We start from the raw sequence: 57,671 nt of genomic DNA on the forward strand, positions 1-57,671 counted from the left end.
TTTGCGCCACGAACGTCGACTGGCCTGCGTCCGGGTCGCTGATGGTCAGCGCGCCTTGCACCGACAGCTTGATGTCTTCCGTGACTTCGCCCGTGGCGGCACCGCCAATGGTCGGCGTATTGTTGCCGCTGCCATTGATGGTGATGACCACGTCCTTCGTGCCCGTCGCGCCGTGGCTGTCCGTCACCGTCACGGTGATGGTGTCGGTGACCTTCTGGCCGTCGGGCAGATCCTTGACCTTGGCGCTGTCCAGCACATAGGTCCACTTGCCGTCGGCATCGACCGTCAGGCTGCCGTATTGGCCCTGGGGCGTGCCCACGCTCCAGGTATGCGTGTCGCCCGCATCCACATCGGAAGGGTTCAGATCGCCGGAGATGCTGGCCGTGCTGTCGCTGATGGCCGCTGCAGCCATGCCGGTGATCGTCGGCGCGTCGTTGCTGCCCGTGATGGTGATGACCACGCTGCTTGCGGCGCCGTCAGCGGTAGTGACCGTGAAAGTCTCGCTGCGCGTTTCGTTGGCCGCCAGGGCTTGCACCTTGGCATCACTGTTGTTCAGCGCAAACGTCCAGTTGCCGCTCGCGTCCACGCTGAAGCTGCCGTACTGGCCTGCCACATTGGTCTGCGGCACAAACACCACGGCAGGCGCATCCGGATCCGTTGCTTCGAGCTTGCCGCCGGCTTGCAGCGTGACGTCCTCCTGTACGGCACCCGCGTCGTTGCCCGGAATGCCGGGAACCACCACGACGCCTTCGTCGGTGCCGTTGATGGTGATCGTGATGTCCTTGATATCCACGCCGCCCTTGCCATCGCTGACCTCGACCTGATAGGTCTCGGTGCGCGTTTCGCCCGCGTTCAGCGGCTGGGCTGCGGCGTTGTTGAGCTGGTAGGCCCATTGGCCGCTGGCATTGACGCTGAAGCTGCCGTAGGTTCCTGTGGCACTGCCCACCACGGTATAGCTATGCGTATCCAGGGTATCCACATCGGTGGTGGCCAGCTGACCTATCGCGGTCTGAGTGCCGTCTTCGGTCACGGTGCCCGTCAAGGCACCCGACAGCACTGGCTGGTCATTCGTTCCATTGATGGTGATGACCACGCTGCCCGTGGTCCCGTCGGCGGTCGTGACCGTGAAGGACTCGGTGCGCGTCTCGCCCGTGCCAAGTGACTGCACCAGGGGGCTGTTGTTGTTCAGCGCATAGTTCCAGTTGCCATCGGCATCGATGCTGAAACTGCCGTACTGGCCGGCACGTGCCGTCACCGCAACGAACACGGCCTGCCCCTCGTCGGGATCGACCACATTGAGTTTTCCAACCGCGCTCAACTGACCATCTTCGGTCACTGCGCCCCTGTCCGCGCCAGGAACCGCCGGCGTAATGATCGCGCTCACGTCCGCGCCATTGATGGTGATGGTCACCGTCTGGGTATCCACGCCTCCCTTGCCATCGCTGACCTGGACCTGATAGGTCTCAGTGCGGGTTTCACCCGCGCGCAGCGGCTGGGCCGCGTCGTTGTCGAGTTGATACGTCCACTGGCCATTGGCGTCCACGCTGAAACTGCCATAGGTGCCTGTGGCGTTGCCGATGACGCTGTAGCTGTGCGTATCTTTGGCATCCACATCGGTGGTGATCATCTGGCCTATGGCCGTCTGGATACCGTTCTCGGTCACTGTGCCCGTGAGCGCACCCGACAATTCGGGTTGGTCGTTTGTGCCAACAATGGTGATGACCACGCTGCCCTTGGTTCCGTCGGCGGTAGTGACCGTGAAAGTCTCGGTCACCGTTTCGCCTGCGCCCAGGGCCTGTACCGTTTCGCCGCCATTGTCCAGCGCAAAGCTCCAGTTGCCGCCGGCATCGACGCTGAAGCTGCCGTATTGGCCGGCCGCAGCGACTTGGGCAACGAACACCGCCTGACCCGCATCCGGGTCGGTCACATCGAGCTTGCCGCTGGTGGTCAGCGTCACATCTTCCTGCACCCGTCCCAGGTCGGAACCGGGCGCCGCCGGCGTGATGATCGCGGCGTCGTCCGCACCTTCGATGACCACGGTGACGGTCTGGGTCGCGCTGCCGCCCTTGCCGTCGCTGACGGTGACGGTGACGGTGTCGGTGAGCTGCTCGCCTGTCTTGAGCCCCTGCACCTGTGCATTGCCCGCGCCGGGAACATAGGTCCACTTGCCGGTCTGGTCCACGGTGAAGCTGCCGTACTGGCCCTGGCCGCCGTTGTTCACGCTCCAGGTCTGCGTGTCGCCGACATCGACATCCGCGGCAACCAGCTGTCCGCTCACCGCCGTGGTCTGGTCTTCCTGGACAGCCACGGTCGCTTCGCCCGAAAGCGTGGGCGCGTCATTGGTGCCGATGATGGTGATCGTCAGCGTGTTGATGGAGCTCGCACCATTGCGATCGACCAGTTCATAGGTGAAGGTCTCCGTGCGCGTCTCGCCCGCGGCCAGCGCCTGCACCGCTGGCAGGGCGTTGTCGAGCTGGTAGCTGTAGCTGCCGTCCGAATTCAAGGTGATCTGACCGAACTGGCCCTGGCTGCCGCCTCTGAGCAGCACGCTGTGCTGGGCCAGAGAGCCATCGCCGAGCGTGTCATTGGTCAGCAGATTGCCGGTCAGCGGCAAGGCATCTTCAAGCACCGAGCCGATATCCGGATTGGTATCGGGAGTGGCCGGCGCAGCCGCGCCATCCGCTGCGAACAGCGTGTCGGCCGGACCCGCACCGGTACGGTCAAAAGCGAGATTCAGCGGTGCCGTGGCTTCCACGACGCTGGCCAGGCGCACGAAAGTGCTGCCGCCTTCACTGCCGCCGCTGAGCGTCGCGGCCGTGGGGTCCAGCGTGTCGAACGGATCCTGACCGGCGTTGATGGCGGCGATGATCTGGTCGATTTCGGTCGCCGGCGGCGCGGCGATCGCGGCCTCCTGGGGCTGGGGCGGCGCCACCAGATCGGCCGTGAGCAGCACTTCCTGGTTCTCGCCCACGATCAACGGCGGCTGGCCGTCGGCCTGCAACTGCACCGAACCGCCCGACGAAGTCACGATCACGGCATCCGCGGCGATGCGCATGCCTTCATGGATGGCGGTCAGAGTGCCATCGGTGTTACGAATCCAAGCCTGGCCGGTGAGTTGGGTAACGAGAACGGTTTGCGCTGCCATGATGATCTGAGACTCCAGTCGGTGGAGAGGAAGCGCCCGACGGTCTTCCTCCAATATTTCTACAGAGATGGTAGGAGCCGGCGGGCAAAACATCTATTGGCGTCGCGGCCAATCGGGCGATGTTCCGCGCTGCGCCGGACATAAAAAAACCCAGGTCCCGCCGCAGCGGAATCTGGGTTTGACAGGCGACAGATCAGCGCTCAGGCCAACTGCTTGCGCCCTATTCCGTGGACTTTGAGGGCCAGCATCAGCCGGTCTTCGACCTGCAGCTTTTCAAAGATGGCCGACAGATGCGCGCGCACGGTGCGCTCGCCAATCGACATTCGTTCGGCGATCGCCGCATTGCTCTCACCCAGCGATGCATAGCGCGCCACTTCCTGCTCGCGCGGCGACAGCGCGTCGGCCCAATGGTTTTCGGGCTCGGGCAGGCGCGCGTCCACGTCACGCAGCAGACGCTGCAGCAGCGAGCGGCCCAGCCAGATGTTGCCGGCCGACAGGCTTTGCAATATCTGCGACAGCGATTGGGCACTGGACTGCGCGTGCGCATAGCCGCAGGCGCCCTTGGCCAGCAGCTGGCGCCCCTCCTCGTCGCCGGGCCGGTTGCTGAGCACCAGCACCTGCACGCCGCGCAGCAGGCGGCCCCAGTCGGCGTCGTTGCTTGCAGGCAGCTGGGGCAACGCGGCGTCGAGCACGACCAGGCTGCGGCCCTGCTGTTTCCAGCGCTGCAGATCGGCCAGGCTCTGGCCGCGCGCAGGCATCCATTCGGGCCCCGCGATCTGCCGCCAGCCCTGCCACAGCGTGGCATCCTGGGTCAGCATCAGCACGGGCTGTGCATTCATTGGCATGGTTTCAGGTGAGGAACTGGACATGAACTACCGCTCGGTCAACGCATTGGATTTGGTACGCAAGATCGGCTTGAGCAGATACTGCATCAGCGTGCGCTTGCCGGTGAGAATGTGCACTTCGGCCTGCATTCCGGGAATGATGGGGCGCGAGTTGTCGCCCACATCCGCGCGGTCGGTGCGCACCTTCACCACATAGAAGGAGTTGCCCTTCTCGTCGGTGATGGTGTTGGCGCCGATCTGCTCGACCTTGCCCTGCAGGCCGCCATAGATCGCGAAGTCATAGGCCGAGAACTTCACCTCGGCCTGCTGGCCCGGGTGCAGGAAACCGATGTCGCGCGGATTGACCTGCACTTCCATGAGCAACGTATCGTCCAGCGGCACGATATCCAGGATGTCCTTGCCGGGCTGCACCACGCCGCCGACGGTGTTGGCCATCAGCGTGTTGACGGTGCCGCGCACAGGCGAGCGCACTTCCGCGAGGCGCACGCGGTTTTCCAGCGCCACCTGGCCCTGCTCGAGCGTGCCGAGCTTGGAGCGCGTCTCCGACAATTCGGCGCGCGCCAGATTGCGCGCCGTCAGTTCGGTCTCCTGGATCTTGCGCTCGGCTTCCTGGATCGCGGCCTGGATGCGGCCCATCTGCGCCGTGGCGGCACGCGCCTCGCCGCAAAAGCGCGCGACATCGCGCTGCAGGCGCAGCAGATCGACTTCGGAGACCGCGCCGCTCTTGAGCAGCGGCCGCGTCACATTCAGCTCTTCGGATGTCAGGCTGCAGCTCGACGCCGACTGGTCGCGGTTGGCCTGGTTCTCGCGCAGTTCCTGCTGGCGTTGGCGCAGCTGGTCGCGCGCGATGTTCACGGTGGCGTTGAGCTCCTGCGTGCGAGTCTCCCACAGCCGGCGCTCCTGCTCCACGACCTGCGGCACCGCGGTCTGCAGCTCGGCCGCGACCTTGAAAGTCTCACCCGAGGCCAGCGCCTGCAGGCGCGCGGCCTTGGCCTGCAGCGACAGCAGTTCGGAGCGGTTTTCGCCCAGCGACGAGCTGTAGCGCGTCGGATCGATGCGCAGCAGCACCTGGTCCTTTTCGACGCGCTCGCCCGGGCGCACCAGCAGCTCCTGCACGATGCCGCCGTCGAGGCTTTGCACCACCTGCACCTGGCGCGAAGGCACCACCTTGCCCTGGCCGCGCACCACTTCGTCTATGCGCCCGAAAGTCGCCCAGACCAGCAGCGCCAGCACCGACAGCAGCGCGGCCCAGATCAGCAGCCGCGAACCGCGCGCCTGCTGCTGGCCCGCAGCCCACTGCGCATCGGCCTTGAGATCATCGCTCTGGTGCGTTCCCACGGCTTCGCTGCCGTCGAGCATCCAGCGCTCGAGCTTGCTCCAGCGCGCCTGCAGCGCGGACTTGACCGGTCCCGGCTTCCTTGGCGGTTTTTCCTCTGGCATTGGCTTGTTCTCGCTCATGACCGGCCTCCCGTGCCGCCGATGCGGCCCTGTTTCAAGGCTTCGATCACCTGGTCCTTGGGGCCGTCGGCAACGATGCGCCCGCCGTCAATCACGATCAGCCGGTCCACCAGCGTCAGCAGCGCCGTGCGGTGCGTCACCAGCAGCATGGTCTTGCCTGCGGAGGCTTCCTGCAGGCGGCGCTTGAGCTGGGCTTCGCTCTGGTTGTCCAGATTGCTGCTGGGCTCGTCGAGCAGCAGCATGGGCGGATCGTTGATCAGCGCCCGCGCCACCGCAATCGACTGGCGCTGGCCGCCCGAAAGCGACTCGCCGCGCTCGCCGATGTTCATCGCGTAGCCGTTGGGATGCTGGGCGGCAAACTCGTCGACGCCTGCAATGCGCGCGGCATGCAGCATCTCGCGCTCGCCCGCATGCGGCGCACCCACCAGCAGGTTGTATTTCAAGCTGCCATAGAACAGCATCGGGTCCTGCGGCACATGGCCGATCGCGCGGCGCAGATCCACGGGGTCGATCTGGCGCGCGTCGACGCCGTCGATCAGCACCGCACCGTCGGTGGGCTGGTACAGGCCCAGCACCAGTTTTTCCAACGTGGTCTTGCCCGAGCCTATGCGGCCTATGATGCCCACGCGCTCGCCGGCCTTGACGGAAAAGCTCACGCCCGAGAGGCTGGCCTGCGCGCTGCCCGGATAGTTGAAGCTGACATTGCGGAACTCGATGGCGCCGCGCAGGTCGGGCCGCGCGACGAACTCGGCGTCGGGAGCATGCTCGACAGGCATCTTCATGTAGTTGTCTATCGAATGCAGCGAGGTGCGCGCATTGTGGAACTGCATCATCAGCCCGGCCACCTGGCCGAACGGTGCCAGGCAGCGCCCCGCAATCATCGACGCCGCGATGATGCCGCCCATCGACAGCGCGGAGTCCTGCACCTGGTACACGCCGATGATCACCACGGCGACGCTCACCAGCTGCTGCATGGTCTGCACGAAGTTCACCGTTCCCGACGAAATGAACTTGATCTTGCCGCCCATGTAGGCAAGGTATTGGGTAGAGCCTTCCCACAGGCGCTGCACGCCGCTTTGGGCGTTGAGTGTCTTGAGGGCTTCGAGATTGGTCAGCGATTCGACCAGCAAGGCATTGCGCTGCGACGCCGCCTGGAAGGTCTTGAGCGTGAGGCTTTCCATGCGCGCCTGCGCCCAGAACGACACCAGCAGGATCGCGGCGATCGCCACCAGCGGTGGCAGCAGCATCCAGGGCGAAATCCAGACCAGCGCCAGCAGGAACAGCAGCACGAACGGCAGGTCCACCAGAGTGGTCAGGCTGGCCGAGGCAATGAAGTCGCGCACCGACTCGAACGAGCGCAGGTTGGCCGCGAACGAGCCCACCGACGCTGGCCGGCTTTCCATGCGCAGGTCCAGCACGCGCTCCATGATCTGCGCCGACAGCTGCACATCGACGCGCTTGCTCGCCGAATCGACGACATAGGCACGCGCCGTGGTCAGCACGAAGTTGAAGATCAGCACCAGCGAGATGCCTATGGCCAGCACCCACAGCGTCTCCACCGCGTTGTTGGGCACCACGCGGTCATAGACGTTCATGCTGAACAAGGGCATGGCCAGCGCGAAGATGTTGATCAGCACCGCGGCCAGCAGCGCGTCGCGGTACAGGCGCCGGTTGTCGAGCACCACGGCCCAGAACCAGTGGCCGCTGCGCGGCTTCAGGCCCTCCTGCACCGAACGCTGCTCGAACTGGAACTGCGGGCGCACGAAGCACATCAGTCCCGCGTAGTCGCGATGCAAGGTCTGGCGGTCGACTTCGACCGGACTGTTGCTCTCGGGGTACTGCAGCAGAAAGCGGCCTTCGGGCAGCGTGCGCAGCAGCAGGCAGGCACGGTTGCCGTTGAGGATCAGTATCGCGGGCAGCAGGCCATCGGGAAGGTCTTCAAGCCCGCGCTGCACGATGCGCGTCGTGAAATGCGCGCGCGCCGCGGCGCGCGCCAGCAGCGACGGCGTGAGGCGCTGGTCGACCAGCGGCAGGCCGTTGCTCAGCGCCTGCGCGGTATAGGGCTTGCCATGCAGATGGGTCAGCTGCACCAGGCAGTCGAGCAGCGGATCGGAATGCGTCTCGTGCGCTGGCGGAACACCCGCCGTCCGGGGCGCGGCCGGGCCGCGATCTCCGGCCCCGGAGGCCGCAGCCTCCGCGTCCGCCTCATTCAACAGCGCCTGCGCCCTGGCGGCTGCGCCCAATGGATACTGCGGTGTTTCGTATTCCGATTTAGACATCGTCGCCCATCCAGCTACAAAAGCTCTTCATCATCATCGATCAAATCCAGCGAGTTGCGCACGCGTTGGCGCACCCGCTTGCGCTGGCTCAACTTCTCCAGCGCGTGCGGGGGCAGATCGGTCAGCCGCAACGTGCCGTTGGCCAGCAAGGCCTCGATCAGATCCTCGAGAACGCGGATGAAGTCCGCGTCGAGCGCGGACAACTCCTTCTTGGAGGAATCATCTACGGGGGGCAGATTGCTTTTGTCCATACGGCGCTCTTTCAGGCTAAGGAACTGCGACGCGGCGCGTCATGCGCAGGGAAACCGGTGTCTGCGCCTGGGCCTGCGCCGTCTGCACCGGTGCCTCATTCAACGAGACCTGCTGGGACACCGGCCTCAGGTTGGAAGTATCGGGCACGGCCGCATTGCAGCTGCGCAGCATGTCGTCAGGCAGCACCAGCACCTGCTGCTCTTCGGGACGGCTGGTCGAATGCGGCTGGGCCAGGCCCAGCACGGGCAGGATCTCGCTGGACAGCATAAGCCACTGGTATTCGGCCTTCTTCAGATCGTACTGTGCATTCACCAGCGCGCGCTCGGCATCGAACAGCTCGTTTTCGGTGTTGAGCAGATCGAGCAGCGAACGCTGGCCGATCTTGAACTGCTGCTGGTAGGCCACGCGCACCTTAGAGGTGGACAGCACATGCTCCTGCAGGAACGGCGTCTGCTGGCGCAGTCGCGCGATGTTGTTCCAGGTGATGGACATCTCCTGCAGCAGATTGCGGCAGGTGTAGTCGCGCAGATCGTGGGCGGCGTAGCCTTGGGCAATGGTCTGGCGCAGACGGGCTTCATCGGCGCCGCCGCGCGACAGGTTGTAGGTCATCATGACCTGAACGCGCGAAGTCTGCTGATTCCAGAATGCGGGCGTCGACTGCTCGCGATCGCGGCCCGTGGAAGCCACGAACTCGACCTTGGGCAGATGCGCGCCCTTGGCGGCCTTCTGTCCGGCTTCGGCGGCCTGCAGCAAGGCCTGCTTGGACAGCAACTGGGGATTGGCGCGCAGCGCGTCGCCAAAATCGCGCGACACCGCAGGCACGATCAGACGGTCGGTGACGTCGGGCACGGGTGCCATTTCCGCCGGCGGGTACTCGCCCACCACGCGGCGATAGCGTTGCATCACGTCATTGAGATTGTTGGTCTCGGTCATCAGGTTGGATTGGGCCAGCGACACGCGGCCGCTCGACTGCTCCAGATCCACGCCGCGGCCCACACCCGATTGCTGGCGCTCGCGCAGCTGGCCCAGGGTCACTTGGTGCGTGGCGAAATTGTCGCGTGCCAGGCGTTCCATTTCGCGGTAGCGCTGCACATCGAGATAGGCGCCCACGGCCTCGTTGGCCAGGGTTTCCGTGGTCGCACGCAGGTCGTAGAACTTGGAGAGCTTCTCGAAGCCCAGCTGGCGCACGCCGCTGCTGGTGGTGAAGCCGTCGAAAATCATCTGGCGCAACTGCACGTTCCAGCCCGGGCGATTCCAGTCGGTGTCAGAGCCGCCTTCGGAGTTGCTGCGCCATTCGCGGCCTACCCAGCCCTGGGCCGTGACCTGCGGACGCAGCGCGCCACGCGCCACATTCTGGCCTTCCAGGGTGGAGGTCAGATCCTGGAATCGAACCTGGATCTCGGGATGCGTCATCAGCACCTTTTCCACGACCGACTGCAGCGCTGCGCCCTGCCCATTCACCTGCTGCGCCGTCAGCGCCGTCTGCGCCATGCCGGACACAGCCCACGATGCCATACCCAAAGATGCGACGGCCTGTGCAATCTGCTTGAACTTCATTTTCATACCCTTGATGGTTGGTTCCGACCGGGCAATGCCAGAGCTTGCGTGACTACGCAAAGATCCGATGAGCATGCGGGAACGCGCGGCTGCGCTTCCGGCTGGAAACCGTTTTTACACACGACAGACGCAGCCTGTGCATCCAGTCGAAACAGAAGATCCACGGGAAGATCCTGCGATTCCGACAGCAGCGGCGCTGCGCGCGCCCCTGCCATCGGCGATGCTGGTCGGGTGACGCAGCGAGCGAGCCAACCGTACAGGCAGCCGCCAGAAATTGATCTGCAGTGACACAGGCCAGCTGTGACACAGACTTTGACTAGACAAAACAGCGCATATGGAGATGTCCTTTCCACGTGAGCAAGGCGGAGCCGCCGGCTTCCGACCGGTGTTCTTTACGCATAACCTTGCACATGAAGTCGCCGTGCTGATGGTGTTGCCACTTCGCACACCACCCCATCCGGATGGTTTCATCTGCAAGCGTAGCACACACATTGTTAATATTTGCTTCCAAAAACTAGCCCATGTCATAGAGACAACAGCCCATAACATTCATTAACATTCGCTAACGAACATCGCAGCTTCCCGGGATTGCAGGGCGCAGTTCTTACGGTGCTATACGGTGGTTGTGGCGCCGCAATTGCAGGCTTTTCGGGAGTGATGGGCGTGATGATTCGCATCAACCACCAGCCATCACAACAAAAGCAATTAAAACTATTTTGTTGATTGAAAATATCAATTCACATTTACTGCAGCCACTCTGGAGTTCGCGCGCCCGGGCGAGCGGCTCCCCAAAACAGGGTATCTTTCGAGAGCAGCCAGGCAGCAGCATCGGCGCAACCGCTGGCAGCGCCAGGCAATCCTGCCTCCACCGGCAAGCCGCCAAATCCCGACAGAATGCAGGCGATTGCGCCGCGGCCGCAGCGCCAGATCGCTAGCCCGCGTCCAGCATCGCGGCATTGACCGCGCCATATTCGAAGTCGCCGTCCTCGAAGATGACGACAAACCAGAACGATTGCTCGGCACTGCCCAGGACTTCCTCCAGAGCCGAGGCCGGCTGGGAAAGCTGCAGGCGCACATCGAGCGGCAGTTCCTCGGCTTCGATCAGGCGCTTGCGGTCCACGGCCTCCAGCGCAGGCGTGGTCTCGCGGAAGTCCAGCAGCACCACCAGATCATTGGTCTTGAAATGCCGCTGCGCGCCCTGGGCGAAGGTGAAGACGCGCGCGTCGATGATCTCCGCGATGCGGGGCGGTAACGGTGTGCTCATGAAAACGGGTTCCTGTTGATGGGTTGGCAATGATTTTTCGCCGATCGTATGCCAATGGCAACCCCGTCATCACCGCAGGCAAAAAAAGCCTTCCAGTCCATTGGACGGGAAGGCTCAGGCGATCAGAACCTGTAGGTCATGTTCACGCTCACGCTTCGCGGTTCACCATAGGAAGTGGTGCGGTAGAAACCGATGTTCGTGCGGTAGGCCTTGTCGAAGAGATTGTTGACCTTCACGCCGGCCGTCAGCTGCTTGGAGATCTCGTAGCGCGCCATCAGATCGAACACCGCGTAGGCCGACTGGCTGTATTCCTCCTCACGCTCCAGTCCATAGTTCATGATGGTCTGGTAGGTGCGGCTTTGCCAGCGCATGCCGCCGCCGAGCTTCAGTCCCGGCAGCAGCGCATCGGCCCGGTAGCTCGTGTAGAGCTTGACTTGATTGGCAGGCGCGGTCGTCGAGACCAGGCTGCCCGCGCGTTTGGCCTTCACATGGGTGAAGCTGCCTTGCACTTGAACCGTGCGCGTGAGCTCGCCGGAAACTTCGAACTCCACGCCCTTGGCGGTCACGCCCTGAATGCCGCGATAGGCCGGCGTGCCATCGGGCGCGAAAGCGTCGGCGATCTGTTCGGGATAGTTGTCCTGCTTGATCTGGAAATAGGCGGCGCTGGCGTTCAGCCGGCCGTCGAAGAACTCGCCCTTCACGCCGGTTTCGTAGCTCTTGCCCACCAGCGGATCAAGCAGCTTGCCGCCGGTGTCACGGTAATTCTGCGGCTTGAAGATGGTGGTGTAGCTGGCGTAATAGGACAGGTTGTTGCCGAGGTCGTATACCAGGCCCGCATACGGCACGAAGTTGCCCGATTTCTTCAGATCGATTGACGAGTGGGGCGCGGCGTATCGATAGTTGGACACCCGGCTGCCCAACAGGATCTTCAGGTTGTCCGAGGCGGCCAGGCGCACGGCCGCATAGAGCGCTTCCTGGCGCGTGGTCTCGTCTTGCGCCGATGACCGCGCGCCCCACAAAGGCTCGGGAATATCGCCGTTCCAGCCGTAGAAATCACGCACCGTGCGCTGCGGATAGGTGACGTTGGCATAGGTTTCGCCAGTCCATTGCGCGCGCGAAAACTGCCCGCCCAGCACCAGTTCGTGCTCGCGCCCCAGCCAGCTGAACGAGCCATCGGCGACGAAATCAAAAGTGTCGGTCTTGGTGCGTCCCACATACTTGTTGGCAAAGATGGTGGAGCTGCCGTCCACATAGGGGCCGCTCTGGATGGAACCGAGCTTGGCGTCATAGCCGTTGTACTGGCGGTTGAACGCCGTTTTCAGCTTCCACTTGTCGGACAGCCGCTGGGTGAGCGATGCAAACGCCGACCCCGAGGTCTGCTGCCAGCCGCTCCAGTCGGCGCCGCTGTTGAACGAGCGCGGCAGCGAAATGCGCCCGCCGTAGCGGTCGTAGATGGGGCGCGTTCCGCTCCAGCTCGAGCGCCGCGGGTCGGTGTCCTGGTAGTCGAGTCCGACGCTGAGCAGCGTATCGGGCGTCAGGTCGGCTTCCAGGATGCCGTAGAGCACGGCGGTACTGCGCTGGTGGCCATCGAGAAACGAATGCTGGTCCTGGTAGGCCGCGACCGCACGGCCGCGGATGCGGCCGTCCTCGCTCAGCGGTCCGCTGAGATCGACTTCGCTGCGGTAGTTGCTCCAGGAGCCCGCACCGACCGTGATCTGCTTTTGCGGCACGGCCGTGGGCTTCTTGCGCACGAGATTGATGACCGCGCCCGGGTCGCCCGCGCCGGTCAGCAGACCGGCCGCGCCCTTGAGCACTTCTACGCGATCGTAGATGGCGGTGTTGCCCAGAGAATTGCCAGCAGAAAAGGCCGTATTGATGGTGGTCGAGACACCGTCGTACTGGAAGCTGTCGATGCCGAATCCGCGCGCCGAATAGGTGGTGCGCTCCGAATCCAGCGAAGACACGTGCACGCCGGGCATCTGCTCGAGCACCTCGCTGAGGCTGGTCAGCGCGTAATCGTCCATCTTCTCGCGCGTCACGACGCTGATCGACTGCGGCGTCTCGCGCAGCGTCAAGCCCAGGCCCGTGGCCATGGTGCTGGCGCCGGTCTGCGCATAGCTTCCCGAGCCTTCGGTGCGGCCATTGCGATCGGCCTGGGCCTTCACGGTCACTTCATGCAACGTACCTGCCTGCGCGGGGGCCGCCATAACTGGCGCGGCCTGCAGCACATAGCTGCCGCTGTCGGTGCGCACCAGCGCCAGCCCGCTGCCGGCCAGCAGCGCCGAAAGCGCCTGGCCCACCGTATGGCTGCCGCGCAGGCCGGCTGTGGTCTTGCCTTCGGTCTGGGCGGGCGTGAAGCCCAGCACCACGCCCGCCTGGCTTGCGGCGCGGCGCAGCGCGGGCGCGAGCGGGCCTGCTGGAATGTCGTAGTCGTGGCGTGCCGACGAGGCTTCGGCGGCCTGGGCCGTGGAAGTCTGCGCCCGGGCCGCGGGCATGGCGGCGCTCAGCGCGCAGGCCAGCAAGGCCGCGTGGGCAAGAGGATGGCGCCGCGACTGCGGGCGAAAAGTGCAAAGCGATGGCATGCGGTGTTCCTGGCGTGCAAGGGTGGATGCTGTGGAGACAAATGGCTCTACAGGGAGGTCACGCGAGAAACGCAAACGGGCACGCTTTTTGTGAAATTATTTTTCTGCCCGGTGCCAGGCCCGGGTTACAGCGACGTGCCGGCCGGCTCCACGCGCAGCCACCAGCGCGTGCGCGTGCGCACCTGCACGGGCAGCGACAGCGGCAAGGTGGCAAGCACGGTATCGGTGTCGGCCACGGGAAAAACGCCCGAGATGCGCAGCGCGGCGACCGCCGGGTCGCATTGCAGCAGGCCCGGACGGTAGCGCCCGAGTTCGGCAAGAAAGGCGTCCAGCCGCATGCCGTCGGCCAGTATCTGGCCGCGCGTCCAGGCCTGCGCGGTATCCTCGTCGAGCGCGCGCGGCGGGGCATCGAAGCCCGCAGATCCCAGCCTGGCCCACTCGCCCGCGGTCAGTACCCGCGATGCGCCGCCCCGGCCCGCGAACTCCACAGCGCCTTCGGTCACGGCGACCGTGGTCGCGCCCTCTTCCTGGCGCACGCTGAAACGCGTGCCCAGCGCGCGCGCCCGCCCTTGCGCGGTCTGCACGATCAGCGGCCGCGATTCGCCATGCGGGTGGCCGGAAGTGACCAGGATCCGGCCGGCACGCAGCACCAGCAGGCGTTCGGTGCCACCGTAGCGCACATCGACGGCGCTGGCGGTGTCGAGCAGCAGCCGCGTGCCGTCGGCCAGCATGACTTCGCGCCGCTCGCCGGTTGCCGTGCGTTCGTCGGCCAGCAGTTCGCGGCCCACGGGCGAGCGCAGGCTGGTCCAGCCCACGGTGCCCGCGGCGCCGGCCCACAGCAGCGTGCCCAGCGCGCGCCGCCGCCCCGCGTGCACCGGCGCAGGCCCCAGGGCCTGGCGCGCGGCGCCCGAATGGAGCTGGCGCAGCCCTGCCGACAGATTTTCTATCCGCCGCCAGGCCTGCTCGTTGATCGGATCGGCCTCGCGCCACAGGCGCCAGTGCAGCCTATCGTCTTCGCCAGCCGTGCCGGACATCAGCGTGGCCAGCCATTCGGCGGCTTCGCGCGCCGTGCGCTCGGGAATCGCAATGGTGTTCATGGTTGCGCGCCAAAGAAGCACGCCTGGTTGGCGCGCACGATGTACTTCTTGACCGCGTGCACCGTCACGCCCAGCCGCAGCGCAATGCTGGCGTAATCCAGCCCGTCGAGATGCGCGAGCAAAAATGCCTCACGCGCGCGCGCCGAAAGCCCGTTGAGTCCGCGGTCCAGCGCCTGCAATGCCTGCACGGCCTGCAACTGCTCTTCGGGCGAAGGCTGCAAGGGCTCGGGCAGGTGCGCCAGGGCTGCAAGATAGTCCTGCTCCAGCGCCTGGCGCCGGTAATGGTTGGCCACGAGCCGACGGGCAATGGTCGCCAGAAAAGGCCGCGGTGCGCGCACCGGCGGCGCGTCTGCGGCGCTCAGGATGCTGACGAAGGTGTCCTGCGCAAGATCGGCCGCCAGCCAGCCGCGATCGAGCCGACGGCGCAGCCAAGCGACCAGCCAGGCATGGTGGTCCGTATATAGACGAAGGATGTCGCTCGAGGCGCTGCTGTCGGCCGAAGGCATGGCGGCTGCGTATTCTTCAAATGAAAATAACTCTCATTATGAATGGTGCCGCGAAACCCCGGGCGCCGCGGCGGCCTGCAGCGGCAACAACCAGCGCCGGATCGCGCCCGCACTGCCCCTACAAAACCACCAGATCGGCCACTTCGGGACCGTCGTGCTCTACGCCCGCAATCCCAAGCCTGCGCCCCTGCCGGATGATCTCCTCGAACGCCTGCGCGGACACCGGCTTGCTGAAGTAATAGCCCTGGATCTCGTCGCAGTTGTGCGCGCGCAGCATGCGGCAATGCGCCTCGGTTTCCACGCCTTCCGCGATCACCTTGAGCCGCAGGTTGTGCGCCAGCGTGATGACGGCGCGCACTATGGTTTCATCGTCCGCCCTGTCGAGCATGTTCTGCACGAAGGACTGATCGATCTTCAAGGTGTCGACGCGAAAGTTCTTCAGATAGCTGAGGTTGGAGTAGCCGGTGCCGAAATCATCGATGGAGAGCTTCACGCCCGCGGCCTTGAGCCGGTCGAAGTTCGTGGTCATGCGCTCCACATCCTGCGCAATCAGGCTTTCCGTCAGCTCCAGTTCGAGCAGGTCGGCAGCCAGCCCGGTTTCCTCGAGCATGTCGAGCGCCCAGACCGACAGGTCCTGCTGCAGCAGCTGGCCCGCGGAAATGTTCACCGCGACGGGAATGCGCGGAAAGCCGGCATCGGACCAGGATTTGGCCTGCGTGCAGGCAGTGCGCAGCACCCAGTCGCTGATCGGCGCAATCAAGCCCGACTCCTCCGCCACCGGAATGAACTTGGCCGGAGAAATGATCCCCAGCTGGGGGTGGTGCCAGCGCACCAGCGCCTCGCAGCCGATGATCTCGCCGCTGAGCAGGTTCACCTTGGGCTGGTAGACCAGACGCAGCTGTCCCGCCGCCGGCGCCAGGCGCAACAGCGTCTCGAGGTTCACCCGCTCCTGCATCTTCTCGTCCATTTCAGGATCGAAGTGGGCATAGGTGTTGCGGCCGCTGTGCTTGGCCCGGTACATGGCCTGGTCGGCATGCTTGATCAGCGTCTCCGAGTCCCGGCCGTCCTCGGGGAACGAACTCACGCCGACACTGACCGACAGATGGATCTCGCGCCCCTGCAGCAGCAGCGGCGGACGGATGCAGGCAATGATGTCCTCCGCGATGGCATGCGCTTGCCCGACATCATCCAGATCGTCGAGCAGCACCATGAACTCATCGCCGCCGTGGCGCGCAACGGTATGGCCGCCGGACAGGGTTGCCAACAGGCGCGCGCTGACCGCCTTGATGACTTCGTCTCCAAACGGATGGCCGTAGGCATCGTTGACCACTTTGAACCGGTCCAGATCGAGCAAAAGCACTGCAATCGTCCGGCCGGAAATCTTCGACTGGGCGATCAGGCGCTTGAGCCTTTCCTGCAGCAGGTGGCGGTTGGGCAGGTCCGTGAGCGCATCGTGCGTTGCCAGATGGCGCAGCAGCCGCTCGGCCCGCTTGCGCTCGGAGATGTCGCTGCCCAGTCCCACGAAGCCGCGCACGCCCTCGTGCACAAACCGCACACCGGTGAACAGACAGGGCACGCGCCGGCCATTGGGCATGGCGTAGCTGGCTTCGAAATGGGCCATGCCGCTGGTCAAGACCTCGGCAATTTTTGCCGCCGCGCGCGCTTGTTCGTCCGCCGGCATCAGCCGCGTCAGTTCGATGCCCGCCAATTGCCGGGCGTTCAAGCCCGTCATACGCTCGAAATTGCGGTTCCAGCGCTGCAGGCGCGCATTCTCGTCGCAATGATAGAAAACACCCGGCAGGCTGTTGAGCACCGCATCGCCGTAGTCGCGCTCCTGCAGCAGGCGGCGCTTGGCCTGCTGGCGCGCCGAGACATCGTTGACGATCAGGGTATGGATCAATCGTCCCTGCTGATGGGTCATGACGCTGCGCATCTCGGCCTCGAACGTGCCACCGGCGCCTTCCAGCGGGTGCAGGCACATGTCCTCCTTGAAGCCGAGAATGTCGTGCCAGGCAGGCTGTCCTGCGGGGGTGGCTATCACCTCCTCGATGGGCCGCTGCAACGCCTGCGGGCGCAGGCAACCGAACAGGCGCTCGGCGCCGCCATTCCATTCGATGACGCGGCGGGCGGCGTCGAGGCTGAAGATCGCGGTGTCGGTGGCTTCGAAAAATGCGCCCTTGAGCGCCAGCGCCGCGACCTGCTGTTCCTTGGTCTCGAGCAGCTCCACCGTCTGCGTCGCCAGTTGCGCCTCGCGCAGCCGTATCGCGTTCGCCATTCGTACCAGCGCCTCGCCCAGGCGCAAGGTTTCGCGGTACCGGCCCGCGGAAGGCGCGAGCACCAGCGCATCCGCCGTCCCCGAGGCACCCGCGTGTTCCACGCTTTGTTCGAGCTCGGCCAGGGGGCTGCCGATCTGGCGCGCCATGCGCGCCGCGACCAGCATCAGGCCCAATGCCATGGCCACGGCCATGCCGGCCATCTGATAGAGCTGGTGACGCAGCGGCGCGTTGATCAGATGGGCCGGCCGGCTCGCCACCACGGTCCATTGCCGTCCGCCCTTGAGTTCCATCGTCCTGCTTGCCATCCAATGGTCCGACTCGGACCAATTGAGCTTGCGGACTTCGGCGCTCCCCTGCTGGTTCAACGCCGCGGCAAATGCCCCGGGAACGTCCAGCGGCTGTGCGCCCACGTCGCCGCCGCCGATCAGCTTGGGGCTTTCGCCGCGCTCGACAATCTGCAGCTGCACGCCATATTCGGCGGCAAGAGAGGCCAGGAAACGGTTGAGCGCCGGCAGGTCGAAGTCCACATCCAGCACGCCCAGCAGCCGTCCCTGCGGGTCATGCAAGGCCTTGACATAGCTGAGCCCCCAAAGAGGCGCGCTGTCGGAGTTGTGCACTATCCAACGATAGGACGGCAGCCAGGTGCCGTCTGCGCCCCCTTCGAGCGCCGCCTGGTAGAACGGCCTGCGTCTGGCGTCATATCCGCCCGTGGGCTGCTTCGCGTTCGGCACGAAGCCCTTGTCTGTCAGCAGAAAGTTCTGCGTGAGTGCATGGCCGGGGCGCGAGCCGGGGTGCAGCCACAGCAGGATGCGGCCGTCCGCCGTGCGTTCAAGGTTGCCGTACTCGCCATACTGGGCCAGCACCAGTCCCAGGTAGCTCAACTCGGGGCGCTGCTCGAACGCCGCCAGCGATTTTTCCAGCGCCGGCCGCAGCGCCGCGGCTTCGGTGGAAGCCTCGGAGGTGCGCGCAATGCGCTCGACCGAAGCCGCCGTCATCTCCGTCGCGTTGATCAGCATGCGCAGCCGCTCCACCGAGCGGTCCAGCGATTGCAGCAGATCGTGCTGCGCATCTTCCTGGGTGTTGGAGATCGCCAGCCAAGCAGTGCACGCCAGCGAGGCAAGGCTCACTACCAGCACGAGTTTGGCAACGTTTCGTACCAATGCTTGAAAGAATGATCCAACGGGCTTTTGCATTTTTCTTGGAAGAAAGACCCAACATGCAATGGATTCTCATTCATTTCGCACAACTGTTACAAGCATTTACTTCAAGCTGGTAAATACACCGAGACATTTGTTTCGCCAACGGCGCTGCCGGTCTGATAAGGAACAAGCGGCCAGCTGTAGGACCAGGGCGCATGCTGCCTATAACGTGCGCGGCATCGCAGATGATGGATGAATGAGGTTAATTGCTGCTCTGTTGTTACTTTTGGGGATCGGCTTCTGGTCGCATGGACGCTATTGGACGCTTGCCGACCACTTGAATCCCTGGGCGCCGCTGACCTACGAGGCCGCGCCCGACTGGCTCACGCGCTTCAAGGCCGCTCGCTTCCAGTCCGAGCCTGCCGCCTGCCAGGCCTTCATGGCCACCACGCCCTGGCGTTTCGAGGCCTTGCCCGACCGTGAAACCGGTCCGGGCTGCGGATTGCGCAATGCCATTGCGGTGCGGCAGACTTCGGTGGCCGTGGGGTCTTCCTTCACCTTGAGCTGCCCGGCCGCCGCATCGCTGGCGCTGTGGGAGCGGCATGTGCTGCAGCCCGCGGCCCAGGCGACGCTGGGCGCAGACGTGCGCCGGCTCGAACACCTGGGCAGCTATGCCTGCCGCAACGTCTATGGCCGCGAGTCCGGCAGCCGCAGCCAGCACGCAAGCGCCGACGCGCTAGACATCGCGGGCTTTGTACTGACCGACGGCCGGCGCATCAGCGTGCTGCGCCAATGGGGCGGCGACGCGCCCGCCAGCATGTTTCTGCGCGAAGTGCACCAGGGCGCCTGCCGCTTCTTCGACGGCGTGCTGGGCCCCGAATACAACCAGGCACATGCCGACCACTTCCACTTCGACAGCGGGCGCCATCGGATATGCAGATAGCGGTACCGCCGTCACTCGCGGATCTATGGTGTCCGACGCCCGCCAGGCACGCGAGCTGGGCTGCGATGCCTGAGCGCCGCAGGTGCTCGTGCAGCCGCAGACCCGCAGCAGCGCCCTCTGCGCGGCCCGGCAGGCTGGACTGCATTCCTGGCAGCGCGGCATGGGCTGGCGCCACCAGCTGCAGCGTACGGCGCTCGAAAGACCGGTTGTGCATCAAGGAGGCCAGCACCGGCAGCCGCACGATCTGCTGGGCAATCGCGAGCGCGCGCCATGCGACAAGTCCACCTCGCCTTCGAGCAGCATTCCAGGAGCATGCCGACATGGGCCGGCGCTTCAACGGCGTCTTTGGAGATGGCGATGGCGAGATGGAAGCCAGGGACGAGCGCCAGACCCTCTCGCTGCGCGGCGACGTCACCATATCCAGTCGGCGCAGCGCAACACGGACAGCGACACCGTTGGCGTGCCGGAATTGCGCGCGCACAGGCCTCGATTGGCGGGCTCCCGTCGCCGGACTCCAGGTCGGCGCCCGCGTGATCCATACCGGCGCCCAGTAGGCCGACTCGATGAGCTGGCTTGCCGCTGGTCCCCCGCCCCAACCCGTTTATCTGACCCGCGCGCGCTGTCCTTCGCCGGAAAATAGGGTCTTGCGGCAAGCCCTGGGCCGCCTGGCCGGAATCGCGTGGAGTTTCCCCCTTGCAGGGAGAATCTGTGGGTAAAGGCAAGGATTGCCGGTTGGATGAGGGGTTTCGCCCGCTGGCGAATTTTCTTTGGTTTTCATCAATTCTTGATCTTTAATCATTAATACCAATTTCATTGATATTTCGATAAAAATATTTAGGCAATCGACGCTCCCGCTTTGGGTGCGCGCGTCTCCTTTTCGCGCGCCATGCCCGTCAAGCTGCGACGCTGGCTGCGCAGAGTGCTTCAATGGCTATGGAAAATAGCGCGCCAGGCTGAGTTACCAGCAGTTACCGCGCCGCGCAGCTGCATAGATTGGGGCGAAACGGTATTCGGAAAAACGCATGCATTCACCGGACCGAGCGACAAAACGTGAATGCGGCGGCGGAGTGGTTTATCGGAATAAAGGGGCAATCCATGTTGCTTGCTTTCACGGTGATGCATACACTTCAATTGCAATGGTCCCTGCAAAACTGAAAGGTGGTCCCGTGTCAGTTGATATGCACTTCGACTCAGGATCGGTTTCGATCCTCATCGTCGATGACCGGCCAAGCAACATTCTGTTGCTGCGCGAGGCCCTTCGTGATCTCGGGGAGATACACTTTGCCGTGAGTGGCCAAGAAGCGCTGGAGTTCACCCAAAACAATGTGCCCGACCTGGTTCTGCTGGACATCGAAATGCCCGGCATGGACGGTTACGAAGTCTGCCGGCGGATGAAGGCCGATCCAAGGCTGTCGGACATTCCCATCATCTTCGTGACGTCCCATGACGACAGCGTTCACGAATTGCAGGCGCTGAATCTGGGCGGTGTGGACTTTCTGCACAAGCCATTCAACATTTCTGTGGCCCGGGCGCGCGCGCGTACCCATCTGATGTTGCGGCTGAAATCGAGGCAATTGTCGATTGCGCAACGCAACCTGTCGGAGGTGGTGCATCACGTGCCAGCCTTCATTGCCAACTGGACGAGTGAGCTCACCAACATCTGGGCCAACGATGTGTCGGGCCATTGGTTTGGCATGGCCGCATCAGACATGCCCGGGATGCATGTTCGCGATATCGTTGGCGAATCGACCTTCGACCTGCTCCAGCCCGGGTTGAACGACGTGCTGGCCGGGCACGATGTCTCGTTCGAACTGCGCTTTTTACATCCGGATGATTGCGTTGCCTACGCGCAGGTTTCGTTGGTCAGTCGGACCCATCTGGATCTGAACGCAGGCTTTCTCATGCTGATCACCGACGTGACCCGGCGCAAGCTGGCGGAACAGGCCGAGTGTGACGAAAAAGAGCGTTTTCGGATCACGCTCAACTCCATAGGCGACGCAGTCATCGCCACGGACCTCCATGGTTCAGTGACTTTCATGAACCCCATCGCCGAGACCATGACCGGCTGGATAGGCCACGAAGCCATGGGCGAAGCGGTCGAGCAAGTCATGCCACTGCGCGATAGCAATGGCTGCACCATCCCCAATCCGATTCGCCTGGCATTGCGCGAACGCCGCACGGTGAGCATGGCGTTGAACACCATCTTGCAGCGCCGCGACGGTCAACTCTCCACGGTGGAGGATTCCGCAGCGCCCATTCTTGACCAGGCCGGCAATATGACCGGGGCAATCATCGTGTTCCACGATGCGAGCGAAACACTGGCACTGGCCGTGAAGATGACGCATCTGGCCAACCATGATCCACTGACCAACTTACCCAACCGCATGCGCCTGCTGGACCGCACCGCGCAGGCCGTTCAAACGGCACGCCGCAGTGGCAAGGGGGTGGCGTTGATGGTGCTGGATCTGGATCACTTCAAACACATCAACGATTCGGTGGGGCATTCCGTGGGGGACAGGCTTTTGCAGCAGGTGGCCCTTAGGCTTCAAGGCATATTGCGTGAAAGCGATACCCTCAGCCGACAAGGTGGGGACGAGTTCATCGTGCTGCTGCCAGAACTGGAGTCGGTGGACTACGTGGGTGTTCTCGCGAATCGGCTGCTCACAACGGCCTCGCAACCCTATCTGCTGGATGGCGTGCGCTTCGACCTGTCGCTCAGCGTGGGTATCGCGGTGTTTCCCGACGAAAGCGACGACAGCGAGACGCTGTTCCGCCATGCGGATGCCGCGATGTACCGTGCCAAGCAACAGGGCCGCGGCCGATACTGCTTCTTCTCTGCCGACATCGAGGAAAGAGCACGCGCCCGCTTCGACATGGAACAGGCCCTGCGCCTGGCGCTGGAACGCCACGAATTCGAAGTGCACTATCAACCCAAGATCGACGCCGCCAGCAACCGTACGACCGGTGCCGAGGCACTTGTGCGCTGGCGCAAACCAGATGACAAGTTGGTGCCACCTTTGGAATTCATTCCCCTGGCCGAAGAAACGGGCATGATTGTCGCTATTGGCGCGCTTGTTCTTCGACAGGCCTGCCTGGATGCACGGGCATGGCACGAGGCCGGCTTTTCCATTTGCGTGGCGGTGAATGTGTCCGCTGTTCAGCTGGAAAAGAGCGCTTTTGTCCCGCTGGTGCGGGAAATACTGCGTTCGACCGACATGCCTGCCCACCTGCTGGAGCTCGAGATCACCGAAAGCGTGTTGGCCAGGAATGTCGAAGATACGCTGAAAACCATCACGGAACTCAAGTCACTGGGCCTGTCGATCGCGGTAGATGATTTCGGCACTGGCTACTCCAGCCTGGCCTATCTGAAGCAATTTCCGATCGACGTGCTGAAGATTGACCAGAGCTTTGTGCGCGGCCTGCTGCTGGACGACAGCAGCCTGGCTATTGTTTCCGCCATCATCAAGATGGCCCAGGCAATGGAGTTGAAGCTGGTCGCCGAAGGCGTGGAAACCGAGGGACACAACCAGGCATTGCGGGCGTTGGGCTGCGAGGTCATGCAGGGCTTTCTGTTCGCCAGGCCCATGCCCGAAGCCGACATGCGCGCGTTTCTGCGGCGCGGTCAACCATGCTCCTGAAGCCGGCGTCATGGGCGCGCACCATTGCCTGGCCCCTTGCCGTGCTGCTGATCGGCTTTTCCTCCACCGCCTTTCTGGTCTCGGAGCTTGCCGCTGATAACGAGCGAACGGCGCGCGAAGCATTGGCTGAGGTCGGCGAGAAGTCGGCGGCGGAGCTCCAGGACCGTGTGCAACGCTACCAATATGGTCTGCGCGGCATCCGTGGAGCCGTGATTACTGCGGGTGAATTCGGACTCAGTCGCCGGGCTTTTCAACGCTACAGCCTGAGCCGCGACCTGGCGGTGGAATTCCCCGGCGCACGCGGCATGGGGTTTGTGCGCCGCGTTCCACCCGCGCAGGTGGCCGCCTTCGAGAAGGCAGCGCGGCTCGATGGCGCACCCAACTTCGTGGTGCATGCCTTTCGGCCGCACGAAGGTGAACGCTACGTGATCCAGTATTTCGAGCCGGAACAAACCAACGAGCAGGCGATAGGCCTGGATATCGCTTCCGAAAGCCGGCGGCGCCAGGCCGCAGACGCCGCGATGCGTGCCGGCGTAGCCCAGTTGTCGGCACCGATCACTCTTGTGCAGGCCGATGGCGCCATCAACCAGTCCTTTCTTTTGTTGCTGCCCATATACCGCACGGAAGTCACTCCGCCCACCGAGGCCGAGCGGGTCGCTGCCGGCTATGGCTGGAGCTATGCGGCATTGTCCATGGCGGACGTTCTGGGAAACATGAACCTTCCCGCGCACGCACTGCACGCAGAGCTGCGCGATGTGACGTCGCCGGGCGAGCCGCTCGTGTTCTATCAGTCATCCAAACAAGCCAGGGAATCGGCTCCCACCTATGTGTACACCGCCCGACAGGAGGTCTTGGGTCGCAGCTGGGAGTGGACTGTGCAAGCCTATCCGGCGTTCACCACCGCATTGAATCTGACGCCCCCCAGCACTGTGGCGTTGATAGGCGGCATTGCCACTTTGACGGGGGCGGCCTTGGCGTGGGCCTGGGGCACCGTACGCCAACGCAAGCAACAGCTGCTGCGGGCCCAGGCGAAACTGGGCGCCATTGTGGAAAGCTCGGACGACGGCATCATCGGCAAGCAACTTGACGGCGTCGTCACCAGTTGGAATGCAGGGGCCACGCGCATTTTTGGTTTTGACGCGAAAGAGGCCCTTGGACGGCCGCTGGTCGAGTTGGTTGTGCCAGCGACGCGCAAATCGGAGGAAGCCGAAATCCTCAGGCGCATTTCGAACGGCGACCACGTTCAGCATTTTGAAACACAGCGCCAACGCAGGGATGGCAGCTTGATCGACGTGTCCGTCACGGTTTCCCCCATCTACAACGACGCCGGAAAGATTGTGGGGGCCTCCAAGACCGTGCGGGACATCTCGAGACAGAAGGAAGCCGAGTGCCAGGTGCGTCAACTCAACGAGCACCTGGAAGAACAAGTCACCCAGCGAACTTTCGAGCTGGAGTCTGCCCAGCGCGCCTTGCGCACGGTGCTGGACGCGGTGCCCTCGATGATTGGTTATTGGGACAAGAACCTGATCAACCGGGTTGCCAACCATGCCTACCACAGCGGGTTCGGCGTCGCGCCCGGCTGCCTGCCCGGCACATCCATGCGGCAGTTGCTGGGAGACAAGCTGTTCGAGCACAACCGGGTCCATGTCGAGGCAGCCTTGCGCGGTGAGCCCCAGTCTTTCGAACGCACCGTTCCTTCCCCTTCCCAAGGCAGTCGGCATTCATTGGTGCACTATCTGCCAGACATTGTCGATGGCGCGGTCCAAGGTTTCTACGTGGTGGTGCACAACGTCACCGACCTTGTGGAAAGCCGCCTGAAGTTGACTGCGGCCTTGCATGAGAACGAAGTCTTGCTCAGCACCATCAATCAGCAAATGCTGTTTTCGGTCACGGACCGCGATGGGCGCATGACCGAGGTCAATGACCGTTTCTGCGAAGTGCATGGCTACAGCCGGCACGAACTGGTCGGGCAAAGGCACGATTTGCTTGCGTCAGGAGTGCACTCGCCCGCGTTCTGGCAAACCGTATGGGAGCGACTGACCGGTGGCCATGCATGGCACGGCGAAATCTGCAACCGCGCCAAGGATGGCGGCCTGTTGTGGTTCGACTCCGTCTTTGCGCCCCTGGCAAGCGGTGAAGGCATGCCGGATCGTTTCATTGCACTGCGCATAGACATTACCAGTCGAAAGGCTGCGAATGCCGAAGTGGACCGGCTGAATGTGTTGCTGCGCAGCGTGCTCAGAGCCGCCTCGGAGGTCGCCATCATCGCCACCGGCGTGGACGGCAGGATCACGCTGTTCAACGCCGGCGCCGAACGTCTGCTGGGCTATGCAGAAGACGAAGTACTGGCCACCCCTGCGGCGCGGTTTCATTTGCGCGACGAGGTGAATGCGCGTGCCGCGCAACTCAGCGCACTCCACGCAGACCGCATCGAGGGCACGCGCGCATTGGTGCATGTTTCGGAAGTTGAAGGCGCAGAAAAACGCGAGTGGACGTATGTGTGCAAGGACGGCCGGCACCTGCCTGTCACGCTGGCCATGACCACCATCAGAAACGACGTGGGAACCATTGTCGGGTATCTGGGCATGGCGACCGACATTACGGAACGCAAGCAGTTCGAGGCAAGCCTCATCGAGGCAAAACGGCATGCCGAACAAGCCAGTCAAGCCAAGGGCCAGTTCCTGGCCAATATGAGCCACGAAATTCGCACCCCGCTGAACGCGGTGCTGGGAATGCTCCAGTTGACCGGAATGACGCAGTTGAACAGCCGCCAAAGAGACTACGTCAACAAGGCACAAGGCGCGGCCAAGTTGTTGCTGGGCCTGCTCAACGACATTCTGGACTTCTCCAAGATGGAGGCCGGCAAGCTGCAGCTGGACCCCCACCCCTTCGAGCTGGAAGGCCTGATGCGCGATCTGGCGGTGATGCTCAGCGGCAGCCGCAACGACAGCGACGTAGAGGTAGTGTTTGAAATGGACCCCCAGTTGCCCGCCGCCGTGGTCGGCGATCGCATGCGACTGCAGCAGATACTGATCAACCTTGCGGGCAACGCCCAGAAGTTCACGGAGCACGGCCAGGTGGTGATCAGCCTGGTTCAGCGAGCGGCCTCACAGGGGCAAGTGACCTTGCGCGTGGCCGTGACCGACACGGGCATTGGTATCCACCCGGAACAGTTGGCGCGGATTTTCGAGGGATTCACGCAAGCCGAGGCCTCGACGACGCGCCGCTTTGGTGGAACCGGGCTGGGACTGGTAATCTGCAAACGCCTGGTCACCTTGATGGGCGGCGAACTGACGGTGCACAGCGATTTCGGCAAAGGCAGCAGCTTCTCTTTTGACCTCACCTTGCCCGTCGCCGCCCCTGTACCTATGGTCCACGGCGCAAGCGATCTTCCCCAGGGACTGCGCATTTTGGTGGTGGATGACAATCCCCTGGTGGGGGAGATCTTTGTCAAAACGCTGGAACTCAACGATTGGGAAGTGGACTGCGAATCGAGCGGCCAAGCGGGCGTCGACCGTGCACGCCGGGCTTTCGAGCAAGGTCGGCCCTACGATGTGATTCTGATGGACTGGCGCATGCCTGGCTTGGACGGCCTGGGCGCGGCATCGTTGATCACACAGCAAATGACAGGGGATGATCGTCCGCTGATCATCATGGTGACCGCTTTCGGGCGCGAGACTTTGTTCGATGTCGCCCAGCAGGGCGAGCCGCCGTTCGTGGATTTTTTGAGCAAGCCCGTGACCCCGCAGCAACTGGTCGATTCGGTTCGCGCGGCCTTGGCCGTCAAGAACGGGCAGGCCAAGCCGGCTGCGTTCGAGCATGTGTCGGCCCGGCGCCTGGCGGGCTTGCGGCTGTTGCTTGTCGAGGACAACGCGCTGAACCGGCAGATCGCGTTCGAACTGTTGCGGGAAGAAGGCGCCGAGTTGGCGCTCGCCGAAGGCGGCCTGCAGGGCGTGGCCATGGCGCTGGAGGAAGATGCCGACTTCGATGTGGTCATCATGGATGTGCAGATGCCCGACATCGACGGCCTGGAGGCCGCTCGCCGCATCCGGGCGCATGTGCGCGGGCAGCTGTTGCCGATTCTGGCCATGACGGCCAATGCTTCCGTGTCGGACCGCATGGACTGTCTGGCCGCAGGAATGAACGACCATGTGGGCAAACCGATAGACATGGACGAAGTGGTTCCACGCCTCTTGTCCTTGGCTGGACGGCGCCCGGTACGGGTCTCGCCGGCACCGGCAGATTCGCCATCGGCACCCAGCGAGGATGACGTGGACGCATTGCCCGTTTTGATGCAGCGATTCGGACAGAAGACGGAGATCTACCGCAAGGCTTTGAACGGCTACAAACCGGAAGGAGACCGCTTGTTGGACGAGCTGGCCTCGCAGGTGAACGCCGCAGAGTTGGCGGCGGCCGGCGCCACCATGCATGCCTTGAAGGGGCTGGCCGCCACGGTGGGGGCACGCAAACTCGCCGCAGTGGCGTCGGACCTGGAGCAGCAAGTCCGAAAAAACAGGCATGCGGAAGTCTCGTCGGTGTTCCCCCCGGATACGTTGGCCCGACTTGAGCAGCTTCTGACGGCCAGCGATGCAGCGCTGCGCGCCGCCTTGTGGGCGTCGGAGCCCGCTTCGCAGCAAGCCGCAACGCCTGCAGCAGAAACCGTGAGCCCCGAACAGCTGGTCGCGCATCTGAGCGAGATAAAAATGCTGCTGCTCGCGGGCAACCTGCGCGCCGTGGATCTTGTCGAGGAGCTTTTGCCGCGCATATCGAGTGCCGACCAAACCAGATTGCACGATGTGATCAGCCGCACCCGGGGTTTGGAGTTTCCCGCTGCGGCGCAGGCTGTGCAACGATTTCTGGAAAGCTAAGGCGCGCAACGAAGCAACAAAAGAAAAAGCCTTCCAGACCGATGATCTGGAAGGCTTTGTACCAATGGTTAGTTGGTAGGCGCGATTGGACTCGAACCAACGACCCCCACCATGTCAAGGTGGTGCTCTAACCAGCTGAGCTACGCGCCTGTTGTTCGATTCATAAAGTATAGCATCGGGAAAAACGCGTTTTTCCCAACTTCATGACTTTTTTGCAAAAAGCGCCGATTTTCTTCAGCGCCGGCGCGCCGAACGCACGCCCGACACGCCGGCGACGATGGCCAGCACCTTGTTGAGGCGGCCCGAATCGGCGACCTCCACGGTGAAGGTCATCCAGGCCGTTCCCTTGACGGACTGGGTCTGCACGCCGATCACATTGGTCTTCTCGCGCGCAAACACATCGGAGATGTCGCGCAGCAGGCCCTGGCGGTCGGTGGCCTCGACCGAGACGTCGACCGGATAGACCGCCGCGCCGACAGCCGCCTTGGGCGTGCCCCAGGCCACGTCGATCACGCGCTCGGCGTTGCGCGCCGCCATCTCGCGGAAGTTCGAGCAGTCATGGCGGTGCACGCTCACGCCCTTGCCGCGCGTGACGAAGCCGCGGATGTCGTCGGGCGGCGCGGGCTTGCAGCATTTGGCCAGCTGGGTCATCAGCGAATCGATGCCGACCACCAGCACCCCGCCCTTGGGCACGGTGTCGCTGCCGCGCGCCTTGCGCACCGGCGAGAACGCCTCCTCCTCCTCTTCGGGCTCGGGCGGGCGCAGCACGGCTTCGATGTTGCGCAGCGAGTACTCGTCCTTGCCGACGACTTCGAACAAGGCATCGGCCGACTTGAAGCCCAGCTGCACCGCGAGGTCGTCGAGCTTCATTGCCGTCTTGCCTTCGCGCTGCATCAGCTTCTCGACGGCTTCGCGGCCGCGCGCCACGGTTTCATGCGTGGCCTGGGCATTGAACCAGGCGCGCACCTTGGCGCGCGCGCGGTGGCTGGTGAGATACCCGAGTTCGGCATTGAGCCAGTCGCGTGACGGCCGGCCTTCCTTGACGGTGGTGATCTCCACGGTCTGGCCGTTTTGCAGCGGCGTGTTCAGCGGCACCATCGCGCCGTCGACACGCGCACCGCGGCAGCGGTGGCCCAGGCTGGTGTGCACCGAATAGGCGAAGTCCACGGGCGTCGCGCCCTGGGGCAGTTCGATCACGGCCGCGTCCGGTGTGAGCACATAGATGCGGTCCTCGAACAGTCCGCGGTGCGAAGGCGTGCCGGCCAGGTCGCTGCCCCAGGCCAGCAGCTGGCGCAGCACCGCGATCTTCGCATCGTACTCGCTGCTCGCCGTGACGCCTGCATAGCCCTTGGAGCCGGCCTCCTTGTACGCCCAGTGCGCGGCCACGCCGTTCTCGGCATGGTCGTGCATCGCCTGGGTGCGGATCTGGATTTCGATGGCGCGCCCGTTCTCGTCGCGCACCACGGTGTGCAGCGACTGGTAGCCGTTGGCCTTGGGGCGCGCGATGTAGTCGTCGAACTCGGCTTCTATGGGCGTGAAGCGCTCGTGCACCCAGGACAGTGCGGTGTAGCAGTCCTTGATGGTGGGCACGACCACGCGCAGCGCGCGGATGTCGAACACCTGGTCGAAATCCAGCGACTTGCCGCGCATCTTCTTGACGATGCTGTAGATATGCTTGGGCCGGCCCTGCACGGTGGCGCTGATGCTGTAGGCGCGCAGATCGCTCTCGAGGCGGCCGCGCAGCTGCTCCATGAAGACTTCGCGCTCGGTGCGCTTCTCGTCGAGCAGGCGCGCGATCTCGCGATAGGTGTCGGGCTCGAGAAAGCGGAAAGACAGGTCTTCGAGCTCCCACTTGATCTGCCAGATGCCCAGCCGGTTGGCCAGCGGCGCGAACACATGCAGCGCTTCGCGCGCAATGCCCGGCGACACCGGGTGCTTGCTGGCCGCGTAGTAGCGCAGCGTCTGCAGGCGTGATGCCAGGCGCAGCAGCACCACACGCAGGTCGCGCGAAAAGCCCAGCAGCATCTTGCGCACGGTCTCGGTCTGCGCGGCCACGCCGTCGACCAGCTGGGATGAGTTCTCGGCGTCACGCGCCTGCTGCTGCACGCGCATCAGCTTGGTGGTTTCCACCGCCAGCGTCGCGAAGTTCTCGCCGAACGCCTTGGAAATCACTTCCTGCGGCTTGTTCAGGTGAAAGCTCGCATGCACCAGATAGCAGGCGGCCTGCATGGTCTCCGAGCCGCCGATACCTTTCAGGATGGCGGCGACCGCATCGGCGTGGGCCAGCGTGTTCTCGCCCGAGGCCATGCATTCGTTGGCCAGCAGCGGCTCGGCAAAAGCGCGCGCGCGCGCCAGCGCGTCGACCTGCTCGGGCAGGGTGGTCGCCGTCGCCATGATTAGCTGCGGCACGGCTTCGGGAATGCCGTTCGCCGCAGCGTTCTCGGCGGCGGGTGCAATCGTCAACGCACTTTTCATGGGCGTGCTCCGCTTTCCAGCGCCGGTTCGGCCGCCATATCCTCTTGATCTGCTGTCCACCCGGGCAGCAGGAACTGCGCCACCAGCGCGACCTGGGGAGCGGCGACCAGCGTGGGTGCATGGCCGAAGCCGGGCAGCGTCACGCAGCGCGCGCGCGGCCCGCGCTCGACCATGGCCTGCGCGGTCTCGACCGACAGCAGATCGGACTGCTCGCCGCGGATCAGCAGCGTCTGCGCGCGGATGCTGTCATACGCCGCCCACAGCAAGGCCTCGCCAGCCAGCGCCATGTCGGGGTTCATCGCCTGAAAAGGCATGGCGATGTCGGGGTCGTAGTGCAGCTGCAGCCCGCCTTCGAGGCGCGGCTTGAGCATGGGCGCGGTCAGATCCAGCCACTGCTGTTCGGTATGTGGTCCGAAGCCCGCGGAAATCAGGCGCAGCGCCTCGGCCGCCTGGGCCAGCGAAGTGAAGACCAGCGGCTGGCCCAGGTATTCGCCAATGCGCAGCAGCGCCTGCCATTGCACGCGCGGACCGACATCGTTGAGCACCAGGCGCCGTATCGGCACCGGCGAGGCAAAGGGCGACTCGCTGGCCAGCAGCATGCCTATCAGCCCGCCCATGCTGGTGCCGACCCAGTCGAGCGTGTGCAGCGGGCTGCGCGCCTGCAGCTGGGCAATCAGCGTCTGCATGTCGCTCGCGTAGCGCTGCAGGCCGTAGTCCATGGGATCGGCGAGCCAGTCGCTGTGGCCGCGGCCCGCGACATCGGGGCAGATCACGCGCACATGACGGCTGAGCGCGCGCGCCAGCACATCGAAGTCGCGCGACTGGCGCGACAGGCCATGCACGCAGACCACCACATGCGGGTGATGGGGGTCGCCGGTGGCATTCCATTCCCAGTAGGCCATGCGGTGTACATCGGCATCGGTCCCCACGCCCTGCGGCACGGCGGCAGCTCCGGGGCACAGTACGTAGTTCAGCGTAGGTTCATTCATGGGGGCACAATCCAGCAGCACGGTTCGATAATGCATCGTAATTCATTCGGAGACCTTCCATGCTGAAAGGCAAAACTGCACTCGTCACTGGATCCACCAGCGGCATAGGCCTGGGCATCGCCACGGCCCTGGCACAACAGGGCGCGAACATCGTGCTCAACGGCTTCGGCGACGTCGACGGCCCGCGCGCGCAAGTGCAGGCCGCGGGACACGCGGCCGGCGCCAAGGTGGCCTACCATGGCGCCGACATGACGCGCGTGGCCGACATCGAGGACATGATCGACTACAGCGTGCGCAATTTCGGCCAGGTCGACATTCTCGTGAACAACGCCGGCATCCAGCATGTCTCGCCCATCGAGGATTTCGCGCCCGAACGCTGGGACGCGGTCATTGCCATCAATCTGTCGAGCGCTTTCCACGCCACGCGCCTGGTGCTGCCTTCCATGCAGGCTGCAGCCAACGGCAAGGGCTGGGGGCGCATCATCAACGTGGCTTCGGTGCACGGCCTGGTGGGCTCGGCCAACAAGTCGGCCTATGTCGCGGCCAAGCACGGCCTGATCGGCCTGACCAAGGTCTGCGCGCTCGAGAACGCGACCACGGGCATCACCTGCAATGCGATCTGCCCCGGCTGGGTGCTGACGCCGCTGGTGCAAAAGCAGGTCGACGCCAAGGCCGCCGACCAGGGCATCAGCATCGAGGAAGCGACAAAACAGCTGCTGTCCGAAAAGGAGCCTTCGCTGCAGTTCACCACGCCCGAGGAGCTGGGCGCGCTGGCCGTGTTCTTCTGCTCGCCCGCCGGCGCGAATGTGCGCGGCGTGGCCTGGAACATGGACGGGGGCTGGGCGGCGCAGTGATCTGAAGGGCGCAGTTCGCGCCCTCATCCGTTCGTGGTGAGCCCGCCGGCCGCGTCTAACCATGAACGGCCTGCCCTCATGTTGGGTGCACAGGACGTTCATCCTTCGACAGGCTCAGGACGAACGGGCATAGTGAAGCGACGGTAATTATTCGCTCGTGCTGAGTCCCCTGGCAGGCACATCCACCCATGAACGGCCGGCCCTGCTTAAAGAGGAAGTGCCAGTAAGGCAATTCGATCAATGAGGCACGTATCCGCCGCCGCCGGACCGCCCCAAGGCGGCGGACGGCCCCCTTGGGGGGCAGCGGCTACGCGAAGCGAGCAAGCGTGGGGGCCTTATTTCACCATCTGCACCGAACCCGACACATTCACCACCACCTGGCTCTTGCCGGCTTCGACCGGAATCTGCGCGTCCTCGGCCATGCCTGCCTTGGCCATCATGGCCATGCGCGGCGCGGGGTAGCCCATGTCGTTGCTGTTGACCGATACTTCACGCACGGTATAGCGCTGGAAGCCAAACGCCTGGGCCAGCGACTGGGCCTTGGCCTGGAAATTGGCAATGGCTTCGGACTGTGCCTGGCCCTCGACCTTGGCGCGCGCTTCGCGCGACAGCGCAAAACCGGTCTGGCTCACGGGCATGCCGTTGATCTGCGCGGCGGTGCGCGTGATGCGATCGAAGTCGCGGCCCTGCAGCACCAGCTCCGCCCTGCCCTGCCAACCCGTGACCTTGCCGTCCTTGTTGTTGCGCGGGTAGATGCCAAAGCTGCCGGTGCGCACATCGAGCTGTCCGGGCTGGGCCTGGCGCTTGGCGGCGGTCAGCGCCGCGTCGAGCACCTGCTGCAACTGCGTCTGCACGGCGGCGGCATCGCTGCCTTCGCGCGTCGCGGCCAGCGTCATGACCAGCAGATCCTGGGTGACTTCCACGGTGCCCGAACTCGACAGCTGCAGCACATTCGACGGTTCGGGCATGGTCTGCGCGCAGGCCATGCCGGCGGCCGCGCTCAATGCACCCACCGCAATCCATTGGGCCAATTTCTTCATGCATGCTCCTGGGAATGATTAAGGCGGCCCCAGCATAGCGGCAAACACCGCCACCCCCTGGCAGCGCAGCACCCAAACCCATGTAAGTCATTGCGACACGTTTGGGCGACCCGCGCAAAACTTGTAACAGTTGGTCAGGGTTTGCCCGAAAACGCGGATTTCGGCGCACAAGCTGGTCAGAATGGGCTCTGTTACATATTGGACCGAGGACGCAAACATGGGCACACAGACCAACCGCACCGACAAGATTTTGGTTGTCGATGACGACGCGCGCATCCGCGATCTGCTGCGCCGCTACCTGACACAAGAAGGCTTCGAGATCATGATTGCCGAAGACGGCAAGGCCTTGAACCGCATTCTTCTGCGCGAAACCGTGGATCTGATCGTGCTCGATCTCATGATGCCCGGAGAAGACGGCCTGTCTATCTGCCGCCGTCTGCGCGCAGCCAACGACCGTACGCCCATCATCATGCTGACCGCCAAGGGCGAAGACGTGGACCGCATCGTGGGCCTCGAAGTCGGCGCCGACGATTACCTGGGCAAGCCCTTCAACCCGCGCGAACTGCTGGCGCGCATCCACGCCGTGCTGCGCCGCCGCCCTCCGCAAGAGGCGCCCGGCGCTCCTTCGGGCGACAACGAGATCGTCAATTTCGGCCCGTTCGCGTTCGATCTGGGCACGCGCGTGCTGCAGAAAAATGGCGAGGAGTTGCCGCTGACCACGGGCGAATTCGCGATGCTCAAGGCTTTGGTGCGCCACCCGCGCCAGCCCCTGTCGCGCGAAAAGCTGGCCCTGCTGGCACGCGGGCGCGAGTTCGAGCCGTTCGACCGCAGCCTCGACGTGCAGGTATCGCGTCTGCGCAAGCTGATCGAGGAAGACCCGGCCGCGCCGCGCTATATCCAGACCGTCTGGGGCGTGGGCTATGTGTTCGTTCCCGATGGCAATAACTGAGATCCACCATGCCGCCCGGGCTACCGCCCACCAGCGGTATTCCACCGATGACCGTATCCACCGCTCCCGCTCCTGACGCCACCAGCCCCGTTCCGTTGGACTACACCAATGGGCGCGGCGGCGCGCGTTCGCGCTCGCGGCTGAATCTGAACCTGTTCTGGCGCACGTTCTGCCTGCTGGCGCTGCTGCTGGTCGGCAGCATCCTGGCCTGGCTGCAGACGCTGCGCGCCTTCGAGTTCGAGCCGCGCACACTGCACACCGCGCAGCAGGTGGCGTCGCTGGTGAATCTGAGCCGCGCGGCCCTGGTGCATGCGGACGCGATCGCCCGCGTGTCGCTGATCAAGACCATGGCCGACCAGGAAGGCGTGCGCATTCTTCCGCGCGAACCCAACGACAAGTTCGAACTGCTGGACCAGAGCGCGCTCGGCAGCCGCCTGCACGACGAACTGACGGCGCGCCTGGGTCCGGGCACCATCGTGGCGCGCAGCGTGAATGGCGAAGCCGGCATCTGGGTGGGATTCACCATCAACGGCGACCCCAACTGGCTGCTGATGGACCGCTCGCGCTTCAGCCCGGCCGGCGGGCGCACCTGGCTGGTGTGGCTGATCACCGCGGGCGTTCTTTCGCTGGCCGGTGCAGCCGTCATCGCACGCCTCATCAACCGGCCGCTCAAACAGCTCAGCGAGGCCGCCAACCGCGTGCGCGACGGCAATTTCGAAGCCAGCCAGCTCGACGAGCAGGCGGTCACCAGTGAGATCCGCGAAGTCAACATCGGCTTCAACCGCATGGCGCAGAAGCTCTCCAAACTCGAGCAGGACCGCGCCGTCATGCTGGCCGGCATCTCGCACGACCTGCGCACGCCGCTGGCGCGGCTGCGGCTGGAAACCGAGATGAGCGTGGCCGATGACGTGGCGCGCGACCATATGGTCGCCGACATCGTGCAGCTCGACGCGACCATAGACAAGTTCCTCGATTACGCCCGCCCCGACCATGTCACGCTGACCACGGTGAACCTGCACGCCGTGGTGTCGTCCTGCGTCTATGCGGTGCAGGATCACCGCGAACTGCAGATCAGCATGGACGTGCCCGAAGGGCTTTATGTGCGCGCCGATGAAGTCGAGCTCGCGCGCGTGGTCTCCAATCTGCTGGAGAATGCGCGCCGCTACGGCAAGAGCCCGGACACCGACACCGCCCAGGTGGAAGTCACGGCCAAGGCGCGCGAAAACTGGGTCGTGATGCGCATTCGCGACCGCGGCCAGGGCGTGCCGCCCGAGCAGCTCGCGCGTCTGACCCAGCCGTTCTTCCGCGGCGACTCCGCGCGCACCGCCGCCGCGGGCGCGGGTCTGGGGCTGTCCATCGTCGACAAGACCGTGCAGCGCATGGGCGGGGTGTTCGCGCTGTCGAATACCGCTTCAGGCGGCCTTGCGGCCCATATCCAGCTGCAGCGCGCCACCAGCCTGCCCGACGGCAAGGACCCCGAGCAGCGCCTGCAACGGCCGCAGGTCAAGCGCCAGTTGCCGCCGCGCGCTAAGCAGGCCTGAACAGCAGCACCGCAGCGCGCGCTTCCATGGCCTGCAGCTGCCCGACCGGGCCCAGTTTCTCGGCCGTCTTGGCCTTGACATTGACCTGATCGAGCGCCAGGCCCAGCGCCTGCGCGATGCAGGCGCACATCGCGCCGATATGGGGAGCGAGCTTGGGCGCCTGGGCAATCACCGTGCTGTCGATGTTGCCGATTTCCAGCCCGGTGGCGCGCACGCGGCGCGCGGCCTCGACCAGCAGCTTGAGCGAGTCCGCGCCCTTGAATTCAGGGTCGGTATCGGGAAAATGCCGGCCGATGTCGCCCAGCGCCGCGCCGCCCAGCAGCGCATCGGTGATTGCATGCAGCAGCACATCGGCATCGGAATGGCCCAGCAGCCCCATGCTGTGGGGAATCTCGATTCCGCCAATGATCAGCTTGCGGCCAGGCACCAGCGCATGCACATCCCAGCCTTCACCGATACGAAATTGAATAGACATTGTTGACGCGACTTTCGCAAAGCTCTTGGAAAGCCGATTATCCGATGCGTGCGCGCTCGCGCGACTCGATCACGGCCGCGGCCAGCGCAAAGTCCTCGGGGTAGGTGACCTTGAAATTCTGCGCGCTGCCGGCCACCAGCAGCGGCTGCAGGCCCTGGGCCTCGATGGCGCTGGCTTCGTCGGTCGCGGCCGCGCCCATGGCCTGCAGCGCGGCGCGCAAGGGCCCGAGGCGGAACATCTGCGGTGTCTGCGCCAGCCATTTTCCGGCGCGCGGCAGCGTCGCCGCCACGCGCGCCACCCCGCCTTCGACCCGCGCCTCCTTGAGCGTATCGGGCAGCTGATGGGCCAGCAGCCCGCCCACGGGGTCGCCCAGGCAGGCGTCGATCAGCCGGTCCACCATGGCCGGCGTGAGCAGGCAGCGCGCCGCGTCATGCACCAGCACCCAATCTTCCTCGGTCGCGCCCAGCGCGGCGAGTTCGGCCAGACCGCCCAGCACGGTGTCGGCGCGCGTCGCGCCGCCGCAGGCCGCCACGCGCCAGGTGGGCGCCGCGTCGGCGGGCAGCGCCTCGAAGAAGCCGTCGCCCGCGCTCACCCCCACCAGCGTGCCCGACAGCCGCGCGACGCCGGCCAGTGCCGCCAGCGTGTGCAGCACCAGCGGCCGGCCTGCGACCGGCTGGTATTGCTTGGGCAGATCGGCGCGCTGGCCCGGGGCAATGGCGCGCGCACCCACGCCCGCGCAGGGCACGAAGGCCCAGAGCCGGGCCGGACTGCGGTTAGCAGCTTCGTCGTATGGGTCAATTGAAGGCGGCAGGGAATCGTTCATGGGCGCCATTCTAGAATCGACCCTTGCTTTCCGACCGCCACCCGGCCGATCCTCAGTCGCCAACGACCTACCGCATGGAACTGCCCAAACTCACTCCCGGCAAACGATTCACTCTCCCCCGCCCCGTGGGCAGCGCCGACGCGCTGCTGCTGGCGCAGGTGGGAGCCCGCGAAAAGGCCGCGGGCCGTGTCACGGCCATCGTCACGGCCGACGCCAGCGATGCCCAGCGCCTCATGGAGGAGCTGGCGTTCTTCGCGCCCGAGCTGCGCTGCGCGCTGTTTCCCGACTGGGAAACCCTGCCCTACGACACGTTCTCGCCGCACCAGGACCTGATCAGCGAGCGCCTGGCAACGCTGTGGCGCATCAGCCAGCACGACCATGCGACCGGCGCCGACGTGGTGCTGGTGCCGGCCACCACGGCGCTGTACCGGCTGGCGCCGCCGAGCTTTCTCGCGGGCTACACCTTTCATTTCAAGGTGCGGCAAAAGCTCGACGAAGCCAAGCTCAAGGCCCAGCTGACGCTGGCCGGCTACTCGCATGTCTCGCAGGTCGTGAGCCATGGCGAGTACGCGGTGCGCGGCGGCCTGATCGACCTGTTCCCCATGGGCTCGGCCGTGCCCTACCGCGTCGACCTGTTCGACGACGAGATCGACTCGATACGCACTTTCGATCCCGACACCCAGCGCAGCCTCTACCCCGTGCCCGAAGTGCGCCTGCTGCCCGGGCGCGAATTCCCCATGGACGACGACGCGCGCGCGCTGTTTCGCAGCCGCTGGCGCGAACTGCTCGAAGGCGATCCCACGCGCAGCCGCGTCTACAAGGACATGGGCAACGGCGTGGCCACGGCCGGCATCGAGTACTACCTGCCGCTGTTCTTCGAGGAATCCGCCACGGTGTTCGACTACCTCGGCGAAGAGGCGACGGTGGTGCTGCACGGCGATCTCGAGCCCGCTTTCCAGCGTTTCTGGCAGGACACCAAGGACCGCTACCGGCTGGTGCAGGGCGACCCCGAGCGCCCTGCGCTGCCGCCCGAGTCGCTGTTCCTCAGCGCCGAGCAGTTCTATCTGCGCGCCAAGAGCTATGCGCAGCTGGCGGTGCGTGCCGTCGAGCTGCCCACCGACCAGCTTGCCACGGGCGAATTCCAGCCCCTGCCCGACCTGTCGGTGGTGCGCGGCGCCGACGACCCGCTCGCGCGCCTGCACGCTCACCTCGCGCAGACCCCGCAGCGCGTGCTGCTGCTCGCCGAAAGCGACGGCCGGCGCGAAAGCCTGCTGGACTTCTTCCGCGCCTCGCAGCTCAACCCGCCGGCATTCGATTCGCTGGCGCAGTTCGAGGCCGATGGCAGCGAGAAGATAGGCATTGCCACGGCGCCGCTGGCCACGGGCTTTCACTGGGACAGCGCGGGCATTGACTTCGTCACCGAAACCGAGCTGTTTGCCGCCGGCCCGACCACGCGCAGGCGCAAGAAGCAGGAGCAGGTCAGCGATGTCGAGGCGCTGATCAAGGACCTGTCCGAACTGCAGATCGGCGACCCGGTGGTGCACAGCCAGCATGGCATTGGCCGCTACCAGGGTCTGGTCAACATGGATGTGGGCCAGCAAAACCCCGACGGCAGCCCCGCGCAGCAGGAATTCCTGCACCTGGCCTATGCGGGCGACGCCGTGCTGTACGTGCCCGTGAGCCAGCTGCAGCTGATCAGCCGCTACACCGGCATGTCGCCCGAGGATGCGCCGCTGCACAAGCTCGGCGGCAACCAGTGGGAAAAAGCCAAGCGCAAGGCCGCCGAGCAGGTGCGCGACTCCGCCGCCGAGCTGCTCAACATCTACGCGCGCCGCGCCGCGCGCCAGGGCCATGCGTTCCGCTACAGCCCGCAGGACTACGAGACCTTTGCCAACGACTTCGGCTTCGAGGAAACTGCCGACCAGAAGGCCGCGATCCACGCCGTGGTGCACGACATGATCAGCCCCCAGCCCATGGACCGTCTGGTCTGCGGCGATGTGGGCTTCGGCAAGACCGAAGTCGCGCTGCGCGCGGCGTTTGTCGCCGTCACGGGCGGCAAGCAGGTCGCGTTTCTCGCGCCCACCACGCTGCTGGCCGAGCAGCACTACCGCACGCTGGTCGACCGCTTCGCGCGCTGGCCGATACGCGTGGCCGAAGTCTCGCGCTTTCGTTCGGGCAAGGAGATCACCGCGGCCGTCAAAGGCATTGCCGACGGCACGGTGGACATCGTCGTCGGCACGCACAAGCTGCTGTCGGAGTCCACGCAGTTCCATGACCTGGGCCTGCTGATCATCGACGAGGAACACCGTTTCGGCGTGCGCCACAAGGAGCAGATGAAGGCGCTGCGCGCCGAAGTCGACGTGCTGACGCTCACCGCCACGCCCATTCCGCGCACCATGGGCATGGCGCTTGAGGGCCTGCGCGACCTGAGCGTGATTGCCACCGCGCCGCAGCGCCGCCTGGCGATCAAGACCTTCGTGCGCAACGAAGGCACGGGCGTGATCCGCGAGGCCGTGCTGCGCGAACTCAAGCGCGGCGGCCAGTGCTACTTCCTGCACAACGAAGTCGAGACCATAGAGAACCGGCGCCAGAAGCTCGAGGAAATCCTGCCCGAGGCGCGGATTGCCGTGGCCCACGGCCAGATGCCCGAGCGCGAGTTGGAGCGCGTGATGCGCGACTTTGTGGCCCAGCGCTACAACATCCTGCTGTGCTCGACCATCATCGAGACCGGCATCGACGTGCCCAGCGCCAACACCATTCTGATCAGCCGCGCCGACAAGTTCGGCCTGGCCCAGCTGCACCAGCTGCGCGGGCGCGTGGGCCGCAGCCACCACCAGGCCTATGCCTATCTGATGGTGCCCGACATCGACAGCCTGACCAAGCAGGCGCAGCAGCGGCTGGACGCCATCCAGCAGATGGAAGAGCTGGGCAGCGGCTTCTACCTGGCGATGCACGACCTCGAGATCCGCGGCGCGGGCGAGGTGCTGGGCGAGAACCAGAGCGGCAACATGATGGAAGTCGGCTTTCAGCTCTACAACGAGATGCTGTCCGAGGCCGTGCGCTCGCTCAAGGAAGGCAAGGAGCCCGATCTGCTGGCGCCGCTGTCGGTGTCCACGGACATCAACCTGCACGCCCCCGCTCTGCTGCCCGACAGCTATTGCGGCGATGTCCACCTGCGGCTGTCGTTCTACAAGAAGCTGGCGACAGCCAGGACCAGCGAACAGATCGACAACCTGCTGGAAGAAATCGTCGACCGCTTCGGCAAGCTGCCGCCGCAGGCGCAGACGCTGATCGACGTGCACCGGCTGCGCGTGCTGAGCCAGCCCTATGGCGTGGTCAAGGTCGATGCCGCGCCGGGGGTGATCACCATCACGTTCAAGCCCCAGCCGCCGATTGACCCGATGAACATCATCGGCCTGATCCAGAAGAACAAGCACATCAAGCTCGCGGGCAACGAGAAGCTGCGCATAGAACGCGCGCTGCCCGACCCGATGGCGCGCGCCCAACTGGTGCGCGATGTGCTCAGGAGCCTGGGCCAGCCGCTCAAGGCCGAAGCGGTCGCGGCGTAATAACCGAAGGGGCGGCAAATGCGCCCCGGGGGTTTCCATGCGATGTGGCGCAAACCACAGCGTCCAGGAAAAAAAGACCCACGCACCACCCAGGCTGGCACAAGATTTGCAAAAGCTCTCCTGCAGGCAGACCGCCTGCTTTCAGTTCTTTTGCGAAAGCCTTGCCATGCATCTTCGACGCCTGATTTCCGCCCTCGCCTGCGCACTCGCCACGGGGGGCCTGGCTTTGCCAGCGCTGGCCCAGGGCAGCTACCCCGAACGCCCTGTCAAGGTGATGGTGGCCCTGCCCGCGGGCGGCAGCGCCGACATGATTGCGCGCGTCGTGAGCCAGAAGCTCGCGGCCGAACTGGGCCAGCCTTTCGTCGTCGAGAACCGCGCCGGCGCCTCGGGCCAGATCGGCCTGCCCGCCGTGGCGCGCGCGCCGGCCGACGGCTATACGCTGACCATCTCGCCGGCCTCGTTTCTCACGACCAACAAGAGCATCTTCAAGTCCCTGCCCTACGACCCGCAGGCCGACTTCGTGCCCATCACCAAGCTGGTCAACCAGCCCATGGTGCTGGTCGTCAAGGACAGACAGAAGTTCCCCAGCGTCGCGGCGCTGCTGGCGGCCGCCAAGGCCGCGCCGGGCAAGCTGACCTATGCATCATCGGGCGACGGCAGCCCCCAGCATCTGGCGGCGCTGATGTTCGAGACGCGCACCAAGGCCAGCATGCTGCATGTGCCCTACAAGGGCGGCGCGCCGGCCGTCAACGACACGCTGGCCGGCAATGTCGACATGCTGTTTGCGGTGCTGCCCGAGGCCTTGCCGCATATCCAGTCGGGCAAGCTGCACGCGCTGGGCCTGCTGAGCCCGCAGCGCTCGCCCGTGCTCAAGGACACGCCCACCATGGCGGAAAGCGGCTTTGCCGATCTGAATCTGTCGGCCTGGGTCGGCCTGCTGGCGCCCGCAAAGACACCGCCCGCGGTGATCGACAAGCTCAACCGCGCGGTGCACGGCATTCTGGCCGGCGACATCCGGACCAAGCTCGGCGAGAACGGCATGGAAGTCGCGCCCACCACGCCGCAGCAGCTGCAGCAGACGATTGCCGAGGAAATCAAGCTGCACGCGGAGCTGGTCAAGGCCGCGGGACTCACGCCCCAGTAAGCCCCAGGACGGGGCCTTGTCCGGCGCTCGAGGCGATAATACGCAACCCCTGCCGGTGCTTGCGCGCCGGCACTTTTTTCACCTATTGCATTCCACCGCCCCACAATGAGCGCCGCTACCGAATTTGCCCCCGGCCTGATGGTCCAGCGCACCCCTGCGCCCCTGCGTCTGAGCGACTACAAGCTCATCGCTTTCGACATGGACTCGACGCTGATCACCATCGAGTGCATCGACGAGATCGCCGATGCCACGGGCAAGAAAGCCGAAGTCGCGGCGATCACCGAAGCCACGATGCGCGGTGAGATCACCGACTTCAAGGAAAGCCTGCGCCAGCGCGTGGCCCTGCTCAAGGGCGTGACCGAAGCCGACATGGCCGGCGTGCGCGACCAGCGCCTGCAGCTCTCGCCGGGCGCGCAGACACTGGTCCAGGCCTGCCAGAAGGCCGGCCTCAAGGTGCTGCTGGTCTCGGGCGGCTTCACCTTTTTCGCCGAACATGTGCGCGGCCTGCTGAACATCGACTTCGTGCGCGCCAACATGCTCGAAAGCGACAACGGCGTGCTGACCGGCGGGCTGATCGAGCAGCCCTGGGGCGACATCTGCGACGGCGCCGAGAAACGCCGCACGCTGCTCGAGGTGGCCTCGCTGCTGGGCATCGATCCCAAGCAATGCATTGCCGTGGGCGATGGCTCCAACGATCTGCCGATGATGGCCGCCGCGGGCCTGTCGGTGGCTTTCCACGCCAAGCCGCGGGTGCGCGCCGAAGCCCAGATCGCGATCAACCAGGGCGGCCTGGACCGCCTGCTGGAAATCCTGCGCTGAGCCGCTGAACGGGTGCGCCGGGCAATGGCCCGCGCCGCGCCCCGTCATTTTTGCGGCGGCGCGGCGCCAGCGCCCTAGAATCAACGGCTGCGCGCATAAAACGACTTCTTCCAAGCGCGCGCACTGCGCTGACCAATCGTTACCCGGCTTTCCCGCGGCAACGCTTGCATTCCGGCGCAGTCCCCCCATGTACTTTCCGTGAGCCCGAGAGCCTGGTTGCGCAAGCCGCCGGCGCCGGTCTTCGCATGGGTCATCTGTCTGTTGACTTTTCATTTAGGAATCTCCGTGAACATTTCTTACCGCGCCACTGTTTCCGTGCTTGCCATGACCTGCGCCGCGCTGCTCGCGCCTAGCCTGGCCCACGCCAAACGCATGGGCGGCTCCAAGTCCGTTCGCCCGGCCAGCATTGGCAAGACCGCGCCCGCGCCAGCCCCCGTGGCTGCGCCCACGGCCGCGCGCCCGGCGACTCCCGCCGCGGCAGCGCCCGCTGCGGCAGCGCCCGCAGCAGCAGCGCCTGCCGCCGCTGCGGCTCCCGCCGCAGCTGCGGCCCCCGCACGCGGCCCCGGCATGATGGGCATGATGGGCGCGGCCGCTGTCGGCGCCGTCGCCGGCAGTGTGGTCGGCAACGCCATGGCCGGCCCTTCGGGCGACAAGGCAGCGGACGCCAAGGCTGCTGAAGCCAAGGCGGCCGAAGCCGAAGCCGCCGACCTGCAGGCCAAGGCCGACGCCGCCAAGGCCAAGGCCGAAGCCGCGCGCGCCGCGGTCAAGTAAATCGGCCTGCGGTCCGGGCTGGTCCCGGCCCTTGTCACCACACAACGGAGCCCCAGGGCTCCGTTGTTGTTTGTAGGCGGATTCGCACAAGCCGCCGGCGACCACGCCATAATGTGCCGTCATGCAAATCCTGCGCAACTCCATACCACTGGCCCGACTGGTCATGGTCTGGTTCGTCCTGACGCTGGGATGTGCCGTGGCTTCCCCCATCGTGAATCCGCAGTCGCTGCAGATGCTGTGCTCGGCCAACGGCAGCATGAAAGTGATCGTCGTCGACGACAACGGTCAGCAGGTCACGGCCAACGGCCAGCACGGGCTCGACTGCCCGCTGTGCCTGAGCATCACCGCCCCGCCGCCGCCACAGGCCGCGCAGTTCATTGCCCAGCCCCAGCCGCTGGGCCGGGCGCTGCAGCCCGTGGTTTCGGCGCGCATTGCCGCGATCGCGGGCGCGCCCTTGCCGCCGCGCGGCCCGCCGGCCTGACCCTCTAGCCTCTGCGCGGCCATGCCGCACCGGCGCGCCTGCACGGGCCGCCGCCCTCCCCACTGAGGCCACACCCGGCCCGGCCGCGTTCGCACGCGCGCCCCACGCTGCGCCGCAGCGCCATCCCTTTATCTCCAAAACCGACCCATGGCCGCAGGGATTCCTGTCGCTGCGCCAGGCCACGGCTCTCGTTCGTCAAGACCAGATTTCCATGACCCATATTCATGTGCCCCATCGCCGCCAGCCCCTGGCCGCGGCATTGCTTGCCGCCACCGCATTCACGGCCCAGGCCCAGGAGGCCACGCCTTCGTTGCCCACGGTAGAAGTCACCAGCGCCGCGCCCCAGGCCAACGGCCTGCTGCCGCTGGACACGCCCACCGAAACCGCCAGCCGCCTGGGCCTCACGCCGCGCGAGACGCCGGCCGCCGTCACGGTGGTCGACCGCGCGACGATAGAAGCGCGCGGCGCGCGCAACACGCAGGAAATCCTGCAGGCGATTGCCGGCGTCACCGCGCACGACGCGCCCGGCAACATCGGCGTGAGCTACCGCGGCTTTGGCGGCAGTTCGCTGAGCCAGCTGTTCAACGGCATCCATGTGCAGTACAGCATTGCGGCGCGCCCGGTCGACAGCTGGATCTACGACCGCGTAGAGGCGATTGGCGGTGCCTCGAGCTTTCTGTATGGCGCCGGCGGCGTGGGCGGCACGATCAACTACCTCACCAAGCTGCCCGAGCGCCACGACTTTTCCGAAGGCCGGCTGCGCCTGGGAAGCGACGACCTCAAGGAAGCCTCGCTGGGCCTGAACCGCCGCCTGGCCGAGGGCCAGTTCTTCCGCCTGGACCTGAACCACAAGGACGGCGGCAGCTGGACCGATGGCACGCACAGCCGCGCCACCCAGCTGGCGACCTCGCTGCTATCGGACCTGGGCAGCGGCCTGCGCCACACGCTGGCCTACGAGTACCAGACCGAAACCGTGGACCGGCCCTACTGGGGCACGCCGCTGCGCAACCCGGCAACGGGCCGCCTGGGCATAGACGAAGGCACGCGCTTGAAGAACTACAACAGCGCCGACGGCCTCTATGCCCAGCGCGTGCAGTGGCTGCGTTCCATCACCGACTGGCGCGTGAACGACGCCCTGCAGTTCAAGAACACGTTCTATGCGTATGACGCCTTGCGCGACTACCGCAATGTCGAAAGTTATCGTTTCAACGCCGACAACGGCGCCGTGATCCGCTCGGCCGCGCTGCTGCAGCGCCACGACCAGCGCATGGTCGGCAACCGCAGCGAAGCCACTTACAACGGCCAGATCGCGGGCCGGCGCAGCGACTGGGCGTTCGGCCTGGAGCTGAGCCTCAACCGCCAGACGCGCTTTCCCAACAGCCTGTCGGCGACCGTGAGCACGGTGAATCCCTATGCGTTCGGCACCGAGAATTTCTTCGACATTCCCGGCATGGCGCCGGGCTTCAGGCCCGACCGCGACAACCGCATCGAGACCACGGCGCTGTACGCGGAAAACCGCACCGCGCTCACGCCCGCGCTGCACCTGGTCACGGCGCTGCGCCACGAACGCATTGCGCTGGAGTTGACCAACCGGCGCGAAGTCACGGCCGCCAACCCCGCGTCGTTCGCGCGCAGCTACCAGCCGACCACGGGTCGCATCGGCGTGGTCTGGGATGTCGCGCCCGGCGCCAACCTCTACGCGCAGTACGCCACGGCCGCCGATCCACCATCGGGCGTGCTGTCGACGGCTTCTTTTGCCGATGTGCGCAACAACAGCGCGCTGACCACGGGCCGGCAGCTGGAAGTCGGCAGCAAGCTTGATTTCTGGAACGGCAAAGGCAGCGCTACGCTGGCCGCCTACCACCTCACGCGCAAGAACATCGCTTCGCAGGATCCGAACAACAGCGCGCTCACGGTGCTGGTCGGCGAGCAGTCGGCCAAGGGCCTGGAACTGGCGCTGGGCCTGCAGCCCAGCCGCGCCTGGTCCATCCAGGGCAATGTGGGACTGGTGCGCGCGCGCTATGAGAACTTCCAGCAGGGCGGCGTATCGCTGGCCGGCACCAGGCCGACCAATACCCCCGAAGTCGTCGCCAATCTCTGGACTTCGTATGCGTTCACGCCCGCGCTGCAGGCCAGCGCCGGGCTGCGCCATGTGGGCAAGGTCTACGCCAACGCCGCCAACACGCAAAGCTGGCCCGCTTACACGCTGCTGGACCTGGGGCTGAGCTACCAGCTCCAGCGCAACATGTCGCTGGTGCTGCGCCTGCGCAATGCCACCGACCGAATCTACGCGGCCAATGTCAGCAGCACCATGGCCTATCTGGGCGCGGCGCGCAGCGCCGATCTCACGCTGCGCGTGAGCTACTGAAAGCGCCGGCCATGCGACTGCACCCCAAACGCTGGCTTTATCTGACCCACCGCTGGCTGGGCATTGCACTGTGCGCGTTCTTCGCGATGTGGTTTGTCTCGGGCATGGTGATGATGTATGTGGGCTACCCCAAGCTCACGCCCGCCGAGCGGCTGGCGCACCTGCCGGCGCTGGATGCGGCGGCGCCGCTGCTGTCACCCGCGCAGGCACTGGAGCGCGCCGGCGTCGGCGGCGCGCTCAAGGACCTGCGCCTGGCCGCGGCCAGCGGCGGGCGGCCGGTCTACTTCGCCACGCCCGCGGGCGCGCGCGGCGGCGATGTCGTGGTCATAGACGCGCTGCACGGCGAACATCTGCCGCCCGTGGACGCGTCCTGGGCGCTGGCCAGCGCGGCCGCCTATGCGGGCAGCAGCCAGGGCCTGGCGTATCTGGGCAGCGTCGACGAGGACGCGTTCACGCATTCGCGCGGCCTCGATGCCCACCGCCCGCTGCACCGCGTGCAGCTCGCGGACGCCGACCATAGCTGGCTTTATGTTTCCGGCCAGACCGGCGAAGTGGTGCGCGACGCGACGCGCACCGAACGCCTGTGGAACTACGCGGGTGCGTGGATCCACTGGCTCTACCCGTTTCGCGGCAATGCGTTCAATGCCTACTGGAGCGACATCGTCAACTGGCTGTCGGTTGCCGGCATTGGCGTGGCGCTGGCGGGCACCGCGGTCGGCATCATGCGCTGGCGTTTCACCCGGCCCTACCGCAGCGGCGCGCGCTCGCCCTACCCCGGGCGCATGATGCGCTGGCACCATGTCTCGGGACTGCTGTTCGCACTGATCACCATCACCTGGATCTTCAGCGGCCTGATGTCGATGAACCCCTGGCGCATCTTCGACAGCGGAGCCGCGCCGCTGCAGACCACGGCACTGCAAGGCGGGCCGCTGGTCTTGACGGCGCAACACGCAACGCCCCAGGCGCTGATTGGCGCGGCCGGCGGTCCGGTGCGCGAACTGCGCTGGCAGATGGTGCTGGGCCGGCCCACGGCATTTGCCCAGGCGGCCAGCGGCGCGGCGCAACTGTTCGATGCCGGCACAGCCCGGCCGCTGGCCCTTGATCCCGCGGCATTGAAGACCGCGGCCACGCAGTTGATTGCAGCCCCCGTGGCGCGCATCGATACGCTGACCGACTACGACCTCTACTACTACGCGCGCGCGCCGCACAGCATGATGGGCGCCAGCGAACGCCCGCTGCCCATCTGGCGGATTGTCTTTGACGATACGCATGCCAGCTGGGTGCATCTGGACCCGCACACCGGCAATGTGCTGGGCCGGCTCGACAGCCACAAACGCGCCAGCCGCTGGCTGTTCGCCATGCTGCACAGCTGGGACTGGCTGCCGCTGCTCGAGCGCCGGCCGCTGTGGGACATCACGCTGCTGACGCTGAGCCTGGGCGGGCTGCTGCTCAGTGGCAGCGGGATGGTGATCGGCTGGCGGCGCCTGCGCAGGCGGCAGGGCTAGCGGGGCCAGCCGCTGCTGCGACAAGATCAGGGCTCAGGGCGCATGCATGCAAACCGTTCGTGGTGAGCCTGTCGAACCATGAACGGCCTGCCCTCATGTCAAGACGAACGCGCGCCCCGCAAAGGATCGAGCAGATGCGACAGGCCGTTGTGATCGAGTTCGTACATCAGCGCCAGCAAGCGCCCCAGATCGCCGCGCGGAAAGCCTTCGCGCGCCATCCACATCAGGTAGTTGCCGGGCAGATCGGCAATGCAGCGGCCCTGGTATTTGCCATAGGGCATCTGCACGGTCACAAGGCGCTGGAGTTGTTCGGAGTCCATGCCGGGATTGTCAGGCATCCACGGGCTCCGACCGATGCAATGCGGGCAGCACTTCCTGCGCAAACAACTGCATCGCGGCCAGCGCCGCGTCGTTGCTCCACAGGCCGTTGGCATTGAAGATGCAGCGCAGGCTGCGCAGCCCCAAGCGTTCGCGCAGCGCCAGGATCTGCGCATGGCATTGCTCTGGCGTGCCGTGGATGAACTGCTCGCGCAGCACCTTGGCCTGGTCTACGGGCGGCACATCGGCCGCGGCCACGCCGCGCCTGGCGGCAAAGTAGACGCGGCGCGCGTAGAGCTTTTCCCAGAGGCCTTCGAGCTGTTGCTGTACCTGGGCGGCATTGGCGCCAATGCAGACATAGCGCGCCAGCGACGAACGCGCCAGCAGCGGCCTGGCGTCGCGCACCTGGCGCTGCGCGCAATGCGCCAGGCGCTCGAGCTGCGTGGTCTCGGGCGGCTCCAGGCTCAGCAGCAAAGGCAGGTCCTCGGCCAGCGCAAAGCCCAGCGTTTCCTCGGTCGATCCAGCGACGTAGATCGGCGGGTGCGGACGCTGCAGCGGCAGCGGCGCCAACTTGCGCGGCGCGAAATTCCAGGGCCCGCCGTCCGCGGCCACGGTGTCGCCGCGCAAGGCATTGCGCAGAATGCGCGCGCCGCTTTCAAAGCGTTGGCGCGTGCTCTCGGCGTCGATTTCCAGCGCGGCCAGCGACGCCGGCTCGGTGCCGCGGCCGATTCCCACGTCGATGCGCCCGCCGCTCTGGAAGTCGAGCTGGGCGATTTCCTCGGCCAGCATCAGCGGGTGGTGCAAGGGCAGCACCAGCACCGCCGTGCCCACGCGCAGGCGCTCGGTGCGCGCCAGCAGGGCCGCGGCCAGCAGCAGCGGCGATGGATACTGCCAGTCGCTTTGCGGCACGCGGAATTCGCTGAACCAGGCGCCGTCATAGCCCCAGCGATCGGCGCTTTCGAAAATCGCGCGGAATGCCTGGTGGTCGCCCGCCATGGCTTCGCGTGTCCAGCCTGCAATATCAATGCGCATCATGGCTTGTCCTTCCAAGTGAGGCTGCGCGCGCGCAGCAAGGTATTTGGCGCCACCGCGATGCGCTCGAAATGCACGCCAAACACCGCGTCAAGTTGCGGCGCGTGCAGCAGATCTGCCGGCGCGCCGTCCATGGCCACGCGGCCCGCATGCAGCACGACCACGCGATCGAAGCACTCGAAAGCCAGATCGAGGTCGTGCATCACGACCACCACCAGCCGCTCGCGCCCGCGCCGCGCCAGCGCCTGCACCAGCGCCAGCCGGTGCTGCACATCGAGCGCCGCGCCGGGCTCGTCGGCCAGCAGCACGGGCGGGTCGGTGGCCAGCACCGCGGCCAGCATGCCGCGCGCGCGCTCGCCGCCCGACAGCGTGCTCCAGCGGCGCTCGCCCAGCACTTGCAGATCGGCCTCGGCCAACACCTGCGCGGCCCGCGCGGGATCGGCCACACGCATCTGCACCAGGTCCAGCAGCGTCACATCCCAATGCGGCTCGAAGCGCTGCGGCATATAGCCCAGGCGCTGGGCGCGGGCGCGCACATCGAGGCCCTTGAGCGGCCGGCCCTGCAAAGTGACGCCGCCGCGATCGGGCGCGAGCTGTCCGGCCAGCACCTGCAGCAGCGTGGACTTGCCCGCGCCATTGGGCCCGACCAGGGCCACGGCGCCGCGCTGCGGCAGGTCCAGGCACACATCGTCAAGCAGCGCCCGGCCCTGCCGGCACAGATGCAGATGGGCGGCGCACAGCATTGCGGCGTCGTTCATGCGCGCCCTCCATGGGCGCGCAGCCGGCGCGCCAGCAGCACGATGAAGAACGGCCCGCCCGCCACGGCGGTGATCAGGCCCAGCGGCACTTCGGCCGGCGGCAGCACGCTGCGCGCAATCGCATCGGCCACGGTCACGACCAGCGCGCCGGCCAGCGCGCTCGCGGGCAGCACCCAGCGGTGGCGCGGCCCCACCCACCAGCGCGCGATATGCGGCGCGGCCAGGCCGACAAAGGCCACCAGCCCGCCATAGGCCACGGCCGCGGCAACGACCAGCGAGCCCAGCAGCACGGCGCGCGGCACGAAGCGCGCGACATCGAGGCCGAACGACTGCGCCGTGGCGTCGCCCAGGCCCAGCAGATCGAGTCCGCGCGCCAGCGTCTGCGTGGCAAGAAGACAGGCCAGCGTGATCAGCGCGAGCCAGCCCAGTCCGCTCCAGGTGGGCGTCTGAATGCCGCCCAGCACCCAGCTCATCACCACCTGCAGGCTCACGGTCTCGTCGGACAGCGCCAGCATCAGGAACGAACGTATCGCGCCGAGCATCGCGGCCATCGCCACGCCCGCCAGCAGCATGCCCGAGGCATCCAGGGCACCGGCCACGCGCGCCACGCCCAGCACCAGAATCGTCGCGCCCCAGGCGCCGGCAAAGGCCAGCAGGGGCAGCAGCCAGGACTGCGGCAGGCCCAGCGGCACCAGCAAGGCAATGGTCGCGCCCAGCGCCGCGCCGCCCGAAGCGCCCAGCAGATAGGGCTCGGCCAGCGGGTTGCGGAACACGCCCTGGAACACCGCACCCGAAAGCCCCAGCAGCGCGCCCACGCAGGCCGCGGCCAGCACGCGCGGCATGCGCCACTCCCACAGCAGGCGGCTGCGCAGCGTGTCGCGCTCGGTGATCGCCTGCCAGATTTCGGCGGGTGCGGCCCATTGATGGCCCGCGCAGATGCCCAGCACCACGGCCAGCGCCAGCGCCCCAAGGGCCAGGCACCACATTTTTCCGGAGGGATTCATCCCCATCCTTTCTGCTGCGTCTGCGTGATCCAGCGCGCCAGCGTTTCTATGCCGTCGAAAGTGCGCGGACCGGGAATCAGGAATTCGGCGCGCGCCACCGTGATCGCGCGCTGCGCGCGCAGCGCGCGCATGTCGCGCCAGCCGGGGCGGCGCGCAAGATCATCGAGTCCGGACTGCGCTCCGGCGAACAGCAGCACATCGGGGTCGGCTGCCAGCGCGGCCTCGGGCGAGACCTGGGCCAGCGCGCCTATGCCGGGAATCGCATGGCGCGCGCCGGCGCGCAGCATCGCTTCATTGGTATAGGTGCCGGGCCGCGCGACCAGCAGCATGCCATTGCCCAGGCGGCCGGTGATCATCAGCGCGCGCGGCGCGGGCTGGCCCCCCACCCGCGCATTCACCTGTTCGTCCACGGCACGCAAGCGCTGCTGCAGCGACTGCACCAGCGCCGCGCCGCGCGCGTCCACGCCCGCAGCCTGCGCGACCAGGCGCACATTGCCCAGCACTTCGTCCAGGCTGCGGCTGAGCAGCACCATCACCGGCACGCCTATGCGCTCCATGGGATCGACCAGCTGGTTCGCGGCCTGGCGCGCGGGCGTGACGATCACCAGATCGGGACGCTGCGCGACCACGGCATCGACCGAGAACCCCAGGCGCCCGCCGACCTTGGGCAGGCCCGCCACTTCGGGCGGAAAGCGCGTGTATTCCTCCACGCCCACGATGCGCTGCATCAGGCCCAGGGCCGCGACGAGTTCGGTGTTCGACGAGAAGATGGTCACGATGCGCTGCGCCGGGCCGGGCAGCAGCACGTCGCGGCCCAGCGCATCGCGCAGGCGGATGGGAGCGCCAGCGCGCGCCGCTGCGCCAGGCAGCAGCACGGCCAGCCCCAGCCCACCGAGAGCCCGCCGGCGCAGCATCACGCTCAGAAATCCGCCTGCAGGCCGACCATCCATTCGCGGCCCGGCATCGAGGTGCCGCAGCCGCCGTTCTGGAAGATGGGATTGGCCAGGCAGGGCCGCTGATCGCGCGCGATGAAGATCGGATGGCGGTTCAGGTCGAAGATATTGTTGATGCCCGCGAACAGCTTCATGCCGCGGCTCACGCGGTATTCGCCGCGCAGGTTCCAGACCGTGAACGCGCCCTTGCGGTGAATGAAAGTGCTGCTGGGCTCGCCCTGGGGGATCAGCAGATTCTCTTCGGTGTCGTACCACATCGGACCGCGCAGCAGCGCCGTCAGCTGGGCGCTCCAGTCGCCGGGATTGCGGTCCATGCCGCGCGCCAGCCGCAGTCCGCCCGCGGCCTCGTACTGGTACATGCGCTGCACGCGGTCGGTGTTGGCCGACGCGGCCGCGCCCTTGTCCTTCATCTCGAAATGATAGTAGCCATTGCCGAACACGCTGAGCACCGGACCGCCCAGCGACACGCCCAGCAGCTGGTTCAGATCGGCGTTGGCGCTGAGCTCCAGCCCGCGCGCGACGATGTCGGCGGCGTTGTTCGCGTAGTCGGACGTATTGGTCGTCGGGCCGCGCGAGACCGTGATGATGCGGTCCGAGATCGTGTTCTGGAACAGCGCGGCATCGACTTTCCAGGCGCTGCGGCGCCAGGTGCTGCCAACTTCGATCTGGCGGCTGGCTTCGGGCTTCAGATTGGGGTTGCCGAAGCTGCGCCCGCCGCCGACCGCGGTGAAATCGGCCGACAGCTCGCTGGCCGTGGGCGCGCGAAAACCCGTGGACGCGCCCGCGCGCAGCGACCAGGCGTCGTCGACCTTCCAGGTCGCGCCGGTCGACCAGGTGGTCTGGTCGTAGTCGCGCGCCGTGGTCAGTGCGGCCGCCACGTTGGGCGTCTGGTCGAAGCGCGTCTCGCCCCAGGTCTTGCGCACGCCGGCGCGCAGCGTCAGGCGGTCGCCGAAGAAGTTCTGCGCATCTTCCAGATACAGCGCATGCGTGTGCTCGGTCTGGTTGTTGTCATAGGGCGCGACCTGGCCCGCAGGGCCGCCGGGCATGGCATTGCGCTCGCGCTCGGAACGCAGGCGGTTCTTCTCGTAGTCGAAGCCCAGCAGCAGGTCGTTGGAATCCGACAGGCGCAGCCGCGGCTGCAGGCGCAGGCCGCTGGCGTCCAGTTTGCGGATGTTGTAGTCGCGCGCCGTTCCCGGCACGGCGTTGACGCCCGACTTGATGACCGGCGAGGCCCAGTTGAATTCGTCCACGTCCTCGAAGGTGTAGAGATGGGCCAGCCAGCTCACGCGGCCGCCGGGCAAGGCGCCTTCGTAGCGCAGATCGGCCGACTGGTTGTAGCGGTTGTCGCGGCTGTGGATGTTTGCGCCCGATCCGCGGAAGCCCGCGTTGTAGATGCCATCGGTGCGCAGCTGCATTTCGACGCGGTGCAGGTCGGCAATCTGCCAGCCCAGCGCGCCGCTCGCGCCGCGGCGCTTGTAGCTGGTGTTCTGCTGTTCGCCGCCGCCGCTGCCCGCGCTGTAGTCGTCGCGCCCGCCGGCGTTGGCGCCTATGTACCAGTCCCACTGCGCGCTCGCGCCGCTGATCTGCGTATCGGCGCGCCACAGGCCGGCGCTGCCGCCGACCACCGAGGCGCGGTTGCCGCCGCCGGTCGCGCCCGTGCGCAGGATGATGTTGATCACGCCGCCCATGTTCTGGCTGCCGTAGACCACCGAGGCCGGGCCGCGCACGATCTCTATGCGCTCCACATCCGACAGGCTCAGCTTCGACAGGTTGGCCGTGCCCGCTCGCCTGCCGTTGAGCAGCACCGCGACCTGGCCGCGGTAGTCGCGCCCCTGGCCGTCGGTGGCCGCGCCGCGCAGGTTCAGCGAGGTCTGGGCCGCGGTCCATTCGCTGAGGAAGCCGACCGCATGCTCGGCCAGCAGGTCGGTGACCGAACGCGCCGACGAGCGCTCGATCTCGGCGCGGTCAATGGTCTGCGTGGTCGCGGCAATGCGCGCGCGGTCTTCGGGACGCGCCGTCGCGGTGACGAACACATCGCCGAGCGCGGGTTCCGCCGCAGCATGGACCATGCCCGCACCGGCTGACCAGGCCAGCAGGCACAGCGCGGCCCTGCGTTGCAGGCGCAAGCCGCAAGAAACCGGGGAAGAAGACAAAACGGCGCGGCCAGGCGCAGGCCGCGAACTACCTGAGGAATGCATGCGATGATTTCAAATCTGTGCTTCGCTCACCCGCGAAGCCCATGGATCAATACCCACCGCAGGGCACGCACAGGCAAAGAGGCCGCCGAACGCGCGCGCCCCGCCACCTCATCTGCCCTGACATGCGCACTCCCGCGGCGTCCGAAGCGATGGCAAAGGCCGGTATCCGGGCTTGCGAAACGCCGGCGTGTGCCGGCTCAGTCCTCGCCTTCCCACGCCCTGTACGGGCGCAGTGACTGCGGGTCATCGTTGGACCCGCGTGAGAACCTGAGATTTCGCCTACCGTTGCGGGGGCAGCGCAGGAATTGCCGGGCTCTGGAGCGCGGCGCACCTGCTTGTCGTTGAACCCCTGAATGGGGCACCTTCGCATCTGTGCGGGATCGGATCAGCCGATTCCCGCCTGGGCGCCATTATCAATGGAATACGCCGCCCAGAGGATTCCTCGGCACGATCAGTGCGCATAGGCGCGGCGCATTGGAAAACGATAGATTTGCATAAAAAACCACATTCTTATAACCAAAATCGCTTTTTCACTGCACATCGCGTCCACAGCACACTAAACTAAGGCCTGCTGCGCCCCAGTTCCACCGGTTTCGGCGCTGGCGCTCATTCAACAAATTCATCCAGGAAAGCGTTCGTCATGCTGAAGAAAACCCTGTCCGCCATCGCCCTTGCCACCCTCGCATTGACCGCCCATGCCGCCGACGCAGTGCTCAAGGTTGCAGCCACGGCCGTGCCCCACGCCGAAATTCTCAACCACATCAAGCCCGCGCTGAAGAAACAGGGCATCGATCTGCAGGTGCGCGAATTCAGCGACTACGTGCAGCCCAATGCGGCCGTCGAAGACAAGCAGCTCGATGCCAACTTCTTCCAGCACCAGCCCTACCTGGACAGCTACAACAAGGACCGCAAGAGCTCGCTGGTCGCCGTGCCCAACGGCACCATCCATGTCGAGCCGTTCGGCGCCTATTCGAAGAAGCTCAAGAACATCAAGGATCTCAAGGACGGCGCCACCGTGGCCATCCCGAACGATCCGTCCAACGGCGGCCGCGCGCTGCTGCTGCTGGCCAAGCAGGGCCTGGTCACGCTCAAGGACCCCAAGAGCCTCACGCCCACGCCGCTCGATGTGGTGAACAATCCCAAGAAGCTCAAGTTCAAGGAACTCGAAGCGCCTTTGCTGCCGCGCGCGCTCGGTGATGTCGACCTGGCGCTGATCAACACCAACTACGCGATCGAAGCCAAGCTCAACCCGACCAAGGACGCGCTGTTCATCGAAGGCAAGGATTCACCCTACGCCAACATCGTCGCCGCGCGCAAGGACCGCGCCAACAGCCCCGAAATCACCAAGCTGATCCAGGCGCTGCGCAGCGAAGACGTCAAGAAGTTCCTGCAGGACAAGTACCAGGGCGCGGTCGTTCCCGCGTTCTGAGCGCCAGCGGCGGAGGGTTGCGGCTGCCGCCAGCGGCGGGAATTTCACTCGCCAAGGTCATGCGGGCGTCATAAAGATGTAAAAACTGCAACATAATTTGGGCGGGTTATGGTGAAATCCGGCCCATGACGCCGGCCGCTGCTTTCGCACGGTCGGCACCTCACTATCCACCCACCCAATTTCCGCCATGTCCGAAGATACGCTGTCCCCCACCCTTTCCATGGATCAGGCAGTGCTTGTCGGCCTGAACGAAGTCACGCGCGCCAAGACGCTGGAACTGTATGCGCGCAAGTACGGCCAGCCCGATGCCGCCTCGCCGCTGCTGCTGTTTCGCGGCGACATCGCCGAAGCCCATCAGTACGACAAGATTCGCCCGCTGTCGGCCGCGCGCGCGCTGGGCAATGTGATCGTCGTCGAGGCCCAGAGCCACAAGAATGGCACGACAGGCCACTACCAGATCCAGTGCAATCAGTGGAACCTGCTGGAAGTCCTCGCCAAGCTGGGCTGAGCGCCCAGCTCAGGCCGGCGCGGCCATGCCGCTCCAGACCCACCACGACAGCGCCAGCATCATCACGCCCGTGAGCGCGTCCAGCACGCGCCAGGGCATGGGGTGGGCAAACCAATGCTGCAGGCGCCGACCCGCGCTGGCCAGCAACATGAACCACAGCAGGCTCGCGCAGGCCGCGCCCGCGACAAACACCGCCTTGAGCGCCCCATCCTGGCGCGCGCCTATGCTGCCCACCAGCAGCACCGTGTCCAGATAGACATGGGGGTTGAGCAGCGTGATCACGGCCAGCGTGCCGACCACGCTCAGCAGTCCGCGCTGCGTCGCCTGCGCTCCCTGCAGCGCCACGTCGGCCGCATAGAACACCCGCCACAGTGCGTACAGGCCGTAGCCCAGCAGGAACAGCGCGCCGCCCAGCGAGAGGTAATAAGCCAGATCGGGCGCACGCCCGAGCAGCTGCGACATGCCCGCCACGCCTATGCCGATCAGCAGCACGTCGCTGAACACGCACCACGCCACGCAGGCGCGCACATGCCGGCCCTGCACGGCCTGGCGCAGCACATAGAGGTTTTGCGCGCCTATCGAGATGATCAAAGACAGGCAGACCGTAAAGCCCGCAATCCAGGAAGAAGAAATCAACGTTGTCCACATAAGGGAAATTGTCGATTCATCCGGATATTAAGTAAAATTAAATTAGTTTCAACCTATTAAGAAGAACTGATGCTCGACTACGCCGGATTGGAAGCCTTGGCCGCGGTGGTGCGCGAAGGCAGCTTCGAGCGCGCCGCGCGCAAGCTGCATATCACCCCTTCCGCGGTATCGCAGCGCATCAAGCTGCTGGAGGAACGCGTGGGCCAGGTGCTGGTGCTGCGCGGCCAGCCCTGCACGGGAACCGAAGCCGGGCGGCGGCTGTGCCTGCATGTGGAGCAGGTCGCGCTGCTCGAGAACGAGCTGCGCCGCACCAATCCTGCCTTGGTGTCCGAAGGCCAGTTCATGCCGCCTACGCTCAAGCTCGCGGTCAATGCCGACTCGCTGTCCTCATGGTTCATGGATGCGATGGCGGCGTTCACGCGCGAAGGCAACGAGTTGCTCGACATCAGCATCGACGACCAGGACCATACGGCCAAGCGGATCAAGGAAGGCGAAGTGATGGCCGCGGTGACCGCGACATCGACCAGCATCACGGGCTGCAACACCTGGCCGCTGGGCTCGATGCGCTATGTCGCGGCGGCGAGCCCGGCATTCATGGCACAGCATTTCGCCGCCGGCGTGACGCCCGAGTCGATTGCGCGCGCGCCCATGCTCAGCTACGACCGCAAGGATGCGCTGCAGGACAAGTGGCTGCACGCCCAGGGACTGGCCACGCGCCACGGACCGCCCAAGCATTGGCTGCCATCGGCCTATGCTTTCGTGCGTGCGGGCGAGGCAGGCGTGGGCTGGGGAATGCAGCCGCTGCTGTTGATCCAGCGCCACCTCGACGCAGGCACGCTGGTGGAAGTGCTGCCCGATACGGGCGTCGATGTGCCGCTTTACTGGGCCCATGCGCGCAATGCCCAGGCCGGGCTGCAGCGATTGACGCATTGCGTGATCACGGCTGCTGCCGGTTGGCTGCAGCCCCTGCCAACGGATGGCCCAGAGTCAGGGGCTGCGGCGCCGAAAAAATCAGGCGGCTGAAACCAGGGTGTTCATTCCTGCTTGTTGAACACGTAATGTTCGTTGGCACGCTCCCAGGCGGCCTTGGCCGCGGGTTCGGCTTCGTCCCAGCGCAGGCGCGAGCCATGGGGCTCGCCGTGCCAGCGGCGCGACCAGTCGTCACGTACTT

Annotated in this window: 40 protein-coding genes, 1 tRNA gene and 1 riboswitch (1 of these 42 running past the window's edge); of the genes, 16 read left to right on the top strand and 25 right to left on the bottom strand. The window is 65.6% G+C overall.

Annotation, left to right across the window (positions count from 1 at the left end; translation table 11 throughout):
• The 11 genes from RR928_RS02290 to RR928_RS02340 all read right to left on the bottom strand — a co-directional run.
• Positions 1-3,145, bottom strand: a 3,145-nt coding sequence (locus tag RR928_RS02290) for a retention module-containing protein (protein ID WP_332681375.1), incomplete at its 3' end; no start/stop codon positions are given.
• A 200-nt stretch (positions 3,146-3,345) separates the two neighbouring features.
• Positions 3,346-3,984, bottom strand: coding sequence for a response regulator transcription factor (locus RR928_RS02295; protein WP_332537169.1), 639 nt, complete (start codon positions 3,982-3,984; stop codon positions 3,346-3,348).
• Positions 3,985-4,017: 33 nt separating this feature from the next.
• Complete coding sequence (locus tag RR928_RS02300) at positions 4,018-5,430, bottom strand: HlyD family type I secretion periplasmic adaptor subunit (RefSeq protein ID WP_442881603.1); 1,413 nt, start codon at positions 5,428-5,430, stop codon at positions 4,018-4,020.
• Positions 5,431-5,444: 14 nt separating this feature from the next.
• Entirely contained in the window at positions 5,445-7,727 is a 2,283-nt protein-coding gene (locus tag RR928_RS02305; RefSeq protein ID WP_332537171.1) for a type I secretion system permease/ATPase, read from the bottom strand.
• A gap of 14 nt (positions 7,728-7,741) precedes the next feature.
• Positions 7,742-7,978, bottom strand: a complete 237-nt coding sequence (locus tag RR928_RS02310; protein WP_332537173.1) for a hypothetical protein — start codon at positions 7,976-7,978, stop codon at positions 7,742-7,744.
• Between the two features lie 16 nt (positions 7,979-7,994).
• On the bottom strand, positions 7,995-9,536 hold the full coding sequence (locus RR928_RS02315) for a TolC family outer membrane protein (protein WP_332537174.1): 1,542 nt from the start codon (positions 9,534-9,536) through the stop codon (positions 7,995-7,997).
• A 931-nt stretch (positions 9,537-10,467) separates the two neighbouring features.
• On the bottom strand, positions 10,468-10,800 hold the full coding sequence (locus tag RR928_RS02320) for a hypothetical protein (protein ID WP_332537175.1): 333 nt from the start codon (positions 10,798-10,800) through the stop codon (positions 10,468-10,470).
• A 122-nt stretch (positions 10,801-10,922) separates the two neighbouring features.
• Positions 10,923-13,382 (bottom strand): TonB-dependent siderophore receptor, encoded by a 2,460-nt coding sequence (locus RR928_RS02325; protein ID WP_332681378.1) that lies wholly within the window; start codon positions 13,380-13,382, stop codon positions 10,923-10,925.
• A 125-nt stretch (positions 13,383-13,507) separates the two neighbouring features.
• Positions 13,508-14,479, bottom strand: coding sequence for a FecR domain-containing protein (locus RR928_RS02330; RefSeq protein WP_332681380.1), 972 nt, complete (start codon positions 14,477-14,479; stop codon positions 13,508-13,510).
• A complete protein-coding gene (locus tag RR928_RS02335; RefSeq protein ID WP_332537180.1) occupies positions 14,476-14,985 on the bottom strand; it encodes a sigma-70 family RNA polymerase sigma factor in 510 nt (169 codons plus the stop codon). The genes RR928_RS02330 and RR928_RS02335 overlap by 4 nt, the downstream gene beginning before the upstream one ends.
• Positions 14,986-15,103: 118 nt before the next feature.
• Positions 15,104-18,388 carry a bifunctional diguanylate cyclase/phosphodiesterase gene (locus tag RR928_RS02340; RefSeq protein WP_332681382.1) on the bottom strand — a complete coding sequence of 1,095 codons (3,285 nt, stop codon included), beginning with the start codon at positions 18,386-18,388 and terminating at the stop codon, positions 15,104-15,106.
• Between the two features lie 289 nt (positions 18,389-18,677).
• Here RR928_RS02340 and RR928_RS02345 point away from each other — a divergent pair, with 289 nt between their 5' ends.
• The 3 genes from RR928_RS02345 to RR928_RS02355 all read left to right on the top strand — a co-directional run bounded on the left by RR928_RS02345 (position 18,678) and on the right by RR928_RS02355 (position 27,849).
• Positions 18,678-19,343, top strand: a complete 666-nt coding sequence (locus RR928_RS02345; protein WP_332681384.1) for an extensin-like domain-containing protein — start codon at positions 18,678-18,680, stop codon at positions 19,341-19,343.
• Between the two features lie 1,166 nt (positions 19,344-20,509).
• Positions 20,510-22,981, top strand: a complete 2,472-nt coding sequence (locus RR928_RS02350; RefSeq protein ID WP_332681385.1) for a two-component system response regulator — start codon at positions 20,510-20,512, stop codon at positions 22,979-22,981.
• Positions 22,972-27,849, top strand: a complete 4,878-nt coding sequence (locus RR928_RS02355) for a CHASE domain-containing hybrid sensor histidine kinase/response regulator (protein WP_332681387.1) — start codon at positions 22,972-22,974, stop codon at positions 27,847-27,849. Before RR928_RS02350 ends, RR928_RS02355 begins: the two co-directional genes overlap by 10 nt.
• A 73-nt stretch (positions 27,850-27,922) precedes the next feature.
• Here RR928_RS02355 and RR928_RS02360 read toward each other — a convergent pair.
• From RR928_RS02360 to RR928_RS02370, 3 genes are all read right to left on the bottom strand, one after another.
• Positions 27,923-27,999, bottom strand: a tRNA-Val gene (locus RR928_RS02360).
• Between the two features lie 84 nt (positions 28,000-28,083).
• Positions 28,084-30,324 (bottom strand): RelA/SpoT family protein, encoded by a 2,241-nt coding sequence (locus RR928_RS02365; RefSeq protein WP_332681389.1) that lies wholly within the window; start codon positions 30,322-30,324, stop codon positions 28,084-28,086.
• Positions 30,321-31,313: an alpha/beta fold hydrolase gene (locus RR928_RS02370; RefSeq protein WP_332537192.1), complete on the bottom strand. Its 993-nt coding sequence runs from the start codon at positions 31,311-31,313 to the stop codon at positions 30,321-30,323. Before RR928_RS02370 ends, RR928_RS02365 begins: the two co-directional genes overlap by 4 nt.
• Positions 31,314-31,372: 59 nt before the next feature.
• Between RR928_RS02370 and RR928_RS02375 the strand changes: the two genes are divergently transcribed.
• Positions 31,373-32,167, top strand: a complete 795-nt coding sequence (locus RR928_RS02375) for a 3-hydroxybutyrate dehydrogenase (protein ID WP_332537193.1) — start codon at positions 31,373-31,375, stop codon at positions 32,165-32,167.
• Between the two features lie 335 nt (positions 32,168-32,502).
• On the opposite strand, the gene RR928_RS02380 is transcribed toward RR928_RS02375, so the two are convergent.
• A complete protein-coding gene (locus RR928_RS02380) occupies positions 32,503-33,207 on the bottom strand; it encodes an SIMPL domain-containing protein (RefSeq protein ID WP_332537195.1) in 705 nt (234 codons plus the stop codon).
• Positions 33,208-33,424: 217 nt separating this feature from the next.
• On the opposite strand from RR928_RS02380, the gene ompR reads away from it, so the two are divergent.
• Both ompR and RR928_RS02390 read left to right on the top strand, forming a co-directional pair.
• Positions 33,425-34,156, top strand: coding sequence for an osmolarity response regulator transcription factor OmpR (gene ompR / locus RR928_RS02385; RefSeq protein WP_159916808.1), 732 nt, complete (start codon positions 33,425-33,427; stop codon positions 34,154-34,156).
• A 47-nt stretch (positions 34,157-34,203) separates the two neighbouring features.
• Positions 34,204-35,697 (top strand): ATP-binding protein, encoded by a 1,494-nt coding sequence (locus RR928_RS02390; protein ID WP_332537197.1) that lies wholly within the window; start codon positions 34,204-34,206, stop codon positions 35,695-35,697.
• Here the strand turns inward: RR928_RS02390 and ispF are convergent.
• Positions 35,684-36,166, bottom strand: coding sequence for a 2-C-methyl-D-erythritol 2,4-cyclodiphosphate synthase (gene ispF / locus RR928_RS02395; RefSeq protein ID WP_332537205.1), 483 nt, complete (start codon positions 36,164-36,166; stop codon positions 35,684-35,686). The two genes, RR928_RS02390 and ispF, sit on opposite strands and share 14 nt — an antisense overlap.
• Before the next feature lie 43 nt (positions 36,167-36,209).
• Entirely contained in the window at positions 36,210-36,995 is a 786-nt protein-coding gene (locus RR928_RS02400; RefSeq protein WP_332537199.1) for an IspD/TarI family cytidylyltransferase, read from the bottom strand.
• 74 nt (positions 36,996-37,069) lie between these two features.
• Between RR928_RS02400 and mfd the strand changes: the two genes are divergently transcribed.
• From mfd to RR928_RS02435, 7 genes are all read left to right on the top strand, one after another.
• Positions 37,070-40,564, top strand: a complete 3,495-nt coding sequence (mfd, locus tag RR928_RS02405; protein WP_332681394.1) for a transcription-repair coupling factor — start codon at positions 37,070-37,072, stop codon at positions 40,562-40,564.
• 166 nt (positions 40,565-40,730) lie between these two features.
• Positions 40,731-41,708, top strand: coding sequence for a Bug family tripartite tricarboxylate transporter substrate binding protein (locus RR928_RS02410; RefSeq protein ID WP_332534311.1), 978 nt, complete (start codon positions 40,731-40,733; stop codon positions 41,706-41,708).
• Between the two features lie 105 nt (positions 41,709-41,813).
• Entirely contained in the window at positions 41,814-42,527 is a 714-nt protein-coding gene (gene serB / locus RR928_RS02415; RefSeq protein ID WP_332534313.1) for a phosphoserine phosphatase SerB, read from the top strand.
• A 285-nt stretch (positions 42,528-42,812) separates the two neighbouring features.
• Positions 42,813-43,298, top strand: a complete 486-nt coding sequence (locus tag RR928_RS02420) for an ABC transporter substrate-binding protein (protein WP_332681397.1) — start codon at positions 42,813-42,815, stop codon at positions 43,296-43,298.
• Positions 43,299-43,419: 121 nt separating this feature from the next.
• Positions 43,420-43,779: a DUF2946 family protein gene (locus RR928_RS02425; protein WP_332534317.1), complete on the top strand. Its 360-nt coding sequence runs from the start codon at positions 43,420-43,422 to the stop codon at positions 43,777-43,779.
• A 211-nt stretch (positions 43,780-43,990) separates the two neighbouring features.
• The gene (locus RR928_RS02430; RefSeq protein WP_332681399.1) at positions 43,991-46,147 is read left to right on the top strand and encodes a TonB-dependent receptor; all 2,157 of its coding nucleotides are present in this window, start codon (positions 43,991-43,993) and stop codon (positions 46,145-46,147) included.
• A gap of 11 nt (positions 46,148-46,158) precedes the next feature.
• Positions 46,159-47,652, top strand: coding sequence for a PepSY domain-containing protein (locus tag RR928_RS02435; RefSeq protein WP_332681401.1), 1,494 nt, complete (start codon positions 46,159-46,161; stop codon positions 47,650-47,652).
• A gap of 98 nt (positions 47,653-47,750) precedes the next feature.
• Here the strand turns inward: RR928_RS02435 and RR928_RS02440 are convergent, their stop codons facing one another.
• The 6 genes from RR928_RS02440 to RR928_RS02465 are packed head-to-tail and all read right to left on the bottom strand — an operon-like array spanning position 47,751 to position 53,843.
• Entirely contained in the window at positions 47,751-47,972 is a 222-nt protein-coding gene (locus RR928_RS02440) for a DUF3820 family protein (RefSeq protein ID WP_332534452.1), read from the bottom strand.
• A 10-nt stretch (positions 47,973-47,982) separates the two neighbouring features.
• Positions 47,983-49,005, bottom strand: coding sequence for an LLM class flavin-dependent oxidoreductase (locus RR928_RS02445; RefSeq protein ID WP_332534322.1), 1,023 nt, complete (start codon positions 49,003-49,005; stop codon positions 47,983-47,985).
• Positions 49,002-49,760, bottom strand: coding sequence for an ABC transporter ATP-binding protein (locus RR928_RS02450; RefSeq protein ID WP_332681403.1), 759 nt, complete (start codon positions 49,758-49,760; stop codon positions 49,002-49,004). The genes RR928_RS02445 and RR928_RS02450 overlap by 4 nt, the downstream gene beginning before the upstream one ends.
• On the bottom strand, positions 49,757-50,764 hold the full coding sequence (locus RR928_RS02455) for a FecCD family ABC transporter permease (protein WP_332549457.1): 1,008 nt from the start codon (positions 50,762-50,764) through the stop codon (positions 49,757-49,759). The genes RR928_RS02450 and RR928_RS02455 overlap by 4 nt, the downstream gene beginning before the upstream one ends.
• Entirely contained in the window at positions 50,761-51,678 is a 918-nt protein-coding gene (locus RR928_RS02460; protein WP_332534454.1) for an ABC transporter substrate-binding protein, read from the bottom strand. The genes RR928_RS02455 and RR928_RS02460 overlap by 4 nt, the downstream gene beginning before the upstream one ends.
• A 5-nt stretch (positions 51,679-51,683) precedes the next feature.
• Positions 51,684-53,843, bottom strand: a complete 2,160-nt coding sequence (locus RR928_RS02465; RefSeq protein ID WP_332681405.1) for a TonB-dependent receptor — start codon at positions 53,841-53,843, stop codon at positions 51,684-51,686.
• A gap of 212 nt (positions 53,844-54,055) precedes the next feature.
• Positions 54,056-54,296, bottom strand: a riboswitch (cobalamin riboswitch).
• Between the two features lie 259 nt (positions 54,297-54,555).
• Between RR928_RS02465 and RR928_RS02470 the strand changes: the two genes are divergently transcribed.
• Together RR928_RS02470 and RR928_RS02475 are read left to right on the top strand one after the other, a co-directional pair.
• Positions 54,556-55,344, top strand: coding sequence for a MetQ/NlpA family ABC transporter substrate-binding protein (locus tag RR928_RS02470; RefSeq protein WP_332534328.1), 789 nt, complete (start codon positions 54,556-54,558; stop codon positions 55,342-55,344).
• A gap of 187 nt (positions 55,345-55,531) precedes the next feature.
• The gene (locus RR928_RS02475) at positions 55,532-55,852 is read left to right on the top strand and encodes a hypothetical protein (protein WP_332534330.1); all 321 of its coding nucleotides are present in this window, start codon (positions 55,532-55,534) and stop codon (positions 55,850-55,852) included.
• A gap of 9 nt (positions 55,853-55,861) precedes the next feature.
• Here RR928_RS02475 and RR928_RS02480 read toward each other — a convergent pair whose 3' ends face one another.
• Entirely contained in the window at positions 55,862-56,500 is a 639-nt protein-coding gene (locus RR928_RS02480; protein WP_332534332.1) for a LysE/ArgO family amino acid transporter, read from the bottom strand.
• 69 nt (positions 56,501-56,569) lie between these two features.
• Here RR928_RS02480 and RR928_RS02485 point away from each other — a divergent pair, with 69 nt between their 5' ends.
• Positions 56,570-57,523 carry an HTH-type transcriptional regulator ArgP gene (locus RR928_RS02485; protein WP_332534334.1) on the top strand — a complete coding sequence of 318 codons (954 nt, stop codon included), beginning with the start codon at positions 56,570-56,572 and terminating at the stop codon, positions 57,521-57,523.
• Positions 57,524-57,534: 11 nt separating this feature from the next.
• On the opposite strand, the gene RR928_RS02490 is transcribed toward RR928_RS02485, so the two are convergent.
• Positions 57,535-57,671 carry the final stretch of a hypothetical protein gene (locus tag RR928_RS02490; protein WP_332534335.1) on the bottom strand. Its footprint extends 355 nt past the window's final position, so only the last 137 of its 492 coding nucleotides appear in the window; the start codon falls outside the window, past its right edge — the gene reads right to left on this strand; it ends in the stop codon at positions 57,535-57,537.

Source organism: Comamonas sp. (genome assembly GCF_036666375.1).
In the GTDB taxonomy this organism is placed as follows: domain Bacteria; phylum Pseudomonadota; class Gammaproteobacteria; order Burkholderiales; family Burkholderiaceae_C; genus Comamonas.

Bases quoted from the DNA above. Each gene is read 5' to 3' on its own strand.
- RR928_RS02450 (WP_332681403.1), bottom strand. From the start codon at position 49,760: ATGAACGACGCCGCAATGCTGTGCGCCGCCCATCTGCATCTGTGCCGG.
- RR928_RS02410 (WP_332534311.1), top strand. From the start codon at position 40,731: ATGCATCTTCGACGCCTGATTTCCGCCCTCGCCTGCGCACTCGCCACG.
- RR928_RS02440 (WP_332534452.1), bottom strand. From the start codon at position 47,972: ATGGACTCCGAACAACTCCAGCGCCTTGTGACCGTGCAGATGCCCTAT.
- RR928_RS02325 (WP_332681378.1), bottom strand. From the start codon at position 13,382: ATGCCATCGCTTTGCACTTTTCGCCCGCAGTCGCGGCGCCATCCTCTT.
- RR928_RS02315 (WP_332537174.1), bottom strand. From the start codon at position 9,536: ATGAAGTTCAAGCAGATTGCACAGGCCGTCGCATCTTTGGGTATGGCA.
- RR928_RS02380 (WP_332537195.1), bottom strand. From the start codon at position 33,207: ATGAAGAAATTGGCCCAATGGATTGCGGTGGGTGCATTGAGCGCGGCC.
- RR928_RS02370 (WP_332537192.1), bottom strand. From the start codon at position 31,313: ATGAATGAACCTACGCTGAACTACGTACTGTGCCCCGGAGCTGCCGCC.
- RR928_RS02310 (WP_332537173.1), bottom strand. From the start codon at position 7,978: ATGGACAAAAGCAATCTGCCCCCCGTAGATGATTCCTCCAAGAAGGAG.
- RR928_RS02330 (WP_332681380.1), bottom strand. From the start codon at position 14,479: ATGAACACCATTGCGATTCCCGAGCGCACGGCGCGCGAAGCCGCCGAA.
- RR928_RS02400 (WP_332537199.1), bottom strand. From the start codon at position 36,995: ATGAACGATTCCCTGCCGCCTTCAATTGACCCATACGACGAAGCTGCT.
- RR928_RS02355 (WP_332681387.1), top strand. From the start codon at position 22,972: ATGCTCCTGAAGCCGGCGTCATGGGCGCGCACCATTGCCTGGCCCCTT.
- RR928_RS02375 (WP_332537193.1), top strand. From the start codon at position 31,373: ATGCTGAAAGGCAAAACTGCACTCGTCACTGGATCCACCAGCGGCATA.
- RR928_RS02295 (WP_332537169.1), bottom strand. From the start codon at position 3,984: ATGAATGCACAGCCCGTGCTGATGCTGACCCAGGATGCCACGCTGTGG.
- RR928_RS02365 (WP_332681389.1), bottom strand. From the start codon at position 30,324: ATGAAAAGTGCGTTGACGATTGCACCCGCCGCCGAGAACGCTGCGGCG.
- RR928_RS02460 (WP_332534454.1), bottom strand. From the start codon at position 51,678: ATGCTGCGCCGGCGGGCTCTCGGTGGGCTGGGGCTGGCCGTGCTGCTG.
- ompR (WP_159916808.1), top strand. From the start codon at position 33,425: ATGGGCACACAGACCAACCGCACCGACAAGATTTTGGTTGTCGATGAC.
- RR928_RS02335 (WP_332537180.1), bottom strand. From the start codon at position 14,985: ATGCCTTCGGCCGACAGCAGCGCCTCGAGCGACATCCTTCGTCTATAT.
- RR928_RS02425 (WP_332534317.1), top strand. From the start codon at position 43,420: ATGCAAATCCTGCGCAACTCCATACCACTGGCCCGACTGGTCATGGTC.
- RR928_RS02390 (WP_332537197.1), top strand. From the start codon at position 34,204: ATGACCGTATCCACCGCTCCCGCTCCTGACGCCACCAGCCCCGTTCCG.
- mfd (WP_332681394.1), top strand. From the start codon at position 37,070: ATGGAACTGCCCAAACTCACTCCCGGCAAACGATTCACTCTCCCCCGC.
- RR928_RS02455 (WP_332549457.1), bottom strand. From the start codon at position 50,764: ATGAATCCCTCCGGAAAAATGTGGTGCCTGGCCCTTGGGGCGCTGGCG.
- RR928_RS02435 (WP_332681401.1), top strand. From the start codon at position 46,159: ATGCGACTGCACCCCAAACGCTGGCTTTATCTGACCCACCGCTGGCTG.
- RR928_RS02485 (WP_332534334.1), top strand. From the start codon at position 56,570: ATGCTCGACTACGCCGGATTGGAAGCCTTGGCCGCGGTGGTGCGCGAA.
- RR928_RS02305 (WP_332537171.1), bottom strand. From the start codon at position 7,727: ATGTCTAAATCGGAATACGAAACACCGCAGTATCCATTGGGCGCAGCC.
- serB (WP_332534313.1), top strand. From the start codon at position 41,814: ATGAGCGCCGCTACCGAATTTGCCCCCGGCCTGATGGTCCAGCGCACC.
- RR928_RS02445 (WP_332534322.1), bottom strand. From the start codon at position 49,005: ATGATGCGCATTGATATTGCAGGCTGGACACGCGAAGCCATGGCGGGC.
- RR928_RS02470 (WP_332534328.1), top strand. From the start codon at position 54,556: ATGCTGAAGAAAACCCTGTCCGCCATCGCCCTTGCCACCCTCGCATTG.
- RR928_RS02480 (WP_332534332.1), bottom strand. From the start codon at position 56,500: ATGTGGACAACGTTGATTTCTTCTTCCTGGATTGCGGGCTTTACGGTC.
- RR928_RS02320 (WP_332537175.1), bottom strand. From the start codon at position 10,800: ATGAGCACACCGTTACCGCCCCGCATCGCGGAGATCATCGACGCGCGC.
- RR928_RS02475 (WP_332534330.1), top strand. From the start codon at position 55,532: ATGTCCGAAGATACGCTGTCCCCCACCCTTTCCATGGATCAGGCAGTG.
- RR928_RS02430 (WP_332681399.1), top strand. From the start codon at position 43,991: ATGACCCATATTCATGTGCCCCATCGCCGCCAGCCCCTGGCCGCGGCA.
- RR928_RS02300 (WP_442881603.1), bottom strand. From the start codon at position 5,430: ATGCCAGAGGAAAAACCGCCAAGGAAGCCGGGACCGGTCAAGTCCGCG.